The organism is Perlucidibaca piscinae DSM 21586 (assembly GCF_000420045.1).
GTDB classification, from domain to species: Bacteria; Pseudomonadota; Gammaproteobacteria; order Pseudomonadales; family Moraxellaceae; genus Perlucidibaca; species Perlucidibaca piscinae.
Window position 1 is genome coordinate 53,409 of sequence record NZ_ATUE01000006.1, and the last position, 55,120, is coordinate 108,528.

The 55,120-nt window shown below is 64.8% G+C and carries 56 protein-coding genes, 2 tRNA genes and 1 other RNA gene (2 of these 59 only partly in view); 47 read left to right on the top strand and 12 right to left on the bottom strand.

Features of this window, described 5'->3' with window-relative positions; genetic code table 11:
* A protein-coding gene (gene moaA / locus F595_RS0104200) for a GTP 3',8-cyclase MoaA (RefSeq protein WP_022955620.1) crosses the window boundary here: on the bottom strand, positions 1–667 show its 5' portion. Its footprint begins 320 nt before the window's first position; only the first 667 of its 987 coding nucleotides appear in the window; its start codon is at positions 665–667; its stop codon lies off the left edge, out of view.
* 29 nt (positions 668–696) lie between these two features.
* A complete protein-coding gene (locus tag F595_RS12670) occupies positions 697–3,000 on the bottom strand; it encodes a molybdopterin-dependent oxidoreductase (RefSeq protein WP_022955621.1) in 2,304 nt (767 codons plus the stop codon).
* A 122-nt stretch (positions 3,001–3,122) separates the two neighbouring features.
* Here F595_RS12670 and F595_RS12675 point away from each other — a divergent pair, with 122 nt between their 5' ends.
* From F595_RS12675 to F595_RS0104240, 7 genes are all read left to right on the top strand, one after another.
* The gene (locus F595_RS12675) at positions 3,123–3,722 is read left to right on the top strand and encodes a TetR/AcrR family transcriptional regulator (RefSeq protein ID WP_022955622.1); all 600 of its coding nucleotides are present in this window, start codon (positions 3,123–3,125) and stop codon (positions 3,720–3,722) included.
* Positions 3,723–3,733: 11 nt separating this feature from the next.
* A complete protein-coding gene (locus F595_RS0104215) occupies positions 3,734–4,561 on the top strand; it encodes a thioesterase family protein (protein ID WP_022955623.1) in 828 nt (275 codons plus the stop codon).
* A gap of 28 nt (positions 4,562–4,589) precedes the next feature.
* Positions 4,590–5,054 carry a hotdog fold domain-containing protein gene (locus F595_RS0104220; RefSeq protein WP_228126943.1) on the top strand — a complete coding sequence of 155 codons (465 nt, stop codon included), beginning with the start codon at positions 4,590–4,592 and terminating at the stop codon, positions 5,052–5,054.
* A gap of 55 nt (positions 5,055–5,109) precedes the next feature.
* Positions 5,110–6,150 (top strand): selenide, water dikinase SelD, encoded by a 1,041-nt coding sequence (gene selD / locus F595_RS0104225; protein ID WP_022955625.1) that lies wholly within the window; start codon positions 5,110–5,112, stop codon positions 6,148–6,150.
* A complete protein-coding gene (mnmH, locus tag F595_RS0104230; RefSeq protein WP_022955626.1) occupies positions 6,150–7,262 on the top strand; it encodes a tRNA 2-selenouridine(34) synthase MnmH in 1,113 nt (370 codons plus the stop codon). Before selD ends, mnmH begins: the two co-directional genes overlap by 1 nt.
* A gap of 182 nt (positions 7,263–7,444) precedes the next feature.
* Positions 7,445–11,332, top strand: coding sequence for a PAS domain S-box protein (locus F595_RS0104235; RefSeq protein WP_084682824.1), 3,888 nt, complete (start codon positions 7,445–7,447; stop codon positions 11,330–11,332).
* A gap of 127 nt (positions 11,333–11,459) precedes the next feature.
* Positions 11,460–11,717 carry a hypothetical protein gene (locus F595_RS0104240; RefSeq protein ID WP_022955628.1) on the top strand — a complete coding sequence of 86 codons (258 nt, stop codon included), beginning with the start codon at positions 11,460–11,462 and terminating at the stop codon, positions 11,715–11,717.
* Between the two features lie 128 nt (positions 11,718–11,845).
* On the opposite strand, the gene F595_RS12680 is transcribed toward F595_RS0104240, so the two are convergent.
* Both F595_RS12680 and F595_RS0104250 read right to left on the bottom strand, forming a co-directional pair.
* Positions 11,846–13,546, bottom strand: a complete 1,701-nt coding sequence (locus F595_RS12680) for a SulP family inorganic anion transporter (protein ID WP_022955629.1) — start codon at positions 13,544–13,546, stop codon at positions 11,846–11,848.
* Positions 13,547–13,577: 31 nt separating this feature from the next.
* Positions 13,578–14,441 carry an MBL fold metallo-hydrolase gene (locus F595_RS0104250; RefSeq protein WP_022955630.1) on the bottom strand — a complete coding sequence of 288 codons (864 nt, stop codon included), beginning with the start codon at positions 14,439–14,441 and terminating at the stop codon, positions 13,578–13,580.
* 93 nt (positions 14,442–14,534) lie between these two features.
* Here F595_RS0104250 and F595_RS0104255 point away from each other — a divergent pair, with 93 nt between their 5' ends.
* The 4 genes from F595_RS0104255 to F595_RS12685 are packed head-to-tail and all read left to right on the top strand — an operon-like array spanning position 14,535 to position 17,318.
* Positions 14,535–14,882 (top strand): ArsR/SmtB family transcription factor, encoded by a 348-nt coding sequence (locus F595_RS0104255; RefSeq protein WP_022955631.1) that lies wholly within the window; start codon positions 14,535–14,537, stop codon positions 14,880–14,882.
* A gap of 18 nt (positions 14,883–14,900) precedes the next feature.
* Complete coding sequence (locus tag F595_RS0104260; protein WP_022955632.1) at positions 14,901–16,484, top strand: bifunctional protein tyrosine phosphatase family protein/NAD(P)/FAD-dependent oxidoreductase; 1,584 nt, start codon at positions 14,901–14,903, stop codon at positions 16,482–16,484.
* Positions 16,485–16,518: 34 nt separating this feature from the next.
* Positions 16,519–16,731, top strand: coding sequence for a YgaP family membrane protein (locus F595_RS0104265; protein ID WP_022955633.1), 213 nt, complete (start codon positions 16,519–16,521; stop codon positions 16,729–16,731).
* Positions 16,732–16,736: 5 nt separating this feature from the next.
* A complete protein-coding gene (locus tag F595_RS12685; RefSeq protein ID WP_156873788.1) occupies positions 16,737–17,318 on the top strand; it encodes a beta-lactamase hydrolase domain-containing protein in 582 nt (193 codons plus the stop codon).
* A gap of 70 nt (positions 17,319–17,388) precedes the next feature.
* Here F595_RS12685 and F595_RS0104275 read toward each other — a convergent pair whose 3' ends face one another.
* Positions 17,389–17,763, bottom strand: coding sequence for a DUF3024 domain-containing protein (locus F595_RS0104275; RefSeq protein ID WP_022955635.1), 375 nt, complete (start codon positions 17,761–17,763; stop codon positions 17,389–17,391).
* A gap of 168 nt (positions 17,764–17,931) precedes the next feature.
* Between F595_RS0104275 and F595_RS0104280 the strand changes: the two genes are divergently transcribed.
* Positions 17,932–18,528: a hypothetical protein gene (locus F595_RS0104280; RefSeq protein WP_156873789.1), complete on the top strand. Its 597-nt coding sequence runs from the start codon at positions 17,932–17,934 to the stop codon at positions 18,526–18,528.
* 4 nt (positions 18,529–18,532) lie between these two features.
* On the opposite strand, the gene F595_RS0104285 is transcribed toward F595_RS0104280, so the two are convergent.
* Entirely contained in the window at positions 18,533–19,621 is a 1,089-nt protein-coding gene (locus F595_RS0104285) for an alpha/beta fold hydrolase (RefSeq protein ID WP_022955637.1), read from the bottom strand.
* Between the two features lie 96 nt (positions 19,622–19,717).
* Between F595_RS0104285 and F595_RS0104290 the strand changes: the two genes are divergently transcribed.
* The 11 genes from F595_RS0104290 (at position 19,718) to F595_RS12700 (ending at position 27,669) form a co-directional block, all read left to right on the top strand.
* Complete coding sequence (locus F595_RS0104290) at positions 19,718–20,059, top strand: FKBP-type peptidyl-prolyl cis-trans isomerase (RefSeq protein WP_022955638.1); 342 nt, start codon at positions 19,718–19,720, stop codon at positions 20,057–20,059.
* Entirely contained in the window at positions 20,052–20,690 is a 639-nt protein-coding gene (locus F595_RS0104295; RefSeq protein WP_022955639.1) for an alpha/beta hydrolase family protein, read from the top strand. The genes F595_RS0104290 and F595_RS0104295 overlap by 8 nt, the downstream gene beginning before the upstream one ends.
* Positions 20,691–20,766: 76 nt before the next feature.
* Positions 20,767–21,459, top strand: a complete 693-nt coding sequence (locus F595_RS12690) for a HEPN domain-containing protein (RefSeq protein WP_022955640.1) — start codon at positions 20,767–20,769, stop codon at positions 21,457–21,459.
* A gap of 39 nt (positions 21,460–21,498) precedes the next feature.
* Positions 21,499–21,915 carry an ArsR/SmtB family transcription factor gene (locus tag F595_RS12695; protein WP_022955641.1) on the top strand — a complete coding sequence of 139 codons (417 nt, stop codon included), beginning with the start codon at positions 21,499–21,501 and terminating at the stop codon, positions 21,913–21,915.
* A gap of 41 nt (positions 21,916–21,956) precedes the next feature.
* Positions 21,957–22,634 carry an NADPH-dependent FMN reductase gene (locus F595_RS0104310; RefSeq protein WP_022955642.1) on the top strand — a complete coding sequence of 226 codons (678 nt, stop codon included), beginning with the start codon at positions 21,957–21,959 and terminating at the stop codon, positions 22,632–22,634.
* Between the two features lie 142 nt (positions 22,635–22,776).
* Positions 22,777–23,157, top strand: coding sequence for a metalloregulator ArsR/SmtB family transcription factor (locus F595_RS0104315; protein ID WP_022955643.1), 381 nt, complete (start codon positions 22,777–22,779; stop codon positions 23,155–23,157).
* A 42-nt stretch (positions 23,158–23,199) separates the two neighbouring features.
* Entirely contained in the window at positions 23,200–23,718 is a 519-nt protein-coding gene (locus F595_RS0104320; RefSeq protein WP_022955644.1) for a phosphatase domain-containing protein, read from the top strand.
* Positions 23,719–23,766: 48 nt separating this feature from the next.
* Positions 23,767–24,771 (top strand): ArsJ-associated glyceraldehyde-3-phosphate dehydrogenase, encoded by a 1,005-nt coding sequence (locus tag F595_RS0104325; protein WP_022955645.1) that lies wholly within the window; start codon positions 23,767–23,769, stop codon positions 24,769–24,771.
* A 28-nt stretch (positions 24,772–24,799) separates the two neighbouring features.
* Positions 24,800–26,041: an organoarsenical effux MFS transporter ArsJ gene (gene arsJ, locus F595_RS0104330; RefSeq protein WP_040568180.1), complete on the top strand. Its 1,242-nt coding sequence runs from the start codon at positions 24,800–24,802 to the stop codon at positions 26,039–26,041.
* 2 nt (positions 26,042–26,043) lie between these two features.
* The gene (gene arsC, locus F595_RS0104335) at positions 26,044–26,403 is read left to right on the top strand and encodes an arsenate reductase (glutaredoxin) (protein ID WP_022955647.1); all 360 of its coding nucleotides are present in this window, start codon (positions 26,044–26,046) and stop codon (positions 26,401–26,403) included.
* 72 nt (positions 26,404–26,475) lie between these two features.
* Positions 26,476–27,669: a Y-family DNA polymerase gene (locus F595_RS12700; RefSeq protein ID WP_022955648.1), complete on the top strand. Its 1,194-nt coding sequence runs from the start codon at positions 26,476–26,478 to the stop codon at positions 27,667–27,669.
* A 43-nt stretch (positions 27,670–27,712) separates the two neighbouring features.
* Here F595_RS12700 and F595_RS14115 read toward each other — a convergent pair whose 3' ends face one another.
* Positions 27,713–28,198 carry a YMGG-like glycine zipper-containing protein gene (locus F595_RS14115; protein WP_022955649.1) on the bottom strand — a complete coding sequence of 162 codons (486 nt, stop codon included), beginning with the start codon at positions 28,196–28,198 and terminating at the stop codon, positions 27,713–27,715.
* Between the two features lie 162 nt (positions 28,199–28,360).
* On the opposite strand from F595_RS14115, the gene F595_RS14120 reads away from it, so the two are divergent.
* Together F595_RS14120 and gltX are read left to right on the top strand one after the other, a co-directional pair.
* Positions 28,361–31,354 (top strand): parallel beta-helix domain-containing protein, encoded by a 2,994-nt coding sequence (locus F595_RS14120; RefSeq protein ID WP_022955650.1) that lies wholly within the window; start codon positions 28,361–28,363, stop codon positions 31,352–31,354.
* A 127-nt stretch (positions 31,355–31,481) separates the two neighbouring features.
* The gene (gene gltX / locus F595_RS12715; protein WP_051144631.1) at positions 31,482–33,029 is read left to right on the top strand and encodes a glutamate--tRNA ligase; all 1,548 of its coding nucleotides are present in this window, start codon (positions 31,482–31,484) and stop codon (positions 33,027–33,029) included.
* Positions 33,030–33,095: 66 nt separating this feature from the next.
* Here the strand turns inward: gltX and F595_RS12720 are convergent, their stop codons facing one another.
* On the bottom strand, positions 33,096–34,748 hold the full coding sequence (locus tag F595_RS12720) for a 2-isopropylmalate synthase (RefSeq protein WP_022955652.1): 1,653 nt from the start codon (positions 34,746–34,748) through the stop codon (positions 33,096–33,098).
* A gap of 164 nt (positions 34,749–34,912) precedes the next feature.
* Between F595_RS12720 and F595_RS0104370 the strand changes: the two genes are divergently transcribed.
* The 12 genes from F595_RS0104370 to F595_RS0104420 all read left to right on the top strand — a co-directional run bounded on the left by F595_RS0104370 (position 34,913) and on the right by F595_RS0104420 (position 41,754).
* Positions 34,913–35,398, top strand: a complete 486-nt coding sequence (locus F595_RS0104370) for an Lrp/AsnC family transcriptional regulator (RefSeq protein ID WP_026913224.1) — start codon at positions 34,913–34,915, stop codon at positions 35,396–35,398.
* Between the two features lie 7 nt (positions 35,399–35,405).
* A complete protein-coding gene (locus F595_RS0104375) occupies positions 35,406–35,867 on the top strand; it encodes a flavodoxin family protein (protein ID WP_022955654.1) in 462 nt (153 codons plus the stop codon).
* Between the two features lie 31 nt (positions 35,868–35,898).
* Positions 35,899–36,939, top strand: a complete 1,041-nt coding sequence (gene gap / locus F595_RS0104380) for a type I glyceraldehyde-3-phosphate dehydrogenase (RefSeq protein WP_022955655.1) — start codon at positions 35,899–35,901, stop codon at positions 36,937–36,939.
* A 68-nt stretch (positions 36,940–37,007) separates the two neighbouring features.
* Positions 37,008–37,083: transfer RNA gene (locus tag F595_RS0104385), tRNA-Ala, on the top strand.
* Positions 37,084–37,088: 5 nt separating this feature from the next.
* Positions 37,089–37,163 (top strand) — tRNA-Glu (locus tag F595_RS0104390).
* 91 nt (positions 37,164–37,254) lie between these two features.
* Positions 37,255–37,488 carry a GlsB/YeaQ/YmgE family stress response membrane protein gene (locus F595_RS0104395; protein WP_026913225.1) on the top strand — a complete coding sequence of 78 codons (234 nt, stop codon included), beginning with the start codon at positions 37,255–37,257 and terminating at the stop codon, positions 37,486–37,488.
* Positions 37,489–37,615: 127 nt separating this feature from the next.
* Positions 37,616–38,485, top strand: coding sequence for an SDR family oxidoreductase (locus F595_RS0104400; RefSeq protein WP_022955657.1), 870 nt, complete (start codon positions 37,616–37,618; stop codon positions 38,483–38,485).
* Complete coding sequence (locus F595_RS12725; protein WP_022955658.1) at positions 38,482–38,766, top strand: 4a-hydroxytetrahydrobiopterin dehydratase; 285 nt, start codon at positions 38,482–38,484, stop codon at positions 38,764–38,766. Before F595_RS0104400 ends, F595_RS12725 begins: the two co-directional genes overlap by 4 nt.
* A gap of 69 nt (positions 38,767–38,835) precedes the next feature.
* Entirely contained in the window at positions 38,836–39,813 is a 978-nt protein-coding gene (locus F595_RS0104410) for an esterase/lipase family protein (protein WP_022955659.1), read from the top strand.
* Positions 39,814–39,910: 97 nt separating this feature from the next.
* An RNA gene (gene ffs, locus F595_RS14420) (signal recognition particle sRNA small type) lies at positions 39,911–40,006 on the top strand.
* Between the two features lie 40 nt (positions 40,007–40,046).
* Entirely contained in the window at positions 40,047–41,324 is a 1,278-nt protein-coding gene (locus tag F595_RS0104415) for a TIGR03862 family flavoprotein (RefSeq protein ID WP_022955660.1), read from the top strand.
* A gap of 142 nt (positions 41,325–41,466) precedes the next feature.
* Entirely contained in the window at positions 41,467–41,754 is a 288-nt protein-coding gene (locus F595_RS0104420; protein WP_022955661.1) for a sll1863 family stress response protein, read from the top strand.
* A gap of 60 nt (positions 41,755–41,814) precedes the next feature.
* On the opposite strand, the gene F595_RS12730 is transcribed toward F595_RS0104420, so the two are convergent.
* Complete coding sequence (locus F595_RS12730; RefSeq protein WP_084682878.1) at positions 41,815–43,038, bottom strand: alpha/beta hydrolase; 1,224 nt, start codon at positions 43,036–43,038, stop codon at positions 41,815–41,817.
* A 168-nt stretch (positions 43,039–43,206) separates the two neighbouring features.
* On the opposite strand from F595_RS12730, the gene dnaX reads away from it, so the two are divergent.
* From dnaX to F595_RS0104475, 10 genes are all read left to right on the top strand, one after another.
* On the top strand, positions 43,207–44,964 hold the full coding sequence (gene dnaX / locus F595_RS0104430) for a DNA polymerase III subunit gamma/tau (protein WP_022955663.1): 1,758 nt from the start codon (positions 43,207–43,209) through the stop codon (positions 44,962–44,964).
* 27 nt (positions 44,965–44,991) lie between these two features.
* Positions 44,992–45,321, top strand: coding sequence for a YbaB/EbfC family nucleoid-associated protein (locus F595_RS0104435; RefSeq protein ID WP_022955664.1), 330 nt, complete (start codon positions 44,992–44,994; stop codon positions 45,319–45,321).
* 16 nt (positions 45,322–45,337) lie between these two features.
* Positions 45,338–45,934 carry a recombination mediator RecR gene (gene recR, locus F595_RS0104440; RefSeq protein WP_022955665.1) on the top strand — a complete coding sequence of 199 codons (597 nt, stop codon included), beginning with the start codon at positions 45,338–45,340 and terminating at the stop codon, positions 45,932–45,934.
* Positions 45,935–46,056: 122 nt separating this feature from the next.
* Positions 46,057–47,220 (top strand): acyl-CoA dehydrogenase family protein, encoded by a 1,164-nt coding sequence (locus tag F595_RS0104445; protein ID WP_022955666.1) that lies wholly within the window; start codon positions 46,057–46,059, stop codon positions 47,218–47,220.
* 8 nt (positions 47,221–47,228) lie between these two features.
* Complete coding sequence (rnd, locus tag F595_RS12735) at positions 47,229–48,380, top strand: ribonuclease D (RefSeq protein ID WP_022955667.1); 1,152 nt, start codon at positions 47,229–47,231, stop codon at positions 48,378–48,380.
* A gap of 15 nt (positions 48,381–48,395) precedes the next feature.
* On the top strand, positions 48,396–48,728 hold the full coding sequence (locus F595_RS12740; RefSeq protein WP_022955668.1) for a YcgL domain-containing protein: 333 nt from the start codon (positions 48,396–48,398) through the stop codon (positions 48,726–48,728).
* Positions 48,725–49,060: a hypothetical protein gene (locus F595_RS0104460; protein ID WP_022955669.1), complete on the top strand. Its 336-nt coding sequence runs from the start codon at positions 48,725–48,727 to the stop codon at positions 49,058–49,060. The genes F595_RS12740 and F595_RS0104460 overlap by 4 nt, the downstream gene beginning before the upstream one ends.
* Positions 49,061–49,195: 135 nt before the next feature.
* Positions 49,196–50,044, top strand: coding sequence for an AAA family ATPase (locus tag F595_RS0104465; RefSeq protein ID WP_022955670.1), 849 nt, complete (start codon positions 49,196–49,198; stop codon positions 50,042–50,044).
* Positions 50,045–50,104: 60 nt separating this feature from the next.
* A complete protein-coding gene (locus tag F595_RS0104470; RefSeq protein WP_022955671.1) occupies positions 50,105–51,283 on the top strand; it encodes a vWA domain-containing protein in 1,179 nt (392 codons plus the stop codon).
* Positions 51,280–51,825, top strand: a complete 546-nt coding sequence (locus tag F595_RS0104475) for a peroxiredoxin (RefSeq protein ID WP_022955672.1) — start codon at positions 51,280–51,282, stop codon at positions 51,823–51,825. Before F595_RS0104470 ends, F595_RS0104475 begins: the two co-directional genes overlap by 4 nt.
* A gap of 123 nt (positions 51,826–51,948) precedes the next feature.
* Here F595_RS0104475 and F595_RS0104480 read toward each other — a convergent pair whose 3' ends face one another.
* The 3 genes from F595_RS0104480 to F595_RS0104490 all read right to left on the bottom strand — a co-directional run.
* Positions 51,949–52,521 (bottom strand): hypothetical protein, encoded by a 573-nt coding sequence (locus F595_RS0104480; RefSeq protein ID WP_156873791.1) that lies wholly within the window; start codon positions 52,519–52,521, stop codon positions 51,949–51,951.
* Positions 52,522–52,545: 24 nt separating this feature from the next.
* Positions 52,546–54,258: a ShlB/FhaC/HecB family hemolysin secretion/activation protein gene (locus tag F595_RS0104485; RefSeq protein WP_022955674.1), complete on the bottom strand. Its 1,713-nt coding sequence runs from the start codon at positions 54,256–54,258 to the stop codon at positions 52,546–52,548.
* A gap of 302 nt (positions 54,259–54,560) precedes the next feature.
* A protein-coding gene (locus tag F595_RS0104490) for an alpha/beta hydrolase (protein ID WP_022955675.1) crosses the window boundary here: on the bottom strand, positions 54,561–55,120 show its 3' portion. The gene runs 463 nt beyond the window's last position; only the last 560 of its 1,023 coding nucleotides appear in the window; its start codon lies off the right edge, out of view; it ends in the stop codon at positions 54,561–54,563.

A 55,120-nucleotide genomic window follows, 5' to 3' on the forward strand; every position in this document is an offset into this window, starting at 1 on the left:
TGGGCAGCAGGGCATGGCGGGATGCGATGGTGGCCAGCACCTCGCTGCTGGGCATCAGGGTCAGGGCGCGGTCATGCTCGCTGATCCGGCCCAGCGGCATCTCCTCGATGAATGCCAGATCCAGCCCCTCGCGACGGGCGAAGTCGACCAGATCAAGGATCTCGTCGTCGTTGCGGCCACGCAGGATGACGCTGTTGAGCTTGATGCGCCGGAAGCCGGCAGCGCGGGCGGCGGCGATGCCGGCCAGCACGTCATCGAGACGGCCGGTGCGGGTGAGCTCGCGGAAGCGCTGCGGCTGCAGGCTGTCCAGGCTGATGTTGAGGCGTTGCAGGCCGGCCTCGCGCAGGGCGCTGGCCTGGCCGGCGAGGCGGGCACCGTTGCTGGTCAGGGCCAGATCGTCCAGCCCTGGCAGGGCGGCCAGCCGTGTCACCACCTCGACCAGATCCGGACGCACCAGCGGCTCGCCGCCGGTGAGGCGGATCTTTCTGACCCCCAGCGCCACGAAGGCCTCGGCCAGCGCCACCAGCTCGTCGCTGTTCAGCACCTCGGCACGCGGCAGGAAGGTCATGTCCTCGGCCATGCAATACACGCAGCGGAAGTCGCAGCGGTCGGTCACTGACAGACGCAGGTAGGTGATCTCGCGTCCGTGGCTGTCGGTCAGTGCCATGCCGGTCTCCCGAAGCGCCAGCGGCCGGCTCAGGCCGGCACGGCCTCGTCCTGCGCCGCCACTGCCCGCAGGCGAACCGGCACGTGCTTGTGGTAGGGCGTGCGCGACAGCGGGTCGCAGTGAGCGGCGCCGGTGAGCCGGTTCAGCTCCGGACCGATCGGTGCGCTGTCGCGGAAGCGCTGGCCGTAGCCGTGCGGCAGGCTGACCATGCCCCGGCGCAGGCCGTCGTCGAACTCGGCCACCACCGCGATTTCGCCATGGGCCGAGGTGCACAGGGCGGAGCCGCCTTCGTGCAGGCCGAGCGCGGCGGCATCCTCGGGGTGAATGCGCAGGGCGCCATGCGGATCGACCTTACGCCAGGCCGGGTCGCGGTAGATCTGGTTGGCGTTGTAGCTGCGACGTTCGCCCGCGGCGAGGATGAACGGGAACTCGCTGTCCTCGGCCGGAATCTCGTCGACCAGTGCGCGCCACTCCGCGAGCATTTCCGGAATCTCCAGCTGTACGCGCCGGTCCGGCGTCTTCACCAGGTCCCAGACCTCGTCGAAGGTGTTGATGCTGATCAGCGTGCCTTCGCGCTTTTCCAGGATGGCGCGGAACAGCGCCACGCCCTGGGTCAGACGGTTGCCGACATGGCCTGCGCGTGCCGTGGCCTGACGGTGCTGGTTGGCGAACTGGATGCACAGCGGCAGCAGCGGGGCGGCCGCAGCCAGCCCCTCGGGCAGCGCCGGTCCCAGCGTCCGGTACAGGATGGACGGGGCGTAGGCGAGCAGCCGCTTGTCACGCAGCATGCGTGCCGCGAAGGCGGCCAGATAGCCGGCATGAGCGGTTGCCGACGGTTCGTGGCGGGCGATGCGGCGCAGCAGCGGGAAGTCGCGCGGCAGCTCGCCCATCTTCTCGAGCAGGCGGGTGTAGAGCTCGGGCTCGGGCAGCGACTCGCCCAGCGCCGGCAGCAGCGGATGGCGCAGGTGGAAGAAGTTTTCCGGGAACTCCAGGTTGAACCCGGTGGCCTCGCATTTCTCGAACTGAGACGCGGCGGGCAGGATGTAGTGTGCCAGGCGCGCGGTCTCGGTCATGGCGACATCGACCACCACCAGCAGGTCCAGCGACTGCAGCGCGGCCGTCAGCGCCGGCGTGTCCGGCCAGGTCAGCACCGGGTTGCAGCTGTCGGCAAAGGCGGCGCGGATGCGGCGCTCGCCTCCCTTGAGGATCTCGTCGGGCAGGATGTTGGGCGGCAGGATGCCGGCGATCGGAAACATGCCGTGCACCGGCGTGCGACGGATCTTCGAGCTGCGCTCGTCGGTGTGGCCGAGGATGGGAATCAGCGCGGTGTGCAGGTTGTTGCCGCCGGCCTTGCCGAAGTGGCCGGTGACCAGATACAGCAGCTTCTCCAGATAGCCGTTGAGCGTGGTGTGCAGGGTTTGCTGGATGCCCAGGTCGATGCGCACGCAGCCGCGGCGGGCGCTGGCGTAACCGCGCGCGACGCGTTCGACATCGGCCAGCGGCACGTCGGCGCGGCGCACGTAGTCCTCGACGGGAATGCTGCGCAGCTGAGCCTCGATGGCCTCGAAGCCGTGGCAGTGACGGGCCAGAAAGTCACGGTCATGCAGGTTGTCGCGCACGATGATGGCGAGGATGGCACTCATCAGGAAGGCGTCTGTACCCGGACGCAGCTGCAGGTGGATGTCGGCCTGCTTCGCGGTCTCGGTGCGGCGTGGATCGATCACCACCACGGTGCGTTCGCCGGCCTTGCGGAACTCGCGCAGGGTGTCGCGGGCATTCGGGATGCCGTGAGCCTGGAACGGGTTGCAGCCGATGAAGAGCAGGTAGTCGGCGTGCTCGACGTCTTCGGTGGTGTGACAGGTCTGGTGGCCGAACAGGCGGCCGTTGAGCCAGAAGTCGCCGGTCTTCTCCTGGCCCAGCGAGTTGTAGTTGTTGCGGCTGCGCATGGCGACGCGCAGCTGGCCGCCGCCATAGGCGCCGCCGAGGTGGTTGCCCTGGCCACCGCCGCCGAAAAAGGCGAAGGCGTCGCCGCCATGCTGGTCACGGATCGCCAGCAGGCGTTGCGCGATGTCGTCCAGTGCCTCGTCCCAGCTGACTTTCGTGAAGCGGCCGTCGGGCTGGCGCTTGAGCGGGTGGGTCAGGCGGTCGTCATGGTTCTGGTAGTGATCGAGTCGCGCCGCCTTCTGGCAGATGTAGCCCTTGGAGGTCGGGTGATCGTCATCGCCACGGATGCGCGTGAAGCGGCCATTCTCGACCGTGATCTCCAGGCCGCAGTTGCGCGAGCACAGGATGCAGGCGGATTTTTCGACGCGTGCGGTGGTCGTGGCGCTCATGGCGGTCTCCGGCGTGATGACGTAAAGATTGTTATGATAACGAACGTTATGTTATTTTCCGGTTAACCGTCAATTGCTGTTCAGCCCGTGTCGGGGCGGAGGACAGTCAATGGAGCACCGACATGCGCTATCCATCCGATCACAAGCAGGCACGGCGCACCCAGCTGCTGCAGGCCAGTGGTGCGCTGGCCAAGCAGAAGGGCTTTGGCAATACCGGCATGGATGCGCTGGCGACGGCAGCCGGGGTCACCACCGGTGCCCTCTACAGCCAGTTCGGCTCCAAGGCCGATCTGCTGCAGGCCATCGTCAGCCAGGAACTGGGCTGGATACTGGCCGCCTTCGATGGCCTGGATTCGCCGGAGCAGCTGTTCAAGGCACTGCGTCGCTACCTCAGTCCCGTGCATGCCGAGCATCCGGAGCTGGGCTGTCTGGTGCCGTCGCTGGGTGGCGAGATCGGCCGCGCCGACCCGGCCACGCGGGAGGTCTTCGAGCGCGGCATGCTGACCCTGCATGCCCGCATCGCCGCTGTTCTGGATGATCCGGATCAGGCCTGGGCGCTGATGTGCCAGGCCTTCGGCGGCATCCTGCTGGCACGCGCCATGGCCAGTCCCGAGACCCGCGACCAGCTGCTGCACAGCCTGGTTGCGGCAGTCCGCCCCCAGTTGCGTCCGGAGCAGGCTGCCGAGCCTCAATCCGGCACGCCGTCCACGCACAACGCCTGACGAGGTTGCCCATGTCCAGTCATTCGCTTGATCGCGCCCTGGCGCTTGCCCCGGTCACCCATGCCGAGACCGAGGCGGTTTTCAGCGGCCATTACCAGGGCCTTTACGCCAACATGATCGGCCCCTTCGGCGGGCTCATGGCGGCCACCGTGCTGCAGGGCGTGCTGCAGCATCCGTCCCGGCGCGGCGATCCGCTCAGCGTCACCGTCAACTTTGCCAGTGCGCTCGCCGACGCGCCGTTCGAGGTGCGCAGCCAGCTTGCCCGTGCCACCCGCAGCACCCAGCACTGGCAGGTCAGCGTGATGCAGAACGGGCAGGTCGCACTGACCGGCACGGTGATGCTGGCGACCCGCCAGGACAGTTCCTGGGAAGCCACCGAGCTGGTCATGCCGGCGGTGCCGCCGGTGACCGAGGTGCCTCGTCTGGATACCGAGGGCTTCTTTCCGCCCTGGCTGCGCCATTACGCGCTGCATGTGGTGGCCGGCGGCATCGGGCCGCAGACCCCGCCGGTCACCGGCAGGACCTCCGAGTCCACGCTGTGGGTACGCGACGAGCCGCCCCGTGCGCTGGATTTCCTGTCGCTGCTGGCGCTCAGTGACGTGTTCTTCCCGCGCGTGTTCGTGGCCCGTCAGCAGATGATGCCGGCCGGCACCGTGACCCTGACCACCTATTTCCATGCCGATGCCGAGTCACTGGCGCGGCAGGGCGCCCGCGAGCTGCTCGGTGTGGCGCGCGGCAACCGCTTCCATCGCGGCTTCTTCGATCAGGATGCCGAACTCTGGAGCCACGATGGCGAGCTGCTGGTGACCACGCATCAGGTGGTCTATTTCAAGGGCTGAGTCCCGTTTTCACGTTCCCAGGAGTTTCATGATGGATCTTTCTCCGCTCGCGCTCTGGCAGTCGCTGTCTGCCCAACCCGGCGGCAAGTGGCTGTTTTCCCGTGCCATCTGTTTCAAGGCGCCGTATTTCGCCAGCATCAGTCCGCGTTTCGAGGTTCTGCGTCCCGGTCATTGCGAGGTCAGCGTGCGCAAGCACCGCGCCGTGCTCAACCACATCGGCACCGTGCACGCGATCGCCATGTGCAACATGGCCGAACTGGCTGGAGGCACCCTCACCGAGGTCACGGTGCCGGCCACGCATCGCTGGATTCCCAAGGGCATGACCGTCGAGTACCTGAAGAAGGCCGGGACTGATCTGCGCGCGGTGGCAACCCCGGTTGGCGATCTGCCTGCAGGTGCCGGGGAATACCCGGTGCAGGTCGACGTGTTCGACACGGCGGGTGATGTCGTGTTCCGTGCCGTCATCGCCATGTGGGTGTCTGCGAAGAAATGACGGCCGCGCGGGGCCTGCTAGAATCGCGTTTTCGTTCTCGGCAGGTCCCCGCGTCATGAGTGATCCCGTACGCCTCACCCAGTACAGCCACGGCGCCGGCTGCGGCTGCAAGATCTCGCCCAAGGTGCTGGACACCATTCTCGCCGGCAGCGGGGCCCAGCACCTGGACCCGCGCCTCTGGGTCGGCAATGCCTCGCGTGACGATGCCGCGGTCTATGCCATCGATGACACGCGCGGCGTGGTCTCGACCACCGACTTCTTCATGCCCATCGTCGATGATCCCTTCGACTTCGGACGCATCGCCGCCACCAACGCCATCAGTGACATCTATGCCATGGGCGGTGATCCGCTCATGGCCATCGCCATTCTCGGCTGGCCGGTCAACGTGCTGGCGCCCGAGATCGCCCGCGAGGTGGTGCGTGGCGGTCGTGCGGCCTGTGATGCCGCCGGCATTCCGCTGGCTGGCGGGCATTCCATCGATGCCCCGGAGCCGATCTTCGGGCTGGCCGTGACCGGTCTGGTCGAGAAGCGCTTCATGAAGCGCAACGACACCGCCGAGGCTGGCTGCCGGCTCTACCTGACCAAGCCTCTGGGCATCGGCATTCTCACCACGGCCGAAAAGAAGGGCCTGCTGCGTGCCGAGGATGCCGGTGTCGCCACCGCGCTGATGTGCACGCTGAACACGCCGGGTGCCCGATTCGGCAAGCTGCCGGCGGTCGCTGCAATGACCGATGTCACCGGTTTCGGCCTGCTCGGTCACCTGGTCGAGATGGCCGATGGCAGTGGTCTCACCGCTCGTCTTCATGCCGGCGCCGTGCCGCGTCTGGACAGCGTTGCGCATTACCTGGCGCTGGGCTGCGTGCCCGGCGGCACCGTCCGCAACCATGACAGCTACGGTGAGCGCATCACCGGACTGGACGATGCCAGCCGGTCCCTGCTGTGTGATCCGCAGACCAGTGGCGGCCTGCTGGTGGCGGTGCGTGCCGACGGCGAGGCCCGGTTTCTGGCCTTGGCTGAGGAGCTGGGCCTGAGCCTGCAGCCCATCGGCGAGCTGCTGCCGGGCCAGGCACACGGCTTTGCCGTCGAGGTGGTCTGATGACGTCGGCCGGCCGGCGCGACGACAGCGCTGACTACGCGCGTATCCTGGGCAGCGGCCTGCCGCTGATCGACACCCGTGCGCCGGTCGAGTTTGCCAAAGGCTCGTTTCCGGGCGCCGTCAATCTGCCGCTGATGACCAACAGCGAACGCCAGAAAGTCGGTACCTGCTACAAGCAGCAGGGTCAGGAAGCGGCCATCCGGCTTGGCCACCAGCTCGTCTCCGGCGCGGTGAAAGCGGCGCGGGTTCAGGCCTGGCACGACTTTGCCCACGCCCATCCCGAGGGCTACCTGTTCTGCTTCCGGGGCGGACTGCGTTCGCAGATCAGCCAGCAGTGGCTGGCCGAGGCGGGCATGCCGTATCCGCGCATCCGGGGCGGCTACAAGGCCATGCGCGGCTTCCTCCTGCAGACGCTGGATGCGGCGGTCGCCGACCTCGGCTTCCTGCGCATCGGCGGTCTTACCGGCAGCGGCAAGACCGAGGTGCTGCAGCAGCTTGCCAATGGCGTCGATCTGGAAGGGCATGCCAACCATCGAGGCTCCAGCTTCGGGCGCCGTGCCACGCCCCAGCCATCGCAGATCGGCTTCGAGAATGCGCTGGCCATCGACCTGCTGCGCAAGCGCGAGGCGGGCTGGCGCACGCTGGTGCTGGAAGACGAGGCGCGTCTGATCGGTCGTTGCGCCTTGCCGTTGCCGCTGCACCAGCGCATGCCGGCGATTCCGCTGGTGTGGCTGGAGGCCACGTTCGAGGCTCGTGTCGAGCGCATCCTGCGTGATTACGTCATTGACCTGTGCGCCGAGTTCGTCAGCGAGCTGGGCGCGGAGCAGGGGCCGTCCGGTTTTCATGAGCGTCTGCAGGAAGCGCTGCGTCATATCGCCAAACGCCTGCGTCCGGAGCGCGCGCGCGAGCTTGCCGATGTGCTCGCGGCGGCCTTTGCCGCCCAGCAGCGCGGCGAGGGCTTTGATGGCCACCGCGACTGGATCCGCGTGCTGCTGCGCGAGTATTACGATCCGCTGTATGCGCATCACCGTCAGCAGCGCGATGCCGCCGTGGTATTCCGGGGTGACCGGGATGAGGTGCTGCACTGGCTGCGGCGGCAGACCCTCACCTGAGCATCCGCGCAATACGACTTTTGCATTATTTACAATAGCTTTCAGTCACACCACAGGGTTGCCACCGAAGTCGTCTTGGCTGCAGTCAGGCAGCGCGTAAGGTAGCAGGTAGTCCAAGGAAACCAGTACATGCCGCGCGGCCTGATGCCGTCGGGTGTCACTGCAGGTCCGAGTGCAACCTCATGCTTAAGGTCAAGGCCATGCGCCCTGCTGGCAGGAAGCTTCCGGCAACGCCTGCCATGCTGGCGGGGCTGGTCTTTGCGCTGGGCATGGCGTTGACGTTTTGCGGCCTTTACCCGCTCAGGCAGCACCATGTCGGTGAGCGTGAGACACAGTTCGATTTTCTCGTGCATCGTGCCACCGATCAGCTGAGCAATCGCCTGCTGGCCTACGAGGCCGGTTTGCGCGGCATTCGCGGTCTGGCTATTGGCAGCGGTGCCGATCAGCTAACGCGACGCAAGTTCCATGAGTACATGGCCTCCCGCAACATGCTCACCGAGTTTCCGGGTGCCCTGGGCTATGGCTTCATCCGCCGAGTAGCCATGACCGACCAGGAGCGCTTCACAGCCGAGGCCCGTCGTGACGGCTGGCCGGATTTTGCCCTGCGCTATCTGACGCCGCATCAAGGCGATCGCTGGGTCATCCAGTACATCGAGCCCGAGGCCGCGAACCGGCTGGCCATCGGTCTGGACATTTCTTCCGAATCGAGTCGCCTGCGGGCCTTGACGGCCGCAGTGCACAACAATGCGGCCACGCTCACCGAGCCGATCACCCTGGTGCAGCAGTCGGGCAAGGCCAATCGCGGCTTTCTGCTCATGTTGCCGATATTTCGTACCGGCTATGCTCCCGCCACGCCAGCGCAGCGCTGGCAGCAGGCGGTGGGGCTGACCTATGCCCCGGTGCTGATTGACGAGGTCATGCGTGGTTTCGATTTCCGGGGCGGCGAGTTTTCGCTGACGATTGCCACGCGCAGCCAGTCCGGCGGGCTGTTGCCGGCGTATGCGTCTGCCGGGTCGGATCAGCCACCATCCGCAGACCTGCAAAGGCGGGTTCCTCTGCAGATCTTCGGCCAGACCTGGGTGCTGCATTTCAAGGCGCGTCCGGCGTTCCTGGCCGCGCTCAATCAGCTGGATCTGCGCTGGGTGCTGCTGCAGGGGCTGTTTCTGTCAGCACTGCTGGCGGCCTTGACCTATCTCTTCCAGATGGGGCGACAGCGCCACCTGCAGGCACTCAAGACCCAGGCGCGCCTTGGCGCCATTGTCAGCCATGCCAGTGATGCCATGATCGGTCTCGACCGGCACGGTCGCATCACGTCCTGGAATCAGGCCGCCGTGCACTTCTTCGGCCAGTCGGAGGCCGAGGTGCTGGGCACCAGCCTGGCCTCGGTGCTGTTGCCGGCAATGTCGCGTGAGCAGCTCGACAGCATGCTGGCGGCGCTGGCAGAGGGAGAGCTGGTGTCGCATTTCCTGATTCGTCTGCCGCGTGCCGATCAGCCGGTGCTGCATCTGGGTGTCACGGCATCGCCGATTCGTGGTGGCGAGGGCGAGATTCTCGGCAGCGCCTTGCTGCTGCGCGACCTCAGCAGCGAGGTCGAGTCAGAGCGCCAGATTCATGATCTCAACGCCAGTCTCGAGGCCCAGGTCGGGCAGCGCACGGCCGAGCTTGAGCGCGTGTTGCGCGAGAACGAGGTGCTGCTGCGCACCATCAACCAGCAGATGCTGTATTCGGTGACCGATGTCGCCGGCCGCATTCTCGAGGTCAACGACAATTTCTGCGAGCTCAGCGGATACTCGCGTGAGGAGCTGCTCGGCCAGAACCATCGCAAGATCAACTCCAACGTGCATCCTCCCGAGTTCTGGCGCCATGTCTGGGGCGAGATCTCGCAGGGCAAGTCCTGGCATGGCGAGGTCTGCAACCGCGACAAGAAAGGCGGGCTGTACTGGGTCGACAGCGTGATCGCCCCGTTCATCGGCAGCAATGGCCGCGTCGAGCGCTATGTCTCGATGCGCACCAACATCACCCGGCGCAAGCAGGCCGAGGCGCAGTTCCGCCAGGCCACCGATCTGCTGCAGAACGTGCTCAGTGCCGCCTCTGAAGTGTCCATCATCGCCACCGACTGCCAGGGCGTCATCACCCTGTTCAATGCCGGTGCCGAGAACCTGCTGCAGTATGCCGCCGACGAGGTCATCGGGCGCTGCACGCCGACCATCTTCCATTGTCCCGAAGAGGTCATGCGTCGTGGCCGAGAGCTGGGCGAGCAGCTCGGCGAGCCCGTCGAGGGCTTCCGCGTCTTTGTGCAGCTGCCGGAACGCGATGGCATGGAGTCACGCGAGTGGACCTATGTGCGCAAGGATGGCCAGCGCATTCACGTGTCACTGGTGGTCACGGTCATTCGTGGCGATCAGGGAGAGATCACCGGCTATCTGGCGGTGGCGCAGGACATCACGGTGCGCATCAGTTACGAGCAGGCACTGGTCGAGGCCAAGTTGTCGGCAGAGTCGGCAAACCAGGCCAAGAGCGAGTTCCTGGCCAACATGAGCCACGAAATCCGTACCCCGATGAACGGCATACTCGGCCTCTGCTATCTGCTTGAGCGCCAGCCGCTGGCGGACGAGACGCGCGCCATGGTGCGCAAGGTGCAGGGCGCCAGCCAGAGCCTGCTGGCCATCATCAACGACATTCTCGACTTCTCCAAGATCGAGGCACGCCGGCTCGAGCTGGAGCGTGCTCCGTTCAGTCTGGCCGCGCTGGTCGACCAGCTGCGCGGCCTGTTCCAGGCCTCCCTGCAGGACAGGCCGGTGGGCCTGCTCATCGAGCCGGTGCCGGCACAGATCAGCCAGCTGGTGGGTGACTCCCTGCGTCTGAACCAGATTCTTACCAATCTGCTCAGCAATGCGGTCAAGTTCACGCGCCAGGGTCAGGTCTCGCTGACTGTCACGGCGCTGGGAGAAACGCCTTGCGGGCACCAGCGCGTGCGCTTCACGGTTGCCGACACCGGCATCGGGATTCCAGAGGAAAAGCTGGACTCCATCTTCCAGGCCTTCAGCCAGGCCGACAGTTCGATCTCGCGCAGCTTTGGCGGCACAGGGCTCGGTCTGGCCATCAGCCATCGTCTGGTGACCCTGATGGGGGGCGAGATGAAGGTGCAGAGCCAGCTTGGTCAGGGCAGTCGTTTCGAGGTCGAGATCGCCTTCGAGTGTCCGCGCCAGCCCATGCTGCTGCCTGAAGCCGAGGTGGTTGCGGAGGAAGAGCGTGGTTATCGGCGTCTGTCAGGCGTGCGCATCCTGCTGGCTGACGACAGCGAGCTCAATCGCGATGTCGCCAGGAGCATCCTGGTCATGGAGGGTGCCGAGGTCACCACGGTCGTGGATGGCCTGGCGGCCGTCGAACAGCTGCGCTCGCATCCGGATGCCCATGACCTGGTGCTGATGGATGTCCAGATGCCGGTACTGGACGGTTATGCCGCCACGCGCCTGATCCGTGACAGTCTGCAGCGCAGCGATCTGCCTATCCTGGCGCTGACTGCGGGCGCCATGTCCGGGCAGCGTGACAAGGCGCTGGCGGCCGGCATGAACGGCTTCGTCACCAAGCCTTTCCAGGTCGATCTTCTGGTGCGCGAGATTCGTGCCTGTCTGCCGCAGCCTGCGCATGTGCTGGCACTGACCGTTACCGGACCTGCCGCACCGGTGCTGGCAGAGAGCAGTTCGGCGCCACAGCCCGTGGCGGAGCCGGATCGGCAGCTGTCGACGGAAGCGCAGGCTCGGCCGGACCCTGATCCGGAGATCGCGGCCGCGCTGGCGGTGTTCCGCCAGCGCTATCTGGACGAGCGTCTGCCGCAGCAGCTGACCACCCTCGAGGGATGCCTGGAGCAGTCCGCCACACTGGATGTCGACCTGCTGCGCCGCACCTTGCACAGCATGGCAGGGGAGGCCGGCATGGTGGGTCTGGTCGAGCTGGGGCGTCGGGCGCGCGAGCTGGAGTACCAGCTTGACCAGAATGTGGAGGCGGTCCGCCTGGCCTTGCCGGATCTGGTCGCCATGGTTCGCGCCGTGCCGCATCAGGCGGCCTGATGCAACGATTCGGGCAGACGACACTGTCATCCTGCTGTCGTCAGATTGTCATGAAAGCGTGACACCGTGCACGGGTTGGCCATGACGGCATGGCCTCGTCCCGACCCTGCATGAACGGAGTGCTCTCATGAACAAGCTGCTCGCCGCCGCCCTCCTGGTGGTTTCCCCGCTGGCCCTGGCCGCCAGCCAGTACGACAAGCCCGGCTATGTCACCAAGGTTGAAGACGGCCGCCTGTGGGTGTTCGCTGAAGGCTCCAAGGAGCTGGCCCAGTTCGAACAGCATGGCGAGCCGGCCATCTCGGTTTCCCGCATTGGCGAAGGCCCGGAAGGCATGACCCTGCGTGGCCCGTCGGCTGACGTGGTTGATGCCTACCTGGCCAAGTGAGCTTGGCAGGCATGTGCAGCTGCCGCTGAGCAACGCATGAGCAGCGGCCCGCCAGCGGGTCGCTGTGGTTTTTACGCCACGGTTCCGGACTTCCGGGCCGTGGCGTTTTTTCGAGCGTCAGGCGAGCCTCAGCATGTCGGGCTCAGCCTCTGCACTGCCAGCTCCGTGGACAGATGCACATGGTCCGCGCCCAGCGCCCGCATGAAGTGGGTTCCCTGCAGCTTGTCCATGACCGGCCCCTTGACCTCCGCCAGATGCAGCTGCATGCCGGCCTCCTGCAGCGACTGCTCCAGGCTTTCCAGCAGCTCCAAGCCGCTGGCGTCGATGGCGGCGACCCCGGACAGGATCAGCACCAGCTGCTTCGCCTGCGGATGATCCGCGACCAGTGCCAGCAGACGTGACTCGACTTGCGGCACATTGGCGAAATAGAGGTTCTCGTCGACACGCACCAGCAGCAGCTCCGGCCAGGTCACCACATGGTGACGCAGGATGTTGCGGTAGTGTTCGGTGCCGGGTACGCGGCCGACCACGGCGATGTGCGGGTTGCTGGTGCGCCGCAGGGTGATCGCCAGCGCCAGGCCTATGCCGAGCAGCAGTCCGGGCTCGATGCCCAGCGCCAGCACGCCGAGCACGGTGGCGAGCTGGGCGAGGCCGTCGCCGCGGTCATAGCGCCAGGTGCTGACGATGCCGCGCAGGTCGATGAGCTGCGTCACCGCCACCACCACGATGGCGGCCAGCACCACCTTGGGCAGCGGTGCCAGCGCACCGGTGAAGGCGAACGCGGCCAGGGCCACCCAGCCGGCCGTGATGATGGCGGCGAGCTGCGTGCGTGCGCCGGCATCGAAGTTGACCATGGAGCGCGCAAAGCCGCCCGCCACCGGCATGCCGCCAAAGGCAGCCGAGCCGATGTTGGTGACGCCGAGTGCCAGCAGCTCGCGATCGGGATCAATGCGCTGGCGACGGCGCAGGGCCAGAAGGCGTGCCACCGACAGGCTCTCGACGTAGCCGATCAGCGCGATCAGCAGCGCGGAGCCGACCAGGCCCTGCCAGCCGGGCACGAACAGGAAGTCCAGCGAGGGAGCCGGCAGCCCCTGCGGAATGCTGCCCACCACCGGCATCTGCGCTTCACCCTGAAGGCTGGCCGACAGCAGGATGGCGCCGACCACCAGCAGCAAGGGCATCATGCGTGCTGACAGGGCGGCCTGCTTGCGACTCAGTCCCAGCACCTGCAGCCAGCCCGGCAGCTGGTTGCGTGCCAGCAGCAGCAGGGTCATGGTGAGCAGGCCGCAGCCCAGAACCAGTCCGTTGATGCTGGCCAGTCGTGGCAACAGTTCCTGCAGCAGGTCGAGGAAGGACTCCTGGTTGCCCAGCCGGATGCCGACCAGTGCCGGCACCTGGGTGCCGATGATGGTGATCGTGGCACCGGTGCTGAAGCCGTTGAGCACCGGATGGCTGACGAAGTGGGACAGCCAGCCCAGGCGCAGAAAGGCGAACAGCAGCAGAAACAGTCCCGACAGCAGCGCCAGCCACAACCCGCCCGCCAGAGCCCGTGCCGGATCGCCCTCGGCAAAGCCGCCCAGCGCAGCCGCCACCATGACCGCCGCCACCGCTACCGGTCCCACGGCCAGGGTGCGGCTGCTGCCGGTCAGGGCATACAGGATGGGCGGAATCACGCTGGCATAGAGACCGACTTCCGGTGGCAGGCCGGCGAGCAGGGCATAGGCCAGTGCCTGCGGAATCAGCAGGATGGCGGTGATGGTACCGGCGAGGGCGTCATCACCGAGGTCGCGGCGCTGGTAGGTCAGCAGCCAGTCGGGCAGCAGCGTCATGCCGGTATCCTTGTTGCCGGTGGGGTTGCGATCACAGCGCGTTGAGCGGAATCTTCAGGTAGCGGGTGCCGTTGTCCTCGGACGGCGGCAGGTGCCCTGCGCGGATGTTGATCTGGATGGCTGGCAGGATCAGGTTGGGCATGGCCAGGGTGGCATCGCGTGCGGTACGCATGGCCACGAACTCGTCCTCGCTGATGCCGTCGTGCAGGTGGATGTTGCGCGCGCGCTGCTCGGCGACAGTGGTGATCCACGAGGCCTCGCGCGCGACCGGGGGATAGTCATGACACATGTACAGGATGGTGTCGTCCGGCATGTCCAGCAGCTTGCGTGTGGAATGGTACAAGGTGTGGGCATTGCCGCCGGGAAAGTCGCAGCGCGCCGAGCCGACGTCCGGCATGAACAGGGTGTCACCGACAAAGACGTGCTTTTCCTCCACGACATAGGCCATGTCGGCCGGCGTGTGGCCGGGCACGTGCAGGACGCGCGCATTGAGTTCGCCGATGCGGAAGCGCTCGCCATCCTTGAACAGGTGGCCGAACTGCGAGCCGTCGAGGCAGAACTCCGGCTCCAGATTGAAGATCTTCTTGAACACGCCCTGCACGCCGCGAATGTCTTCGCCGATGGCGATCACGCCACCGAGCTGCTGCTGCAGGTAGGGAGCCGCCGAGAGGTGGTCGGCATGGGCATGGGTTTCCAGCAGCCATTGCACGCTGAGCTGCTCGGCGCGGACATAGGCGATGACGGCGTCGGCAGAGGTGGTGCTGGTGTGCCCCGAACGAAAGTCATAATCCAGCACCGAGTCGACGATGGCACACTGGCTGCCGCGACCGCCATGGATGACATAGGTCACGGTGCTGGTGGCCGGATCGAAGAAGGATTGAACTTTTGCATCCATGACGCTTCCCCATTAAACTTAATATGAATGTAGATTATTGGTGAATAATTTACTTGTCAATAAAGTGTTAGCCATGACGACGAGGTATCCGACGTGACGACAACCCTGAGTCTCGAGGCCTTCACCATGTTGCGCGATTCGGCCACCAAGGCCTGCGCGCTGCTCAAGGTGCTGGCCAACGAAGACCGCCTGCTGTTGCTCTGCCAGCTGACCCAGGGCGAGCGCAACGTGGGCGAGCTGGAGTCGCTGTGCGGCATCCGTCAGCCGACCTTGTCGCAGCAACTGGCCGTGCTGCGCGAGGAGGGCATGGTCAATGCCCGCCGCGACGGCAAGTACATCTATTACAGCCTGGCCAACCCGGAAGTCATCCAGGTCATGAGCACGCTGTCCAGCCTGTACTGCGGCCGCGTGCTGACCGAGCTGAAATCACACCCATACTGAATGCACGAGGAGAGGGCGATGGTCGACACGACGCGGATCAACGGGGTCTTGCAGGTGGCGCCACAGCTCCTGCCCGAGCAGCTCGAGGAGCTGGCCCGGCAAGGCATCAAGTCAGTGATCTGCAACCGGCCGGATGGCGAGGGCGGTGCCGGGCAGCCGGATGCCACGCGCATGGCCGCCATCGCTGCCGAGCATGGCCTTGCCTTTACCTATCTTCCGGTGGTGCCTGGCCAGATAACCGATGCCGATGGCGAGGCCTTCGGCAAGTTGATCGCCGAGTTGCCGCACCCGGTCGTTGCCTACTGCCGCACCGGCAACCACAGCCGGATGCTGTTCGAGCGCGCCTCCGGCCTCGGTCTTTGCGAGCAGGAGGGCGTGCTGCGTCATGACATTCTCGTGCTCGGTGGCGGCACGGCCGGCATCGGGGTCACCGCCAGTCTGCTCAGGCGTCACCGCGATCTCGACATCGCCATCGTCGAGCCTGGCGAGAACCATTATTACCAGCCCGGCTGGACCCTGGTCGGTGGCGGCGCCTTCGATCAGAAGCGTACCGTGCGACGCACTGCCGATCTGATTCCGCAGGGGGCGCACTGGATCCGTGGCGCCGTGTCGCGACTGGATCCGGACGCCAGCATGGTGCATCTCGCCGACGGGCGTCGCATCCAGTACCGCCAGCTCATTGTCGCGCTGGGCCTGGAGCTGAACTGGGAAGGTGTCGAGGGGCTGGAGGAGACGCTGGGTGCCAACGGCGTCACCTCCAACTACCGTTTCGACCTCACGACCTACACCTGGGAACTGGTGCAGGGGCTGCGTTCCGGCAAGGCACTGTTCACCCAGCCGCCCATGCCCATCAAGTGTGCCGGCGCGCCGCAGAAGGCCATGTACCTGTCCTGCGATCACTGGCTGCGCAGCGGGCGTCTCAAGGACATCGAGGTCGAGCTGAATTCGGCGGGCGCCGTGCTGTTCGGGGTGCCGGAGTTCGTGCCGCCACTGATGCGCTATGTCGAGAAATACGGCGCTCGCCTGGCCTTCCAGTCCACGCTGGTCAAGGTTGATGGTCCGGCGAAGAAGGCCTGGTTCGATGTCGTGGCAGCGGATGGCCAGGTCAGCCGGGTCGAGAAATCCTTCGACATGCTGCATGCGGTGCCGCCGCAGCGCGCCCCCGACGTGGTACGCAACAGCCCGCTGGCGGATGCCGCCGGCTGGTGTGCGGTCGACCAGCACACGCTGCAGTCGCCGCGCTATGCCAATGTCTTCGCGCTCGGCGATGTCTGCAGCTCGCCCAACGCCAAGACCATGGCGGCGGCACGCAAGCAGGTCGTGGTGGTGGCAGAGAACCTGCTCGCCGCCCGGAGCGGACAGCCGCTGCCAACCCGCTATGACGGCTACGGCTCCTGCCCGCTGACGGTCGAGAAGGGACGTGTGGTATTGGCCGAGTTCGGTTTCGGCGGCAAGCTGCTGCCAACCTTTCCGCTGGATCCGGTGGTGCCGCGCTACTCGGCCTGGGTGCTGAAAGCGGTGTTGCTGCCCTGGGTGTACTGGAACCTCATGCTCAAGGGGCGTGAGTGGTTTGCCCGGCCCGGTCAGCCAGCTGTCAAGTAGTTCAATTCATCAATATTGCAGGAAGGATTGAATCATGAGGGCGAATGTCGGCGGTATCGACCGCAAGCTGCGCATCGTTGTGGGCGTGGCACTGATCGTGATGGCTGCCACGGGTGCCATCGGATTCTGGGGCTACATCGGCGTGGTGATGGTGGCCACCGGGCTGGCGCGCTTCTGCCCGGCCTATGTGCCGTTCGGGTTCAGCAGCGAGAAGGCCTGCTGCGACAAGAAATCCAGCGAGAGTTGAAGATCATGACACCGTGTTCACGATGGATGCTGCCGGCGCTGATGCTCGGGCTGGCGGCCTGCACCTCTGGCCCTGCGGTGACGGCACATGACGCCACCAGGCTGATGCCGGTACCCATGTTGTCTGTTGCCGAGCGCGCTGCGTTGACGGCGTCCGGACCGGTCGGGCTGCGTCAGGCATCGTCAGGGCACTGGGTGTCCGGGTATGTCGAGAACGCCAGCCAGGTTGATGCCGTGCGCGCGCTGGGCGTGCGCACGGTGATCAGCCTGGTGCCTGCCGGCGAGCGTTCGGAAATTGACGAGCAGATGCTGGTGACGTCCGCCGGTCTGCGTTTCGTGTCGGTGCCGGTGGCGGGGCCGGCTGACCTGACCCGCAGCAAGGTCGAGGCGCTGGCAGCTGCCTTGCAGACGGCTGCCGGCGAGCCGGTGCTCATTCACTGCGCAAGTGCAAACCGGGTCGGTGCTCTGATGGCGTTGAAAGCCGCCTGGCTGGATGGCCAGAGCAGCGAGCAGGCGCTGGAGATCGGCCGTGATCATGGCATGACCCGGCTCGATGGTGCCGTGCGTGAGCGTTTGATGTCGCCGTGATCCGGCGGGGCGGGGCGCCGTCAGGCGGCCGCCCCGGATCTGTGCGTCTTCGGGCGTGCGTGTCCGGGTATCAGGCCACGTTGGCGCTGGTGTTGTCGCTGGCTGCTGCGGAGGTCACCGGGGTCAGGGTCTCGCGGGCGAGCGCGAGCACCGAGTCCAGCGTGGCCGAGAACACGCAGTTCGGATAGGGCGCCCACTGGCCATCGCTGTTGATGGCAAAGATCAGCCAGCCTTGCGGATCATCGGAGTGCACGGCCTTGAGGCGGTGGTGAGCCACCAGTCGCAGGGATTCCGCGCATTGCAGGTGCTCGGTGACGAGAAAGGCGTCGACGCTGAGCGTGTAGGACACATCCTGTATCGCACGGTGCGTGGGGGAGGGTCTGACTTCCGCCAGAAAGGTCTCGAGCTGCTGCCGGACTTTTTCAATTTCTCTGCTGTTCAGCACAGAGAGCTCCTTATGCTGTCTTTATGGGCAGTATAGCGCGCGTCCAGAGGTCATCCAAGACCGCTCGCCATGATACCGCGTCCGATGGTCGGCTGCAGGTCATATTGCAGCCGGCGATACCGTTCATTCGTGATAACGTCGGAAATACCAGCCATGGAGGGTATGGTCATGCACAAGGCAGGTGCGCTTGCGGTCAGCCTGTTGAGCATCGTCGTGACGGCGTGCGGCAGCCTGTCCACGTCACTGCAGTCCAGTCAGCGCGTGGGCGCCACGCTGGTGCTTCCGGCACGGACGGATGGCAGTCGCGATGTCGTGATGAACCCGGCCTGGGTGATCCGTCCCGGCAGCGGTACGGCACTGCTGTCACTGGGGGCCGAATGGAGCAGCCGGCGTCCGCAGCAGGTGGTGCTGGTGGTGCGCCTGAGCACGGTGAACTACCAGCCGGTGACGGCTGCCACCCTGCAGCTGGGCGGCGAAGACATCGTGCTGCCGGCGCTTGAGCAGGTCGTGATTCTCAGCGAGTTTGCCCTGCCTGATCCCTACAGCGGCCTGAAGCTGTCCGAGCGCGAATTCGTCATCAGCCGCACGCAGCTGGATCAGCTGATGCAGGCGCCAACGGCCCTGCTCAGGGTGCGCGCCGGCACACGCGAGTTTGTCGGCGATCTGCGCGCACGTTCCTCCGGCAACATCACGGCGGGCATGTCCCTGCCCGACTTTGTCGCGGCAGTGCGTGCGCTGGATGGCGGCGCGGCCACGGCGCCCTGAGTGCTCAGACCGGCGCGGCGCTGGCGGCAGACTTGCCGTCCAGCCAGGCACTGACCTGCGGCCAGATGTGTCGCGGTGCCTGGCTGCCGCTGACGATGCTCATGTGGCCGCCGGGCACCTGGATCATCTCGCAGTGTGCCTGCTTCATCAGACCGATCAGCTTGCCACTGGCCTGCGGCGTGATGATGGGGTCCTTGTCGCCCACCACGATCAGCACGCGGGCGGTGATGCTGGCCAGGCTGGCGTCGCAGCCGCGGATGGGCAGACGCCCCTGGGCCAGCACGTTCTCGGTGATCAGGAAGCGGATCATGTCCTGGGTCACGCCACCCGGATAGGCCACCATGTCGTCGAGGAAGGCGGCATTGGTGGCATGCGCGCTGATGTAGCGGCGGTCATCCAGGTTGCGCAGCAGCTCGGCATAGCCGCGCAAGGTGCCGGCCGGGCTCATCAGCTTGAAGCCCAGGGCATTGACCCAGCCCGGCACATGCCAGAGTGCCTGCGGGCTCTTGTCGACGCGCCAGCCGGTACGCTCCTGCAGTGCCTTCAAGGGTTTGGCCAGGTGACGGTTCTGCATGTTGGGCGCGTGGTAGTCACAGGGCGGTCCGATCAGCACCAGGCGGTCGATGTCCGGATCACCGAGGGCGGCATAGGCATACGAGAACATGGCACCGATGCTCCAGCCATGCAGGGTCAGCTTGTGCTGACCGCTGTGCGCGCGCACCTGCGCCAGCAGGCGCGGCATGAAGTCCTGCAGGTAGGTGGCCATGGTGTAGTGCGCTTCGCGACGTCCCGGCCGGCCCCAGTCGATGAGGTAGAGCGGGTAGCCCTGGTCACGCAGGGTGGCAACCAGGCTGCGCTGCGGGAACAGGTCGTAGATGTACATGTTCACGGCCAGCGGCGGCACGATGACGATGGGTTGCTTGCCGCGGGTATCGACACCGGCCGGCGCCGGGTAATGGCGAAGGCGGGCGATGCCGGCCTCGGCGATGATCTCGAACGGTGTCTGGCCGGCCTGGTTGAGCTGGTCCGGATGGCGGATCAGCTCCTGCAGATTGCTCAGGCGCTGGGCCAGCTGGGTACGTGTCGGCAGCATGGGGTATTCCGGTGTCAGGGACAGATGCGGCTATGATACCCGCCTGTCCGCAAAATCCTACCTGCGGACGGTTTCTCATCCGGGGAGGAGACGGGCATGGCAGGTGAACTCGAGATCGTCGATCTGGAGACGGGCAGCGGCAAGTCGGTCGTCAAGGGCGCGCTGATCATCACCCACTACACCGGCACCCTGGAGGATGGCACTGTCTTTGACAGCTCGCATCAGCGTGGTCAGCCGTTCCAGTGCGTGATCGGCACCGGCCGCGTGATCAAGGGCTGGGATCTGGGCTTGATGGGCATGCAGGTCGGTGGCCGTCGGCGCCTGTTCGTGCCGGCACACCTGGGCTATGGCGAGCGTCAGGTGGGCGCGCATATCCGTCCCGGCAGCAACCTGATCTTCGAGATCGAGCTGCTGGAGGTGAGAACCCGTGATGACTGATGCCGCTCAGGCCGCGCAACTGCACTGGTTGCCGGGTCTGTCCGATGACCATCCCGGTGCGCGCATCGCCCTGATTCACGGCTTTCTGGCTGGCAGCCACATGCAGCGTCATCTGCTGCGCTGGGTGCGTGAGCAGGGGCATGCGGACGCGGCCCTGTTCAGCCATTTCGCCTCCGTGCACGGCATTGCCGACTGGCTGCAGGCTGCTGCCGCCCAGGGTCGTCCGGTCGTTCTCATCGGCTACAGCCAGGGTGGTTTCCAGGTGCTCAAGGTGGCCAGGGTGCTGTCGGCTCGCGGCATCGACATCGCGCTGGTGGCGAGCATAGGGCGTGGCGGGGTGGGCTGGCTGATGCCGGCGCAGTGGGGGTTCCGGCCGCGTCTGGCGCAGACCCGCATCCGTCGTCTGCTCAATGTCTATTCGCATGCCGATCCCATGGGCACCGATCCGCGCGCTGCCGGCAATGCGCTGAAAGCACCCGCCGGCATGTGTCTTGACACGATCGCCTTTGCCCGCAGCGACGCCGTTGATCACATCGCCCTGGTGCGTTGCTACCCGGAAGAAGCCGTGCATCCGGCTGTCCGGCGTCAGTTTCTGGAGCCGCTGGCACGTGCGCTCGCGGACCTCTCATGAGACGGATTGTTTACCAATAACCCATTGAACATCATGAGCTTGCCGGATACTGTGAGATCAGATCAGGAAGCGGACCATGAGCACAGACCGGTATCACGAGCTGAAGGCGCGGCAACGTGCCGAGCAACTGCGGCATCCCGATGGCATGGCTCTGCGCGTGCATCGCGCCCTGAGCTGGCTGCAGCGTGCCGAACTGGCAGATGACGACGAGGATGCCCGCTTCCTGTTTCTCTGGATCGCCTTCAAGGCGGCCTATGCCGAGCATTCGCTGGTGGAGCGGGACTTCACCGAAAGCCCGGCCCTGAGGCAGTTCCTGGCGCATTTGCTCCGCTTGGACGAAGGCGAGCAGCTTGCCCGTCTGCTCTGGCGTCAGTTCCCCCAGGCCGTGCGCCTGCTGCTGGACAGCCCTCACTGCTTTCAACCCTACTGGGATGCACACGCACAGGGCCAGATCGCGGCGTTGAGTCCTGACGAGATTGCCGCACTCTGGAAGCCGGCGTTCGAGCGCGCCCGCATCCAGGCACGCGGCGCCCTGGTGCGACTCGACACCGAGGATGTGCTGATACTCGTGCTGTCACGTCTGCATGTGCCACTGACCCAGCTGCAGCTTGGCGGCACCACCTGGGACAGTCGCAGCAGCCGGGACACGGTGCGTGACGGTGCGCGCCTGCTTGGCGTGCTGGTGCCGCTGATCATCGAATTGATGCTGGACAATCCCGGGGCTGACTGGGCGGCGCCGTGCTATCCCGGTGAAAATCCGGCATTCTGATTTCGCCAAATGATGCAAGGCGTGTTGTATTATTGATGCATGGAAAAAGAAACCGCCGTATCCCTGTTTGAGTCCCTGTCGTCGGGAGTTCGCCTCGACATTTTCCGATTGCTGGTGCCGCATGGCGAGGCGGGGCAGGTGGCGGGCGAAATTGTCACCCAGCTTGGTCTGCCGCCCACCAATGTCTCGTTTCATCTCAAGGCCATGACCCGAGCCGGTCTGCTGCATGTGCGCCAGGAAGGTCGTTTTCAGCGCTACCGGGCCGACTTGCCGAAAATGCAGGAGCTGATTGCCTGGCTGGATGCCGAGTGCCGGCCAGCGCCTGTCAGCAAGCCGTCAGCCAGGGTGGCAGGAAAGGCGCCTCGAAAGCGCAGCACCACGTCAGACCGCAAGGCCGTCGAGCCGGCAACTCCAGTGGCCAAGCCGACCGCCCCCAATCTGACCTTCGATTTCTGAGCGTCTGACATGGCTGGTGCCTGTCATGCAGTGAGGCGGTCATGATGACGAAACCTGCCGAATACCTGGTTTTTCTGGGGTCTGCCCGTGACAGCACGCCTCCTCAGCCCGCCAGACTGGGCCTGCGCGTGGCGCGGCAGTGTGTTGCCCAGCTGCGCGAAACAGGTGCCATTGTCAGGCTGGTTGATCCTCTGGAAATTCCGCTGTCCGCTGTGTTCAAGCCGCATTTCTCGCATGCCCGGGGCAGGGCGCCGGCAGAACTTGAGGAATTGGCTCAGTACATCGAGTCTGCTGACGGTTATGTCATGGTCAGTCCCGAGTACAACCACAGCATGAGTCCGGCATTGGCACACCTGCTCAATCATTTTGGCAGCTCCCTGTTTGCCGGCAAGCCTTCCGCGATCGTGACATATTCCGCAGGTCAGTGGGGTGGCGCCAGAGCCGCCGTGAACATGCGTACCTTTCTGTCGGAGCTGGGTTGCCTCCCGGTGTCGGCGATGGTGCATTTGCCTGCTGCACATACCGTGCTGGATCCGGATGGCAATTTTCTCGCCGGGGTAGATGAGCCGGCCTGGCGTGGTTATTTCAGACGGACCCTGGAGCAGCTGCTCTGGTGGTCCGAGGCGGCCTCTCGTCAGCGCGCAAACCCGGCTGCCAGATTTCCTGGCGCATTTGATCGTTCTCCGACACAGCGCAACGCACCTGAAGCATCCACATAGGGTCCGGATTGACGCCATGACATGATTCCTGTGCGTCAGAAGAACGATGCTTTACAGGAAATATGATTTTTCATATATTCGGATATTCATATATTCCTGATGCGATTGCAGTGGTGTCAGGTTTGCTCAGGAGGATCTCGGCATGACCACGGAAAGCTGCATGACATCCGATGACCCGCTGTCGCCTGTACAGCTGTTCAAATGCCTTGCTGATGATACGCGTGCTCGTGTCATGTTTCTGATTCAAAAGGAAAAGGAACTGTGCGTCTGCGAGCTGACCTGCGCGCTGGATCAGAGCCAGCCGAAAATCTCCCGCCACCTGGCGCAGCTGCGTGGTTGCGGCCTGCTGGCGGATCGCCGCCAGGGGCAGTGGGTCTACTACAGCCTGCATCCTGATCTGCCGTCATGGGCCCGGACTGTGCTGGAGGCATCCTTGCCCGCACATGAGGCTGCGCTGCTGGCTGATGCCACCCGCCTGCGGCAGATGGGCGATCGCCCGCAGCGTGCGGCAGCCTGTTGCTGAACCTGCCTTGATGTTCATCTGATCACGGATTCCAGAGTCGTCATGTCCGCGCATCCTGTTTCACTGTTCGACGCTGAAGGTGTCACCACCCGGCTGATTTTCACGCCCTGCCCCGGTACCCGGCAGGTCTCGCTGGATGAGGCGCTGACAACACTCAAGGAGGCTGGAGCCACTGCAGTCATCACGGCCATGCCTGACACCGAACTGGCCGAGAATCAGGTCACTGACATGGGGCCGCGCTGTGCGCATCATGGGCTGGACTGGTTTCACCTGCCGGTTGCCGATGACAGTGCGCCTGTCGATGACTTCGAGAGGCTGTGGGCCGCACAACAGGATGCGATCCTGACACGCCTCCAGGCTGGCGAGCGTATCGCCATTCATTGCAAGGGTGGCTCCGGTCGTACCGGGCTGATCGCGGCGGTGTTGCTGACCAGCATGGGCCTGCCTCTGGTCCGGGCCAAGGCACAGGTTCAGGCGCTGCGCCCCAAGGCCCTGCAGCACCCGGTTCATGCTGCCTGGATCAGCGACTTTGCCGCACGCCTTGGCGGGCCATCCTCATGATTGCGCCACGTGGCGCCTGACTTTTCATCTGAACGCGAGAATACGGACATGACCATCAAGGTAGGCATCAACGGCTTCGGCCGCATCGGACGACTGGCCCTGCGCGTGGCCTGGGACTGGCCCGAGCTGGAGTTCGTGCGCATCAACGACCCCGCCGGCGATGCCGCCACCCATGCCCATCTGCTCAACTTCGACTCGGTGCATGGCCGCTGGCAGCATCAGGCCGGCAGCGAGGGGGATGACGTGGTGGTCGCCGGCAAACGCATCCGCGTCACCCGCGAGAAGAGCATCGCCGCCACCGACTGGTCCGGCTGCGATCTGGTCATCGAGGCCAGCGGCAAGATGAAGACCGTGGCCGTGCTGGAGGACTACCTGAAACAGGGCGTGAAGCGAGTGGTGGTCTGTGCTCCGGTCAAGGAAAAGGGCGCCATCAACATCGTCATGGGCGTCAACCAGCACCTGTTCGATCCGGCGCAGCATCGCATCGTCACGGCGGCCTCCTGCACCACCAACTGCCTGGCGCCGGTGGTCAAGGTCATCCACGAGAACCTGGGCATACGCCACGGCTCCATCACCACCATCCATGACCTGACCAACACGCAGAGCATTCTCGATACCCCGCACAAGGATCTGCGTCGCGCCCGTGCCTCCGGCATGAGCCTGATCCCGACCACGACGGGCTCGGCGACGGCCATCGCCGAGATCTTTCCGGAGCTCAAGGGTCGCCTCAACGGCCATGCCGTGCGTGTGCCGCTGGCCAATGCCTCGCTCACCGATTGCGTGTTCGAGGTCGAGCGAGCCACCACGGCCGCCGAGGTCAATGCCCTGCTCAAGGCTGCTGCCGATGGCCCGCTGAAGGACATCCTCGGCTATGAGGAGCGCCCGCTGGTTTCCATCGACTACCGCACCGACCCGCGCTCCTCGATCATCGACGCGCTGTCCACCCTGGTCGTCAACGGCACCCAGGTCAAGCTCTACGCCTGGTACGACAACGAGTGGGGCTACGCCAACCGTGCCGCCGAGCTGGCGCGCCTGGTCGGCCGGGCAGACTGAGCAGGGCGCAGACCGGAGCATCACGATCATGACCAGCGCTGTCGCCAGGCCAGGCCCCGAGGTTCGCCAGTACCTGCTGGTGACGGGCAACTACTGGGCCTTCACGCTCACCGATGGCGCCCTGCGCATGCTGGTGGTGCTGCATTTCCACAGCCTCGGCTACAGTCCGCTGCAGATTGCCGCACTGTTCCTGTTCTACGAGATCTTCGGCGTCATCACCAACCTGTTTGGCGGCTACCTCGGTGCCCGTCTCGGCCTCAACCGGACCATGAACATCGGACTTGCGCTGCAGGTGGGGGCCTTGCTCATGCTGACCGTGCCGGCGGCCATGCTCAGCGTGCCCTGGGTGATGGCGGCGCAGGCGCTGTCCGGCGTCGCCAAGGACCTCAACAAGATGAGCGCCAAGAGCTCGATCAAGCTGCTGGTCCCGGACACTGCGCAGGGCGCGCTCTACCAGTGGGTAGCCATCCTCACCGGCTCCAAGAATGCCTTGAAGGGCGTCGGCTTCTTCCTCGGTGGCGCCTTGCTGGCGCTGATGGGGTTCACGGGTGCGGTGCTGGCCATGGCCGGCGTGCTGGCCCTGATCTGGGTCGGCAGCCTGATCCTGCTCAGGAAGGATCTCGGCAAGGCAAAGGTCAGGCCGAAATTCAGGGACCTGCTGTCCAGGAGTCGCGCCATCAACGTGCTGTCGGGGGCCAGACTGTTCCTGTTCGGTGCCCGCGATGTCTGGTTCGTGGTGGCACTCCCGGTCTATCTGAGTACCGTCTTCGGGTGGGATTTCTGGCAGGTCGGCGGCTTTCTTGCCGCCTGGATCATCGGCTACGGCATGGTGCAGTCGGCGGCGCCCGCCATCACCGGCAAGGCGCAGGGCAGGGTGCCTGACGGACGCAGTGCCCTGGTCTGGGCGCTGACTCTGGCGGGCTTGCCGGCAGCCATCGCCGTCGGCTTGCAGGCGTCTCTGGACCCGCAGTGGGTGCTGCTGGGAGGACTGATGCTGTTTGGCGCCCTGTTTGCGGTGAACTCGTCCCTGCACAGCTACCTCATCGTGTCCTGGGCCAGATCCGATGGCGTCTCGCTGGATGTCGGCTTCTACTACATGTCGAACGCGCTCGGGCGACTGCTGGGCACGCTGCTGTCCGGCTGGATCTACCAGATCCAGGGCCTGGAGGCCTGCCTCTGGATGTCGACGCTGTTCCTGCTGGCGACGGCGGCGATTTCGGTCAGACTGCCGCGCCCGCCATCCGCATCACATGCCCCGGAGTCCACCTGACCATGACCCACACGCTCACCCTCTGGCACAACCCGGCCTGCAGTGCCTCGCGCGCCGTGCTGACCCTGCTGCAGACGCACGGTCTTGATCCCGTGGTCATCGACTACCTGCACGAGCGGCCGACGCTGGCGCAGCTGCAGGTGCTGGCAGCCACGCCGGGACTGGGTGCCCGCGAGATCCTGCGCGTCAAGGAGCCGCTGGTGGCCGAGCTTGGCCTGGATCACCCGGACACGTCCGACGCCAGCATTCTCGCGGCCATCGCTGCGCATCCGGTGCTGCTCAACCGGCCGCTGCTGACCAGTGCTCAGGGCGGTCGCGCCTGCCGCCCGCCGGAGCGGGCCTGGGAGATCGTCAGTCCCTGAGGGGATTCCTGCGGCTCCCGGACTTGCGTGGGGTGCAGCGCTCTGGCATATACTGTCATCATGGACAGTATAATGGCGCCTGCCTCCACCCGCTGCATTGCCCATCTCGACATGGATGCCTTCTTTGCCTCCGTGTCGCTGCTGCGCTATCCGCAGCTGCGAGGTCTGCCCGTGGTCATCGGCGGCAGTCGTGCCGGCCATGCCGGTCTGCAGCACGCCGGGACCGCCGGGCTGGCCGATGCCGATCTGCCGGTATCCGCGTTCGCGCGTCTTCGTGACTATGTCGGGCGTGGCGTCATCACCACGGCCACCTACGAGGCGCGTGCCTTTGGCGTGGGGTCGGCGATGGGGCTGATGGCGGCGGCGAAGCGCTGCCCGGAGGCCATCCTGCTGCCTGCAGACTTCGAGCGCTACCGCAGTTTCTCGCGACGCTTCAAGGCGTGTGTCCTGGCGCTGACAGCGCAGATGGAGGACCGGGGCATCGACGAGGTCTATATGGATCTGAGCGACCATCCGCTGGCGATCCGTGACGGCGGCGAGTCGCTGGCGCGCACGCTGCAGGCTGACATACGACGCACCACCGGGCTGAGCTGCTCGATCGGACTGGCACCCAACAAGCTGCTGGCCAAGCTGGCCAGCGATCTCGACAAGCCGGCCGGCATCACCCGCCTGGATCAGGACGAATTCTTCCGCCGCCTTGGCGGCCGTCCCTGCCGTGCCCTGCACGGCATCGGCCCGCAGACCGACGTGCGCCTGCGGGCCATGGGCATCCTGACCATACGCGAGCTGGCGGAAACGCCGCTGTCCCGGTTGCAGGAGCTGTTCGGTCGCCGCCAGGGGCAGTGGCTGCATGACGCCAGCTGGGGACGTGATGATCGCCCGCTGACCGTGAGCCGGGATCCGGTATCCATGAGCCGGGAAACCACCTTTGCGCGAGACCGGCATCCCCGCCAGGACAGGGCGGCGCTGACGCAAACCCTCGAGGCATTGTGCCAGCGCCTGGCCGACGACCTGCAGCGCAAGGGCTGTTGCGGGCGCACGGTGGGCATCAAGATTCGCTATGACAATTTCCAGACGGTGACGCGCGAGGTGTCGGTGTCCGCCGGCGTGGCCTCTGCGTCAGACATTCTGCTGCTGGCCCGGCAAGCGCTGCGGCGGGTGCCGCTGACCCGGTCACTGCGTCTGCTGGGGGTGCGGGTGGGGGCCTTGCAGCCCCGCACGGCACCGATCAACCATTCCTTGCTGGATCTGCTCGAGGCCTGCTGACGACGGTCAGCAGGCGCGTGTCGAGCGCCAGTCAGGTGCTGCGTCAGCGGCCGTAGTAGCCGTCACGGTAGCCTTCGCGATAGGCGATGCGTTCATCGCGGTCACGGCGATCCCAGCGTGCATGATGCTTGTGATGGTGCTTGTGCCAGCGCTTGGCATGGCCCGGCGGGGTGCTGACATAGACCACGCGAGGCGGTGCATAGGTCTGGGTGACCACCACCGGTGCCTGGCGATAGCTGCTGACCGGCTGGTAGTAGACCGGTGCGGCTGCAGGTGCATAGCTTGCATAGGTGGGGGCGTAATAGCGGTCATCGCGATCCGCCCGGTCGCGGGTGACGGCATTGCCGGCCGCCGCGCCGATGGCACCACCAATCACGGCGCCCTGGTTGCCGCCGACCTGATGGCCGATGACGGCACCGACGCCAGCACCGATCACGGTACCGAGTACCCGGTCATCCGCAGCAGCGGTGGTGCCGGCGAGCAGGGCGCTCAGGCCCAGGGCGGTGAACTTCCATGGTGTCGTCTTCATGACATGCTCCTGTTCAGTCTGTCCCTGTAATAAATGGTCGACCTCGGCTTTCGTTGACAGCAGCAAGCTGTGCACGAAAGACACACGTGTCGGATATGGAATGTGTTATTTCTGTGCTGTTTATGTGTATCTTTGAAATATTGACAAGAACGAGAACAAGAAATGAACACGTCACCTTTCGGTCGTGCTGCCGCATTGACCCTGCTGAGTCTGTCGTTGCTGGGCCTTGGCGCCTGCTCCCGCAACAGCGATGACCGGGTTGCCGGCAGCGACGACCCGACCTCGCCGGCTGTCCGTGGCGGCTGCATTGCCGCCGACGCCCGGGCGCGCGACCGCATCCTCACCGAGCTGTTCCAGGCCAGTGCCGGTGATGTGGTGTCGCTGTGCGAAGGCCGCTTCGACATGCCCACCGGTCTGCTCATCAACAGCAAGCCGGGTATCACCCTCAAGGGGGCCGGCATGGACAAGACCATCCTCAATTTCGCCAAGAGCGACAGTGCCGAGGGCATCAACGCGTCCTATTCGGACGGTCTGGTGCTGCAGGATTTCACTGTCGAGGACACGCCGGGCAACGGCATCCGCATCTTCCGCTCGAATTTCATCACGGTGCGTGGCGTGCGTGCGCGCTGGCATGACCTGGCCGGTCGCGACGAGACCGATCCGGGCTACACCCCGCGCTCCGATGTCGGCGCCTACGCGCTGTACCCGGTCGAGGTGCGCCACATCCTGATGGAGAACTGCGAGGCGCATGGCGCCTCCGATGCCGGCGTCTACGTCGGGCAGTCCAGCGATGTCGTGGTGCAGAACTGCCTGGCCACCTACAACGTCGCCGGCTACGAGTTCGAGAACACCTACCGCGCCATCTTCCAGAACAACGTGGCGACGAAGAACACCGGCGGCTTCCTGATCTTCGACCTGCCTGACCTGCGCCAGTACGGCGAGAAGAACATCGTCCGCAACAACAAGAGCTACGGCAACAACACCGAGAACTTCGCGCCCATCGGCAACATCGTCGGTCTGACCCCGCGCGGCACCGGCATGCTCGTTCTGGCCTCCGACCAGCTGGAGATCTACGGCAACGAGATTCATGACAACGACAGCATCGGCATCGGCATCGTCAACTTCGGGCTGGTCGACAACAAGTACCCGGATCAACGCTACGACTTCTATCCGGAGGGTTTGGAGATTCACCACAACACCTTCCGCAACAACGGCATGAATCCGCAGCAGCCCAATCCGGATCGTGGCGTGGCCTCGGCGCTGCCTCTGCTGCTGCGCGTGAAGAACTTCGGACGCGGTGCGGACATTGTCTGGGATGGTGGCGAGGACACGCCGAACGGCTGCACCGAATACCCCGTCGACAAGGATGGCGTCCCCCTCAACCGGCCCAATCCCAACGAGACCGGGCGGTACGAAGCGCGGGTGGACGAGCGCGGCCGACCCAATTTCGACCGTTCCGACCGGGAGCCGACCTGCAAGTACAATGCCTGGAAATTCACTGCCCAGGGCCAGCTCAAGAAGCCGGAAAACGGCATCTGCATCACCAACAACCAGCATGACAGCAACCCGCTGAAGACGGCGTTCCTGAATGCCAAGTTGAATCGTACCGACCTCGGGCCGGAGCTGGTGCAGCAGCTGGCCACGCCGGGCTCCTCCGATCTGGCGCCGCACAACTGCGATCTGCCGGCACGCGTGCCACCGGTGCTGAAGCTGCCCTATGTGGCAACCGCCGGCGAGAAGCGCCCGACCGCTGCCGAGACGCAGAAGGTCTGCTCGGCAGTGAAGCCGGGCGAGGTCAACTGGGCCGCGCTGGCTCGCCATGACTGCCCGGATCTGGCGCAGTACGGCCTGTTCAAGGAGGCGTCCGATCCGCTCTCGGGCGGGCAGGGCAACGGCGTCATGCCGTATCAGCTCAACACCGCCCTGTTCAGTGACTACGCCAGCAAGGACCGCGTCATCTTCCTGCCACCGGGCAGCACGCCGGGCTCGGTGCAGCCGGCTGCCTACAAGGACAGCCGCCAGGGCGTGACCGCGACCCTGGACTTCCCGGTCGGCACGGTGATCGCCAAGACCTTCAGCTTCCGCAAGGAGGATGCGGCCGGCAAGCTGCTGGCCGAGAAGGTCATCGAGACCCGTCTGCTGATCAAGCGCCAGACCGCCACCGGCGTGAACTGGGTCGGGCTGCCCTACATCTGGTCGCATGACGGCAATGGCCGCACCACGACGGCGGCATTGAGCCTGGCGGGTGGTTCGGCATCGGTGGCCTGGGACTATCTGGATCCCAATCCCAAGGTGCTGAAGAACGGCCAGCGTGCGCGATACACCGGCACCGCCAGCCAGTACACGATTCCGGCGGCGCTGAACTGCATCAGCTGCCATGGCGGCGATGATCGCGAGCCGGGGTCGGCACCGATCGGTCCCAAGGCGCGCAATCTCGACCGTGGTGTCAATGCCGATCTCGGTGGCAGCAACCAGCTGGTGCTGATGAAGACGCGCGGCTGGCTGACCGGGCTGCCGGCCACGCCGGAGGCACGCCAGCCGGCCTGGGACGTCGCCGGTGACTCCGGCGAGCTGCCGGGTTCCGCGCTGGACATCCACAAGCGCATGCGGGCCTACCTCGAAGTCAACTGCATGCACTGCCACAACCCCAATGGCGGCGGCTCCAACTCGGGCCTGTTCCTGGACAGCTTCCGGGTCGTCGACAAGCGCTACGGCATCTGCAAGAAGCCGGTGGCGGCCGGGCGCGGCTCCGGCGGCTTCAAGCACGACATCGTGCTGGGGCAGGCGGCGTCATCGATCATGCCGTTCCGCGTCGGCTCCGCCGAGGCCGGTATCCGCATGCCGTCGATCGCACGCACGGTGGTGCATGGCGAAGCAGCGGCGATGATGAACGACTGGGTGCAGAACCAGCTGCCGGCGGTGAATGCCCTCGACGATGATCTGGTGCGCAACGAGGAGAACTGCAGCGACAGCGAACTGCCGCTGCTGGTCACCGAGCTGCTGCCGGGCGAGGTGCTGGACGTGATCAACGAGCTGCAGAAGGCGGGTGCCACCGGCGGTCTCTCGACAGACCAGCTCACCAGCCTGTTCAGCCGTGTCACCGGCATGAGCTCGCCGACCCAGCGTAGCCAGCAGGCCATGCCCGCCTCGCGCTGAGACGGGCCGAGGTGCCTGGCTGAGGTATCGGGCTTGCATGTCGCAGGCCGGGCCGCTGCTCACCTAGGTGTGCAGCGGCCTTTTTCTTTATACTGCGCGCCTTCCGTTTTCCCGTGACGAGATGTCCATGACTGCCCTGACCAAGCCTGTGCGTACCCGTGTCGCGCCTTCGCCTACCGGCGATCCTCATGTCGGCACCGCCTATGTCGCCCTGTTCAATCTCTGCTTCGCGCGTCAGCACGGCGGTCAGTTCATCCTGCGCATCGAGGATACCGATCAGGTGCGCTCGACGCCGGAGTCGGAGCAGCAGATCCTGGCCTCGCTGAAGTGGCTGGGCCTGAACTGGGATGAAGGCCCCGATGTCGGCGGTCCGCATGCACCGTATCGTCAGAGCGAGCGCAGCGACATCTACAAGACGCACGCGAACATCCTGCTGGAAAAGGGACATGCCTTCCGCTGCTTCTGCACGGCCGAGCGTCTGGAGCAGCTGCGTGCCGAGCAGACCGCCGCCAAGGGCGCGCTGGGCTATGACGGGCACTGCACGGGATTGTCCGCCGACGAGGTCAGCCGTCGCCTGGCGGCCGGCGAGCCGCACGTCATCCGCATGAAGGTGCCGCGCCCGGCCGCTGACGCGCCTCGCGAGGAGACCACCTGCGAGATCAACGACCTGCTGCGCGGCACCATTGCCATCGACTGGAAAGAAGTCGACATGCAGGTGCTGATGAAGGCCGACGGCCTGCCCACCTATCACCTCGCCAACGTGGTCGATGACCACCTCATGGAAATCACCCATGTGCTGCGCGGCGAGGAGTGGATCAGCTCGGCGCCCAAGCACAAGCTGCTCTACCAGTACTTCGGCTGGGACATGCCGCAGCTCTGCCACATGCCGCTGCTGCGCAACCCGGACAAGTCCAAGCTGTCCAAGCGCAAGAACCCGACCTCGATCACCTACTACGAGCGCATGGGCTATCTGCCCGAGGCGCTGCTCAACTACCTGGGACGCATGGGCTGGTCCATGCCGGACGAGCGCGAGCAGTTCACCCTGGCCGAGATGATCGCGAATTTCGACGTGCAGCGCGTGTCGCTGGGCGGGCCGATCTTCGATGTCGAGAAGCTGGCCTGGCTCAACGGCCAGTGGCTCAAGGGCCTGACACCTCAGCAGTTCGTGGCGGCCTTCCAGCGCTGGATCACCCCGGACTATCTGGCGCGCGTGGCCAGCCAGATCCAGACCCGTGTTTCCACGCTGTCGGAGGCGGTCGACAAGGCCGGCTTCTTCTTCGCCGGCAAGGTCGCGCTGACGCCGGAGAGCTTCGCGCACAAGTCGCTGACGCCGGATCAGGTGAAGACCATCCTGCAGCTCGCGCTGTGGGAGCTGGAGGCGCTGCGTGCCTGGCAGCACGAGGGGATCGCGGATCTGCTGCAGCGCCTGAGTGCCTTCCTGGGCATCAAGATGCGTGACTTCATGGCGCCATTCTTCGTCAGCATGGCGGGTTCGCCATCGGCGCCGCCGGTGATGGAGGCCATGGCCATCATGGGTCCGGACATGACCCGGGCGCGTCTGCGTGAAGCCATCGCGGTGCTCGGCGGCGTGTCCAAGAAGGAGGCCAAGGAGCTGGAAAAGCTGCTCGCCGCCTTCCGCCGTGGCGAGCCCCTGGCCGTCTCGCCGACCCCCTGAGCGGCTTTGAGTCCCGGGCTGGTGCTGTCCTCCCGGAGGACAGCACCAGCCCGGGACTCTGTCACCTCACGCAGTCTCGGCGAGGCGTCCGGCGGCACTGAGCACGGCCTGCAGACTGGCGGCCAACGTGTCGCCCGCGATCCCGGCGGCAGCGGCCACCCGGTCGCCATCCCGCACCTTGACGCAGGCCATGGCCTGGGCCTCGGTACCGGCGCTGAGCGCAAACTCGTCATACGCCTCGATCACCAGCCGTCGACCGCTGTCGGCCTGCACGGCCGCCACCAGCGCCTCGATCACGCCCTGTCCCCGACCCTGCAGGCTGTGGTCGTCCAGTGCCAGCTCGGCGTGCACGATGTCGCCCTCGCGGTGCAGGTCGTAGCGGCCCAGATGCCAGCCCGGCGGCACCGCCAGGTAGTGACTGCGGAACAGGGCGTGGATGCGCCCGGCATCGACCTCGCCGCCATCACGCTCGGCCTGCTCCTGCACCACGCGCGAGAAGTCGATCTGCAGCCAGCGTGGCAGCGTGATGCCGAACTGCTGTTCCAGCACATGCAGCACGCCACCCTTGCCGGACTGCGAGTTGATGCGCACCACCTCCTCGTAGCGGCGTCCCAGGTCGCGCGGGTCGATGGGCAGGTAGGCGACATTCCACGGGTTGCCTGCAGACGCTTCGCCCTGATTGGCCAGGCACTTGCGGATGGCATCCTGGTGGCTGCCCGAGAAGGCGGTGAACACCAGTTCGCCGGCATAGGCATGACGGGGATGAGTCTTGATCTCGGTGACGGCCTCCACGGTGTCGATGATCTCGCGCATGCCGGAGAGGTCCAGCATCGGATCGACACCCTGGCTGTACAGGTTCATCGCCATGGTCACCAGGTCCATGTTGCCGGTGCGCTCACCGTTGCCGAGCAGGGTGCCTTCGACGCGGTCGGCCCCGGCCATGACGCCGAGCTCGGCGGCGGCGACACCGCAGCCGCGGTCATTGTGCGTGTGCAGTGACACCACGACATGCGCGCGCTGATGCATGTGCTCGAGCATCCACTCCACGCTGTCGGCAAACACGTTGGGCGTGCTGACCTCGACCGTGGCCGGCAGGTTGATGATGACCTTCTGCCCGCGCTCGGGCTGCCAGACGTCGATGACGGCATTGACCACCTCGGCGGCGACCTCCAGCTCGGTGCCGGTGAAGCTTTCGGGCGAATACTGGAAGGTCCAGTCGGTGTCCGGGTGGCGGGCCGCATGCTCGGCCACGCACCGTGCGCCGGCCACGGCAATGGCTTTCACGCCGGCGACATCGGTGCGGAACACCTGCTCGCGCTGGGTGCGCGAGGTCGAGTTGTAGACATGCACGATGGCGCGCGGCACGCCCCGGAGTGACTCGTAGGTGCGAGCGATCAGCTCGGGGCGGGCCTGGGTCAGCACCTGTATGGTGACGTCATCGGGAATGTGACCCTGTTCGACGAGCTGACGCACGAAGTCGAAGTCCGGCTGCGAGGCGGCCGGGAAGCCGACCTCGATTTCCTTGAAGCCGAGCTTGACCAGCAGCTGGAACAGGCGGGTCTTCTGCTCGACGGTCATGGGCTTGACCAGGGCCTGGTTGCCATCACGCAGGTCGACGGCGCACCAGCGCGGCGCCTGGCTGATGACCTGGTCCGGCCAGCGGCGCTGCGGCCGGACAATGGCCGGGGTGGGACGGTACTTGCGATGGTCGAAGGCCATGATCTGCTCCTGAAAATGCAGGACGGGCCGCCAGGGCCCGTCGTCGTGCTCACGAAACACAGTCTATGCGGCAGGTTGCGCAAAAGGCTTGCGAAGATCGGGTGATTTACAGGGTTTATGGTGATATGTTGCGTTTAATTTAGTCTTATTGGTGATTTATTGTCATGAAATCGCATCCGTTCCAGATGGATCGCTATGATCGTCACATCCTGGCGCTTTTGCAGCAGGACGGCGGTCTCTCCAATCTCCAGCTGGCCGAGCGGGTCGGGCTGTCGCCATCGCCGTGTTCGCGTCGCGTGCAGAAGCTGGAGGAGGCCGGCATCATTCGCGGGCGTGCCGCGCTGCTTGACGGCAAGGCACTGGGTCTGGGCCTGACGGTGCTGATCCAGATCAGCATGGATCGCCACACGCCCGAGCGTTTCGAGAACTTCGAGGCCACCGTGCGCGGCTTCGAGGAGGTGCAGCAGTGCTACCTCATCACCGGGCAGAGCGCCGACTACCTGCTCAAGGTGGTGGTGCCCGACATGGACAGCTACCAGGCCTTCCTGCTCGACAAGATAACCCGCATCGAGGGCGTCAGCGGCGTGCATTCCAGCTTCGTGATGCGGCGCGTCGTCGATACCACGGCGCTGCCCCTGAACTATCTCTGAGGTGGCCATGAAAACGCTGCTGATCGTGGCGCATGCGCCCTCGCCAAACACCCTGGCGCTGCGCGATGCCGTGGCACGCGGGGCAGGGCATCCTGACATCGCCGGGGTGAGTGTGCGCGTGCTGTCACCGTTCGAGGCCGGTGCGCAGGACGTGCTGGCGGCGGATGCCATCCTGCTCGGCACCACCGAGAACCTGGGCTACATGAGTGGTGCCCTGAAGGACTTCTTTGACCGCATCTACTACCCCGTGCTAGAACAAAAACAGGGCATGCCCTGCGCGCTCTGGGTGCGTGCCGGCCATGACGGCACCGGCACCTGCCGTGCCGTGCAGACCATCGTCACCGGTCTGCGCTGGAGCTGGGTGCAGCCGCCAGTGGTCTGGCGCGGCACTTGGCAGGACAGCTTCGTGGCAGATGCGGAAACGTTGGGGATGACCCTCGCCGCCGGACTGGAGAGTGGCATCTTCTGATCACCGACCCGGTCCGGAAGGAAGAGGCATCATGTCCTGGCAGGTTGCCATCAACGGCTACGGCCGCATCGGCCGCAACATCCTTCGTGCCTATCACGAATCGGCGGTACCCCGCGATGAACTGCGCCTGGTGGCGCTCAATGATCTGGGCGATCTTGCCACGCATGCCCATCTGACCCGGCATGACACTGCCCATGGCCATTTCCGCGGGCGCGTCGAGCAGCTCAGCGAGCCGCATGGCGACAGTCCGGCCGATTTTCTGCTGATCAATGACGAGCCGGTGCGCGTGCTGTCGGTGCGTGATCCGGCTGCCCTGCCATGGCGCGAGCTGGGCATCGATCTGGTGCTTGAATGCACCGGCCGTTTTGCCGATGCCGACAAGGCGCAGGTTCATCTGGCTGCCGGCGCCAGGCGGGTGCTGATCTCGGCACCGGCAGCGGGCGCGAAGACGGTGGTGTTCGGCGTCAATCATGATCGCCTGACGGCCAGTGACCGCATCGTCTCCAATGCCTCCTGCACCACCAACTGCCTGGCGCCGCTGGTGCTACCGCTGCACCGTGCCCTGACCGTCGAGCAGGGACTGATGGTGACCATCCACTCGGTGACCAACGACCAGGTGCTGACCGATGTCTATCAGGGCGATCTGCGGCGGGCGCGGGCAGCCACGCACTCCATGATTCCGACCAAGACCGGGGCGGCGCTGGCGATAGGGCAGGTGATCCCCGAGCTCGACGGCCGTCTGGACGGCTACGCCATGCGTGTGCCGACGCTGAACGTGTCGCTGGTGGATCTGACCCTGACCTGTGCCAAGGACACCACGGCGGCCGAGGTCAACCAGCTGCTGCGTGATGCGGCGGCGCAATCGCTGGGCGGCATCCTGAAAGTCTGCGAGGAGCCCTTGGTATCCATCGACTTCAACCACGATCCGGCTTCCTGCACGGTCGATCTGGCACTGACCAAGGTGATCGGACGCACGGTGAAAGTGTGTGCCTGGTATGACAATGAGTGGGGCTTTGCTCAGAGAATGCTCGATGTCGCCAGAGCCTGGAGAAATATCGCGAATTGCTGTTGACAGGGTTTTTGGTCATCCATAAACTGCGCGCCATCGAACGACGCACACCCAGCAGCGTTCGGGAATGTGGGGCTATAGCTCAGCTGGGAGAGCGCTACAATGGCATTGTAGAGGTCAGCGGTTCGATCCCGCTTAGCTCCACCACGTTCGGCCCCATCGTCTAGCGGTTAGGACATCGCCCTTTCACGGCGGTAACCGGGGTTCGATTCCCCGTGGGGTCACCACACAGCAAGGCCCGGTCAGCAATGACCGGGCCTTTTGCTTTGTGCCGTCGGTGCTATGCTGACCTTCCAATCGATCTGGAAGGTGGTCGTCATGAGCGTGATCTGGTTTCTGCTGATAGGTGCCGTTGCCGGCTGGCTGGCCGGTCTGATCATGAAGGGCGGCGGCTTCGGTCTGGTCGGCAACATGGTGGTGGGTGTTCTGGGTTCCGTGATCGGGGGCTATCTGTTCGATTCGGTGGGGGTTTCGGCAGGCAATCTGCTGACGGCCCTGATCGGCGCGCTGGTACTGCTTTTTCTGGTGGGCTTGCTGCGGCGTGGCCGCTGATCTGCCGGTCTGTCGGTTTCCGCTGCGGGTGTTTGTCGCGCCGCGTCGCCAACCTTGACTTTATGGTCACGCCCTTGTGTCATGTGCGGGCATTTTCTGCCTCTTCACTGTAACAAGGGATTCCTTCATGTCTTTCCGCACCGTCTTCCGTCCCGGCCTGTTCGCCGGTCAAACCCATATTGTCACCGGAGGTGGTTCCGGCATTGGCCGCTGCACCGCGCATGAGCTGGCGGCGCTGGGTGCTCACGTGGTGCTGGTGGGACGCAATCTGGAGCGTCTGGAGAACGTGGCGCGCGAGATTCGCGAGGATGGCGGCGAGTGCAGTCTGCACAGCGTCGACATTCGTGACGAGGAGGCGGTGCAGAAGATGGTGGCGGCGGTGGTGGCTGAGCGCGGCGTCATCCATGGCCTGGTCAACAACGCCGGTGGCCAGTTCCCGTCCCCGGTCGAGAAGATCTCCAAGAAAGGCTGGGACGCGGTGGTGGCCAACAACCTCACCGGCGGCTTCCTGGTCGCGCGAGAGGTGTTCAACCAGTCGATGGCAAAGACCGGTGGCAGCATCGTCAACATCATCGCCGACATGTGGCGCGGCATGCCGGCCATGGCGCATTCCGGGGCGGCACGTGCCGGCATGCTCAGCTTCACCGAGACGGCCGCGGTGGAGTGGGCCAACCGTGGCGTGCGCCTGAATGCCGTTGCACCGGGCTTCATTGCCTCCAGCGGCATGGATCGCTATGACCCGTCCTTTGCCCAGCACGTGATTCCGCAGATGAACGCCACGATTCCGGCCCGCCGCATGGGCGACGAGGACGAGATCAGCAGCGCGATCGTGTTCCTGCTGTCACCGGCCGCCTCGTACATGACCGGTGCCTGCCTGTGCGTGGATGGCGGCTCGTCGCTGAACACCAAGCTCTTTGCCCTCAAGGATCATGACCGCATGTCGCCGCAGAACGCCTTTCACCGCGCCGTGCGCCCGAAAGCGGTGCCGGGGAAATGAACTGCTCGGTCCGGCTGGCGCGCTGGTGGCAGCAGCGTGACAACGCGCTGGTTGCCGAGGTGCTGCTGCCGGACTTTGCCGCCGTTCAGGCTGTTATCACCGAATTGATGGCGCTGGCGGTGGCGATGGACCATCACCCCTACGTCAGCTTCGGCTACCGCCGTCTCAGCGTCACCTGGCAAACCCACGATGTCGGCGGCTTGAGTGATCTCGACTGGCAGGCGGCGCTGGCCACCGACACGGTGCTGGCGCGCTTTCATGCCGTTGGCGAAAACGCGTAACATCGCTTTCACATGACCCGGCAGCGCGCGTTGCGCTGGCCGGCGTGCTCGTCAGGAAAACAACAAGAAATGATTCCCGAACAAGGCTATACCGCGCATGGCCGCGGCTTTCTCAAGGCATTCTGGATCGAGCTTGCGCTCTACGTCCTGCTGGCTGCCTGGCTGCTCAGCCGTGGCAGCTCTCCGCTGGCCGTGCTCCTGGTGGTGCTGTCCACGTTCGCCATGCTGCGCCTGGTAATGGTGCTGGGCAACGTGATTCCGACCTGGAAGGCACGCTCCCCCAAGACCCCCGAGCAGGAGATCGGTCTCCCGGCCACGCTGGCGATGATCCTCCGTGAGTGGTGGGCAGCCATGCTGACCTATCCCTTCCTGTTCGCCTTCGAGCCGCGCTGGGTGCCGACCAACCCGCCCCGGGGCTTGCCGCACAAGGGCCTGCCCATCGTGCTGGTGCCCGGCTTCTTCACCAATCGCGGCTACCTCAAGGCCTGGCGGGATCATCTGATCGCGACGGGCTACAGCCAAGTCTATGCCGTCAGTCCGGAGCCGATCTTCGACAGCGTGGAAAAGAATGCCCAGCATGTCGCGCGCTTTGTCGACGCGGTGCTGGCCGATACCGGTGCCCGCCATGTGGTGCTGATCGGGCACAGCATGGGTGGTCTGGTGATACGGCTGTATCTGCACCGCTTTGGTGGCATGAACAAGGCTGCGCTGGCCATTGCCGTCGGCTCGCCGTTCCGCGGCACGGTGCTGGCGCGGGGCAAGGAGGGCATGGGCCCTATCGTGTCTCAGCTCACCGACGAGAACCCGTGGGCGCGCACCTTGATGACCGAGATCGAGGCCGTGCCCTGTCCGGTTCCGTTCGTGGCGCTGTGGTCGCCGCATGACACCATCGTGGCGCCGCAGAGCGGCAGCCGGGTGGCCGAGCATTACGGGCGCAATGTCGCGCTGCCCGGCATCGGTCACATGGAAATGGTCAACAACCGGTCGGTGATGAAGCATCTGGTGCACGAGCTGGATACCTTCTATGCCGTGCAGGGCGAGCACTGAGCAATCGGCCCGTATGATGCGGCGCAGTGGTAGGCAGCCTCGCGGCTTTTCTCTATACTGCGCCCTCGTTCGTGAGCGAGCGTCGTTATGGTGGCCCTGCCGGTCTCCTCGCAATGTGAAACGGTCAATCCCGCCAGGTCCGGAAGGAAGCAACGGTCCCCGTCAAGCATGTGCCGGGGTCGGGCTGGCAGGGTCGCCACCCTCATTGTTCCTTCCCCCTTTTTCCTGATGTCATGACAGCGCTCGTCGTGGGTGCCGGTCCTGCCGGTCTTATGGCTGCCGAGCAGCTGCTGCAGGCGGGTTTCGACGTCACCGTCTGTGATGCCATGCCGTCACCTGGCCGCAAGTTTCTGCTCGCCGGCATCGGCGGACTCAATCTCACCCATTCCGAAGCGACATCCGACTTCCTTGCCCGTTACGAGGATGCCGCCGACTGGCTGCGCCCCCAGCTTGACGTGTTCGGGGCTGAGGCCCTGCGCGCCTGGGCTGCCGGGCTCGGTGTCGAGACCTTCGTCGGCAGTTCCGGTCGCGTCTTTCCCGCCGGCATGAAGGCGGCGCCATTGTTGCGACGTTGGCTGCAGCGTCTGCGCGGACAGGGCATGCAGCTTCTGACCCGGCATCGCTGGCAAGGGGATCTGGCACGGGACGGCAGTGACTGGCTGCTGGGTTTCGCGACTCCAGACGGCACCACGTCGTTGCAGGCACGGGTGGTGGTGCTGGCGCTGGGTGGCGGCAGCTGGGCACGCCTGGGATCGGATGGCGCCTGGCTGCCGTGGCTGGCTGATCGCGGGGTGTCCGTCACTTCGTTGCGGGCAGCGAATTGCGGCTTCGAGGCAGACTGGAGCGAGGTGCTTACGCGTCGAGCCGGCGAGCCGCTGAAGAATGTCAGCCTGTCATTGCCGTGGCTGGCCGGCACGCGGGAGCGGCGCGGCGAGTGCATCCTGACCCGTGACGGTCTTGAGGGCGGCCTGATCTATGCCCATGCGCGTGCCATCCGCGAGCGCATCGAGGCCTGCGGGCGTGCCGTCATCACCCTGGATCTGCTGCCGGATCGCTCCCTGGCCACGCTGGGTGCGGCCCTGGACAAGGCTGCTGCCGGCAAGGCGGGACTCACGCGCAGCCGGCTCTGGCAGCGTGCCGGACTCGATGGCGTGAAAAGCGCCCTGCTTGAGGAGGTCTGGCGTCAGCCGGACACCTCGAGCTGGTTGCAGGCACAGGGTCTGGCCGGGATGCCGGTTCTGCGGCAGCAGGCGGCGCTGTGCAAGATGCTGCCGGTGACATTGAGCGCGACCCGTCCGCTGGACGAGGCGATCAGCACGGCGGGTGGCATCAGCCGTGCTGCGCTGGATTCCGGGCTCATGCTGAACGCGCTCCCCGGCGTGTTCTGCGCCGGCGAGATGCTGGACTGGGAAGCACCCACCGGTGGTTATCTGCTGACGGCCTGCTTCGCCTCCGGACGCCGGGCCGGCGAGGGCGCCGTGCAGTGGCTGCAGCACGGCGGCGTGGCCTAGCTGCGCTGCTCGGGCGCCTTGCCGCTGGGCGAGCCGGGACTCCGCTCATCCGGTTTTTGCACACCAATGTCATGTGCTCGCGCTATAAGCGATAGGCACGGATGCGCTGTCCGTGATCGATCACGCCCCAGGAGACGATGTCATGAGTTCCCTCGACGAACTGAAGCAGAAACTGCAAACCCAACTGAATGATCTGAAGACCCAGGCCGATGGCCTCAAGGCCAAGGCCGAAGGCGCCACTGCGGAGGCCAAGTCCGAGCTGGAAGCCCAGCTGGAGCGCCTGAAGGGCGTTCAGGCCGATGTCCAGAGCCAGATCAACGGCCTGCTGCAGAGCGGCGAAGCGGCCCTGGGCGACCTCAAGGGTCGTGTCGAAGGCCTGGCCAGCGAAGCCACGAGCGCCCTCAAGTCGCTGACTGACAAGTTCAAGTAAGCGCTTGCCAGCGGGTTGCGTCGCCGGTCACGCCGGCGCGCCCCGTCACGGCACGCTCCGTCACGGCACGAAGCCGATCTGTTTCATGAAGCTGCGCATGGCCCGCAGATAGCGGCCCTGATCGAGATGAATCAGGTGATTGCCGGGGAACCAGTGCAACCGGCAGCGCTGCCAGTGCTCCCAGAGCAGGTAGGTATGCTTGGGTGGCGCCAGCCGGTCACCGGCACCGGCAATCAGCATGAGCCGGTCATGGTCAATGACGGCCGGAAAGCTCAACGCCGATTGGATGGCCACGGTATGCCGTGCCTCCTGCAAGGTGATGCCCCCCAGTTTCATGCCTGCCTTCGCCAGCCAGCTTGCCGGCTGCCAGGACAGGATGATGTCGATGATGCTTACCACGGGCACGTTGGGAATCGCGCACTTAAGGCGCTCGTCCACTGACGCCAGCAGGGCGGTGGTGTAGCCGCCGAGACTGATGCCGGTGGCGCCGATCTGGGTCACGCCGGTTTTTTCCAGGTAATCCATGAACACGCGGATGTCATGAATGGCATGCGCGACGGTCTCGTTCATGTGGCAGAAGCCGTGCGAGAAATAGCCATGGCCGCTGTACGGCGAGCTGCGCTCCTGGCGACGGCCGTGGAAGGGCAGGGTCACCAGCAGGATGTCGTAGCCCAGCTCGTAGAACCAGGGCAGGGCCAGAAAGCGGCTGTTCAGCCAGTAGGGATCGGCGGTGAAGCCGTGGATCACGATCAGCGTCGGACGCGGACGATCGCCGTGCACCCAATGCTCGGCCCAAGCGGTACGGTTGCGCCGGAAGCGGCTGTAGTGTGCCTGCATGGCCGGATTCACCGTGCGGAACTCGCTTTCGAACGACAGCACGTCAACATGGCCGACCTTCGGCCGGTAATCCAGCCAGCCAGGCTGGTGATGCTGCATGATCGGGCGCTGGGTCGGGCGCGGATAGATGGCGGCGGCATCGCCGGCGTCGGCCAGGGCCTGATAGAAGGCACGGTTGTCACGATCCAGTGCCACGGTTTCCGGGCGCAAGGTGCTGGGCACGGCAAACACCCCTGCCAGCGTGGCGATGCCGGTCCGCAGGCCGACATCGATGCCAGCCGTGCCGCCGACCATCAGCCGCGTGGTGATGTCGAGCCGGAAGCGGTCCGGCCAGCTGGCGAAGTCGCCGGGCAGGTGCTGCCACCAGGGCTGGGCAGGAATCACGCCGGTTCGACGGCGATAGGTCTGGTTGGCAATGCGGGAAACACGTTGGGCGGGTGACAGCATGGTATCGAACACGGGTCGGGAACTGCTGCCGACCCTACGCGACCAGGCGGTCATCTGGCAAGCCGTGATGTCTCATGCGGATTGTCTGGATGCAAAAAGGTCAATGCGGCTTGGGCCTGATCACGCCATCCGATAGGATAGGCGGCAACATCAGACAGGTTGTCCGCCATGGGTTATCAGGTTCTCGCCCGCAAGTACCGGCCGCGTCGCTTCCAGGAGCTGGTCGGTCAGGATGTGGTGGCGCGCGCTCTCACGCATGCGCTGGAGCAGAACCGTCTGCACCACGCCTACCTGTTCACCGGTACCCGCGGGGTCGGCAAGACCACCATCGCACGCATCCTGTCGCGCTGCCTGAACTGCGAGCAGGGCATCAGTGCCACGCCCTGTGGCGTCTGCACTACCTGCCGTGAAATCGACGAGGGCCGCTTTGTCGATCTGATCGAGGTCGACGCCGCCTCGCGCACCAAGGTCGAGGACACCCGCGAACTGCTCGACAACGTGCAGTACGCGCCGACCCGCGGGCGCTACAAGGTCTACCTGATCGACGAAGTGCACATGCTCTCCGGCCACTCCTTCAATGCCTTGCTGAAGACGCTGGAAGAGCCGCCACCGCATGTGAAGTTCCTGCTTGCCACCACCGATCCGCAGAAGCTGCCGGTCACCATCCTGTCACGCTGCCTGCAGTTCGCGCTCAAGCCGATGACGCCGGAGCGGGTGGTCACGCATCTGCAGCAGGTGCTGACCCAGGAAGGCATTGCGGCCGAGGAGGGCGCGCTCTGGCTGCTCGCGCGCGGTGCCCAGGGCTCCATGCGTGATGCCCTGTCGCTGACGGACCAGGCCATTGCCTTCGGCCAGGGGCGTCTGCTCGAGGCCGAGGTGCGCGGTCTGCTCGGCTCCATTGACCGCGACCAGGTGTTTCGCGTGCTTGACGCCTTGCATGCGGGAGACGCGGCGGCCTTGCTGGCGGTGATCGCGGCCATGGCCGAGCAGAGCATCGATTTTGCCGGAGCGCTGGCCGAGCTGATCAGCGTGCTGCATCGCCTGGCCGTGGCCCAGGTGGTGCCGGATGCCATCGACAATGCCGAAGGCGATCGTGATCGCCTGCTGCAGCTGGCCGCTGCCATCACCCCGGAAGACCTGCAGCTGTACTACCAGATGGCGCTGCATGGTCGCCGTGACCTGCCGCTGGCGGTGGATGCCCGTGCCGGTTTCGAGATGACCCTCCTGCGCATGCTGGCCTTCCGCCCGGCGGATGCCGGCATCCCGGGTGGCCCGGTGTCGTCGTCTTCTTCCACGGGTGCCCAGGGCTCCGGTCCGGCGGCTTCCGGGCGTTCTGCCTCCGCGGCACCCGTGACGGCATCCCTGCCGCGCCAGCCTGCCCCGGCAGCTAGCGTTCAGCCGGCTGGCCCGCTGCAGAGCCCTGCCGTTGTTGCTCCCCCCGTACCCGCTGCGACCGCTGCCACGCCGGCGCCGGCGATCAGTCCGGAGCCGGTCTGCACCGCCCCTGTGGTGGAGCCGCTGCTTCAGGCATCAAGCGATGCCGCCTGGACGCCGGCACGCTGGGCCGAGTGGGTGGAGTGCTCCGGCCTTTCGGGGGCGGCGATCAACCTGGCGCGCAACACCGTGCTGGTCGTCGATCAGGATGGCCGCTGGACCTTGCAGCTCTCGCCCCGGCACCAGATGCTGGCAGGCGGTCAGGCCTTGCCGCAGTTGCAGCACAGGCTGGCCGGCCAGTTTCCGCAGCAGCCGGTGCAGCTGCTGATGGTCGAGCCGTCCGCTGAAACTCCGGCGCAACGACGCCAGCGCGAGCTCGCGGCGCGTCGCGAGCAAGCCGAGCGAGCTGTGCGTGACGATCCGGTGGTGAAGGCGCTGATGTCCACCTTCGAGGCTCAGCTGGTGCCGGAAAGCCTGCAGATCAAGCATTAATCTCTTTCTGAACATGAGGAACACCCGATGAACATGCAGCAACTGATGCAACAGGCCCAACGCATGCAGGAACAGATGCAGAAGAACATGCAGAAGGCCCAGGAAGAGCTGGCCAGCCTGGAGCTGGTTGGCGAGTCGGGCGCCGGTCTGGTCAAGGTCACCATGAACGGCCAGCATGACGTCAAGCGCGTCAGCATCGACGACAGCCTGCTCAGCGAGGACAAGGAAATCCTCGAGGACCTGCTGGCTGCCGCCGTCAACGACGCCGTGCGCAAGGTCGAAGCCAGGAGCAAGGAAACCATGGGTGCCGCCACGGCCGGTCTCGGCCTGCCGCCGGGCATGAAGCTGCCGTTCTGACGGACGCTGCCGGCGCATGCTCAGTCCCCTGATCCGCGACCTCATCGACGCTCTGCGCGTGCTGCCGGGTGTCGGCCCGAAATCGGCACAGCGCATGGCGTTGCACCTGCTGGAGCGCCAGCGCGCGGGCGGTCTGCGTCTGGCGGACACCCTTCAGAAAGCCTTGAACGAGGTCGATCACTGCCAGGTCTGCCGCAACCTGTCGGAGCAGCCGGTCTGCGGTCTGTGCAGTCACCCGGGCCGCGATGACAGCCAGCTCTGCATTGTCGAGAGTCCCATGGACGTGCTGGCGCTGGAGCAGAGTGGCGGCTACCGCGGGCGCTACCATGTGCTGCTCGGGCGCCTGTCACCGCTGGACGGCATCGGCCCCGGCGAGCTTGGCCTGCCGGCGCTGATCGAGCGCCTGCGCAGCACGCCAGCCATCCGCGAAGTCATCATCGCCACCAACCCCACGATCGAGGGCGAGGCCACGGCGCACTACCTGCGCGAGGCGACTCGTGACCTGCCGCTGAGCATGACCCGCATTGCCCATGGCGTGCCCGTGGGTGGTGAACTGGAATTTGTCGATGGCAGCACCCTGAGTCATGCACTCAGTGGCCGACGTCCGATCTGAGACATTACGCGCTGTCACCAGATTCGTCGTATTTCGTCACTTTCTGCCTTGCTGTCGCCGCGGGCGGCCTGTAAAACCGACCGGTCACGTTGCGCTTTCTGCAATGCACCGGAGTGTTTTTCATGAGTCTGTTCACCCCCTATTTCAACGAGACCCACGAGCAGGTGCGTCTTACCGCTCGCCAGTTCATCCAGCGCGAGGTGCTGCCGCACATCAACGCCTGGGAAGAGGCGGGCAGCTTTCCCCGCGAGATCTACCGCAAGGCCGGAGCCGCCGGCCTGCTCGGCATCGGCCATGATCCGGCCTATGGCGGTACCGGCGAAGACGTGTTCATGAAGATTGCCGCCACCGAGGAGGTCATGCGCTCCACCTCCGGTGGTTTCGCGGCCAGCCTGGGCTCGCTGGACATCGCGCTGCCGCCGCTGGAGAAGTGGGGCAGCCAGGCGCTCAAGGACCGCTTTGTCGGCCCCGTGCTGGCAGGTGACATGATCGCCGCCCTGGCCATCACCGAGCCGTCTGGCGGATCGGATGTCGCCAGCCTGCGCACCCGCGCCGAACGCCGTCATGACGAGGTCAACGGCGATCACTATGTGGTCAACGGCAGCAAGATCTACATCACCTCCGGCATTCGTGCCGACTTCTATGTCGCCGCCGTACGTACCGGCGGCCCCGGCTATGCCGGTGTCAGTCTGCTGGTCATCGAGCGCTCGCGCGTCGGGGTGTCCACCGGTCAGCCGCTGAAGAAGATGGGCTGGTGGGCTTCCGACACCGCCGAGGTGTTCTTTGACAACGTCATCGTGCCGGCGGAGAACCTGATCGGCAGCGAGAATGCCGGCTTCCTGCTGATCATGAGCAACTTCCAGATGGAGCGGCTCAACCTGGCGGTGATGGCCAACATGACGGCACAGATGGCACTGGAAGAAGCCATCCGCTGGTCGCGCGAGCGCGAGGCCTTCGGCAAGGCCATCGGCCGTCTGCAGGTGATCCGTCACAAGCTGGCCGACATGGCGACACGCATCGAGGCCAGCCGCGAGTTCACCTACCGGGTCGGTGCCCGCATCGCTGACGGCATCCCGTCGGTGAAGGAGGTGTCGATGGCCAAGAACTTCGCCACGCAGACCTCCGACTTCGTCACCACCGAAGCGGTGCAGATCTTCGGTGGCATGGGCTACATGCGCGAGTCGGTGGTGGAAAGACTGTACCGTGACAACCGAATTCTCTCGATTGGCGGCGGCACTTACGAGATCATGAACGAAGTGATCGCCAAACAGTTGGGAATCGATTGACACAGACGATGTATATCGCCAGCGCGCAGGGGCTCGAGCAGTCCCTGCCACGCTGGCATCAGGCGGCGCCGCTGGCGCTGGACACCGAGTTCATCCGGGTCGACACCTTCTTTCCGCGTCTTGGCCTGGTGCAGCTGGGTGACGGGCAGGGCGAGGCGCTGGTCGATCCCCTGGCGATCCCGTCGCTGCAGGCGCTGGCTCCGCTGCTGGGGCCGTCAGGCCCCTGCAAGGTCCTGCACGCCTGCTCCGAGGACCTTGAAGTCCTTTCTCCGCTGGTGCCGCAGGGCCTGGGCGTCATTCATGACACCCAGATCGCGCTGGCCATGCTGGGCGAGGGTCTGCAGGTGGGCTACCAGAAGGCGCTGCAGCTGATGCTGGGCATCGACATTCCCAAGGATGCCTCACGCTCGGACTGGCTGGCACGTCCGCTGAGCGTGCAGCAGTGCGACTATGCCGCGCTCGACGTGCGACATCTGCCGGCCTTGTATGCAGCGGCCCGGGAGCGTCTGCAGGTACGCGAGCTGTGGCCGCTGTTTGTCGCCGAGTGCGCCGAGGTCTGTCGTCCGGTGGCGCTGCCGGATCCCGAGCTGGTGTGGCTGGATCACCCCAATGCCTGGCGGTTGCCGCCCAAGGCGCTGGCGGTGCTGCAGACGCTGATGGCCTGGCGCGAGCGCGAGGCTGTGGCACGCGATGTGCCACGCGGGCATCTGCTCAAGCCGCTGTCGCTGTTCGAGATGGCACGTCTGCAGCCACGCACGATGCGTGAGCTGCAGCAGATCGACGAGCTCAATCCACGCGTGGCAAGGCGTGATGGCGAGGCGCTGCTGGCGCTCATTGCCGACGCGACATCCTTGCCGCCGTCGGAGTGGCCCATGCCGTTGCCGATGCCGCTGCCCCGCGAGGCAGGCCGTGTTTTTGATGCCCTCAAGCAGTCGCTGCAGCCGGTTGCCGAGCGTCTTCAACTGCCCATGGAAGTGCTCTGGCGCAAGCGCCTGGCCGAGCAGGTCGTGCTGGCCGCCGTCGATGACGGCCTCGAGGCCGGCCTTGCCGTGATACCGGGCTGGCGAGCCGGGCACTTGCCAGATGCCGTGGCCGGCGTGTTGAATCAGCACCGCGATGCACTCGCGGCATGGCGCAAGCAACGCCATGCCGGTGTCTAGACCCAGGATATGCCCATGACCAGTCGACTCTTCTGCTCCATCTACAAGAGCAGCCGCAAGGACGAGATGTACCTCTACGTGCCCAAGGCCAAAGGACTTCAGGCGGTACCCGAGGCCTTGCTGGCCGGCTTCGGCCAGCCGCGCCACGTCACTGATCTCGTGCTCAGCCCGGAGCGTCCGCTGGCGCGGGCGGATGTCAGCAAGGTCATGGAGCATCTCGAGTCCGCGGGGTTCTATCTGCAGATGCCGCCCCCTCCCGAGCCTTGGCTGATCCAGCCGGATCAGGCGCCGGCGTGGCGTCGCCGGCTGGCCACGGATGATGACGACAGCCAGGAGAGCACGACATGAATCCGGTCTATCTGGCGGCATGGCTGGTCTATCTGGGCGCTGCCGTGGTGCTTTACCGGGTGTTCCTGCGCCCGCATCTGGCCGCCTGGTTTCCCAACAGCCTGCGGGTGGCGCGCATCGTCGTGCTGGTCCTGCTGTTCAGTCCGGCCCTGATGACCTCGGCGGACCAGAGCCTGGTGCTGGCGCCGTCGCTGCTGGCGTTTGCCTTCCAGCTGCTGATGAAGGCGCCGCTGGGCATGTTCAAGGTGGCCCTGTCCTGGTTCCTGTTTGGTGGCATCTGGCTGTGGCTGGATGCGCTCTGGCAGCGCCAGCATGGCACCAGCAACTCGTGAGTCGCGGCGGTTGCCGTGGCTCTGGAGGCTGCGGTGACCCTGCATGTCTGCGGTTGTTCCCGTTACATTCCTGACGCATTCCGTTAGGCTCATGTCATATCATCTGGCCATCCTGGCCGCGCTATCGAGGTTCACATGTCTTTCATCGGCACGGATCACTACATCGCCACCCCGGAACTGACGCTGGCCGTCAATGCCGCCATCACCCTGCAGAAGCCGCTGCTGATCAAGGGCGAGCCGGGTACCGGCAAGACCCTGCTGGCCGAGCAGGTGGCGCTGGCCGAGAACACGCGGCTGATCCAGTGGCACATCAAGTCGACCACCAAGGCCCAGCAGGGCCTCTACGAATACGATGCGGTGTCGCGACTGCGTGACTCCCAGCTCGGCACCGAGCGCGTGCATGACATCCGCAACTACATCCGCAAGGGCAAGCTCTGGGAGGCCTTCGAGGCTGACGAGCGCGTGGTGCTGCTGATCGACGAGATCGACAAGGCTGACATCGAATTCCCCAACGACCTGCTGACCGAGCTCGACAAGATGGAGTTCTTTGTCTACGAGACCGGCGAGACCATCAAGGCCAAGCATCGTCCCATCGTCATCATCACCTCCAACAACGAGAAGGAGCTGCCGGACGCCTTCCTGCGCCGCTGCTTCTTCCACTACATCCAGTTCCCCGATGCCGAGACCATGAAGGCCATCGTCGAGGTGCATCACCCCGGCATCAAGGGCACGCTGCTGAAGGAAGCGCTGGACATCTTCTTCGACCTGCGCAAGGTGCCGGGCCTGAAGAAGAAGCCGACCACGTCGGAGCTGATCGACTGGCTCAAGCTCATCCTGTCCGATGACATGCCCGAGGACGTTCTGCGCAACCGCGATCCGCGCAAGGCCATTCCGCCGCTCTATGGCGCGCTGCTGAAGAACGAGGCTGACGTCGCCCTGCTGGAGCGTCTGGCCTTCATGAACCGCCGCGAGACGGCCCAGTAAGCACGATGGCCCGCCGTTCGTGCGTCACGGGATGCACGGGCAGGGCAGGGGGAAACGAGCATGCTGGTCAAGTTCTTCGAGACCCTGCGCGCGCACAAGGTGCCGGTCAGCATTCGCGAGCTGCTGGAGCTCAATGCCGCGCTCAAGTCCGGACTGGTCTACGCCGATGCCGAGCAGTTCTACCACCTGGCGAAGATCTGCCTGGTCAAGGACGAGCGCCACATCGACAAGTTCGATCGCGGCTTCAAGGCGTTTTTTGACGGTCTTGATCTGGTCACGCCCGAGTTGCTGAGCAAGGTTCTGCCCGAGGACTGGCTGCGCAAGGAGCTGGAGAAGACGCTGTCACCGGAGGAGCTGTCGGAAATCGAGAAGGCCGGCTCGCTGGACGAGTTGCTGCGCAAGTTTCGCGAGCGACTCGAGGAGCAGGAGAAGCGTCACCAGGGCGGCAACAAGATGATCGGCACCGGCGGCACCTCGCCCTTTGGCGCCTATGGCGCCAATCCCGAGGGCATACGCCTGGCCGGGCCGTCACGCAACAAGAGTGCGGTCAAGGTCTGGGAGAAGCGCGACTTCCGCAACCTCGACGACAACGTCGAGCTCGGCATCCGCAACATCAAGCTCGCCCTGCGCCGCCTGCGCCGTTTCGCCCGCCAGGGCGCGGAGGAGGTGCTGGACATCGACGACACCATCCGCAACACGGCGCACAATGCCGGTCTGCTCGACATCAAGCTGGTCCCGGAGCGCAAGAATCGCGTCAAGGTTCTGATTTTCTTTGATATTGGCGGATCGATGGATCCCTATGTGCGGGTCTGCGAGGAGCTGTTCTCGGCGGCGCGCAGCGAGTTCAAGCACCTCGAGTTCTATTACTTCCACAACTTCATCTACGAGTCGGTCTGGAAGAACAACTTCCGGCGCTGGAGCGAGCGCACGCCTATCTGGGACATCATCCACAAGTTCGGCAAGGACTACCGGGTAGTCATCGTCGGTGATGCCAGCATGTCCCCGTACGAGATCCAGGCCGTTGGCGGCTCGGTCGAGCACTTCAACGAGGAGCCGGGCGCGGTCTGGATGCAACGCCTCACTCAGCATTTCGAGAAGATGGTATGGCTCAATCCCGAGCCGGAAAAGCACTGGGGCATGACCCCGTCCACCGAGATGACCCTGCAGCTGCTGGATGGTCGCATGCATCCGCTGACCTTGAAGGGCATCGAAGACGCCATGAGGTATCTGAGCAAATGAACACGTCCATTCTTTCGGCCGCGCTGGGCGCCGCTGTTCTTGCCGTGTCGCTTCCGGCCCATGCCCTGTTGGCAGTGGGTGCCAAGGCACCGGATTTCGTTCTGCCTGCCGCCCAGGCCGGCAACCAGATCAGTGTCGACAGCAAGGCCCTGCGCAGCAAGGGACCGGTGGTGGTGTATTTCTACCCGGCCGCATTCACGCCCGGTTGCAGTGTCGAGGCCAAGCTCTTCGCCGAGGCCATGCCGCAGTTTGCCAAGGCCGGTGCCAGCGTGATCGGCGTCTCGGGTGATGACATCACCAAGCTGAAGAAGTTCTCGGTGTCGCACTGCCAGGGCAAGTTCCCGGTGGCGTCCGATGCGGGGCTGAAGGTGGCCAAGCAGTACGAGGCGGCGGGTGCCTTCGGCTTTGCCGGCTTCGCATCGCGGGTGTCCTACGTGATCGGGCAGGATGGCAAGGTGGTGTATGCGCACACGGATTCAGGTCCGCAGGGGCATGTCAGCGAGTCGTTGAAGGCTGTGCGGGGGCTGGTGCCGAAGCTCTAAGTCCTGCTGTGTTACGCCTGGTCATTGCAGGCTCACAATCATGCGCCCGGGCATCTTCCCTGAAATGAAAATGGCCTGCTGAATCAGCAGGCCATTTTGTTTTCTTCTTGTACCGACTTCAGATCACAGTTCGGTGTAGAAGAAGATCTCGTCGATCACCGAATTGCGATTGGCAACGCGCTTCAGGTTGGCATCCTTGCAGAAGGACTCGTCCTGAACGCAGGCAGCGGCCAGATCAGAAGCACTACCATCATCAGCCACAATACCGCTCAGATTCGGAACTTCCACCACAGGGCCTGTTGGACCATTGCCGCCGCCGCCAGCGTTGCCGCCGCCGCCAGCGTTGCCGCCGCCGCCAGCGTTGCCGCCGCCGCCAGTGTTGCCGCCGCCGCCAGTGTTGCCGCCGCCGCCAGTGTTGCCGCCGCCGCCAGTGTTGCCGCCGCCGCCACCGCCGCCTGGAGGTGTGACCACTGCGCAGCCAAGAGCACTTTGTGCGCAGGAGGCGAGCAAACGAACTGCAGCGTTGCCAGCTTTGCCGTTGGCAATGGTATTGAGTTTGTCAGCGCCAATGAACTCCAGCCGACTGTTCTTGATCACATCAGACAAATCGACAGCCTTAGGCGCAGATACAGCTGGTGTAGCCAAGCTACCAATGGCAATTGCCAGGCACAGGTGCTTGATTTGAGAGATTTTCATGGTCGTCATCCTTAACGGTTGCAATTAGAAGAACTTGGTTCCGCTCATCCAGACACGGATGTCACGCGAATCATCATCCTTGTACTTGTCGCCCCCTGCTCGCGTGGCCACATCGAGCTTGATATTGAAGTCTTCCGGCTTGGCGATAGTGACACCGGTGCCTATGCCGGAAAGGCGCATGGTGTTGTCCGAGAAACCGGGGTTTTCCACGTTGTACTTGACGTGACCGACATCCCAGAACGAGTTCCAGTACACCGTGCTGCCCAGCGGACTAAACTGGCTCACGAAATAGCGGTATTCCAAGGTTTGAAGGTAAACACGGTCACCAAAGCCAGTGCCAACCGGAAAGGCACGCACACCCACCGGACCACCGAGCGAGGCACGTTCTAAAGGATCAAGATTTTTGTTTGCAGTTTGGCCGCGTATAGACAGCAAAACTTGATCGTTGCCACGTACGGGTTTTACAGCCAGATACTTGCCCGCAACCTTGGTGAACTTGCCTGTGACTTCACGAGCCAAATTGACGCCCGGAATATCGAATTCGTCCAGAATTTGGGATAGCGGACTGCGAATGTTCACGTCACCCCGGGTGACCGTGACTTCAAAGGCTTGGTAGAGACTGTCGACTTCATCGCCTTGATGATTAATGCCCAGCGTGAGGTTGCCATTGTCCAAGCGACGTGAATCTTCCAGTGTCTTATCCAGCTGACGATCATTGGCTCGCTTGTGCTCATAGCCCAAGCCGGCATTGACCTGAAGGTTGCGGCGCAGCACCAGTGGATGGCTGACGCTCATGCTCAGGGTTTCACCCAGGCCGTCAGCGTCCAGATCCTTGAAGGCCTTGCCGACACCGTACTTGAGCAGCGAGTAGGTGAAGTTGGCGGTGGTGCCGCGCGAGCCCACCGGAGCATCCACACTGAGACGGCCGAATTCGGTGTTGCCGCTCTCAGCCAGCAGACCGACCACGCTGATCAGTTCGCCCTGACCGAACAGGCCACGGCTCTGCAGATCGACGATGCCGCGAGCGCGACCCGTGTTGCGGTTACCCCAGTTGTCGGCGCGCACGCTGCCACCGAACGTGGCCTGGCCACGAGTGACGTTGAGGGTGGCATCGGCTTCGCCGAGGTTCACGCCAGGACGGACGCTGGAGCGCACGCGAATGGCTGGCACGTTGCGCAGAGCCAGAATGGCGCGCTCGATTTCACCCGACTGTACAGGCGAGCCGGCTTCGATGTGGTCGAAGTAGCCTTGCACACGCGACTCCTTGAGCGGGGAGTCCTCGGCCACGAAAATGTTCTTGCGACCGTTGACCCACTCGATCACACGGATTTCCACCACGCCGTCCTTCACACGATCGGCAGAGGTATGGGCATTGGTCAGGAAGTAGCCCTGATTGCGGTAATGGCTCTGAACCGCGGCTGCCGCCTTTTTCAGTTCGGCAACGGATACCTGCTTGCCGACCAGATCCTTGACATAGGGGGTGAGCTCGCTGGTGGGAACAAGCTTGTTGCCCGTGAAGGTGACAGCCTTCACGTCGACCATGACGGCGGCGTTGGGATCCTTGGGTTGTTCATCGTCAACGCGGGTGACCGGCGCAGTGGCCGGTGAAGGAATGGCGGCATCCGGGGTGTTGCCGAGCGTGAGGCCGGCACCGGGAACGGCATCAGCTGCAGTGGCGGCCAGAACAGGTGCGGCCGAGACGGCGGCAATGCAGGCGACGAGCAGGCGAGTGCGCATGAACAACTCCTTTTGTTTACACGCCCATCCATTGGGCACAACACAAGGTTACTCTGTGATCAATGCGTAATCAAGTGCGGCGTTTTGTCAATTTCATTTATGAATAAAGATTATCTTTCATGAATTTTCATATTAAATTCATGTGCTTATATTTTTCTTCTGATGTAGATTAACAAGACTGCAGATTTTCATCCCCTTAATCGTCCAAGGAATTGATCCGGATCAGAAAATCTGAAGAGGCGCATGAATGGTCAGTGAAAAAGGCGACGGCACCTGCGTGGGTGCCGCCACCGATATCGCTCTCAGGACGACACGCTGGCCAGGCTGTCTTGCACCGCTTTGCGCGCATTCGGCGACGGGGCCAGCTGCATCAGGGTCTTGTCCATCCATGCCAGCAGGTCGCCGAGCACCTCGTCACGGTTGGTTTCATGGAACAGATCATGACGGGCGCCTTCATAGATCTTCAGGCTGACATCGATGAGGCCGGCCTCTTCGAGCTTGTCGTCCAGGGTGGCGACGGTGACGCCATCCTTGCCGACCGGATCCTTGTCGCCGGCAAATGAATAGATAGGCAGGTCCTTGCGGATCTTGCGCAGGTTGCGCATGCGCTGGGCACGGCTGAGGCCGACCAGCAGATCGCGCCAGTAACCGTTGGAGCAGGTCACGCCGCAACGCGGGTCGGACAGGTAGCGCTGCACGAAGCCGGCATCGCGCGAGAGCCAGTCGTAGGGTGACTTGGCCGGCTTGAAGGCACGCGCGAACTTGCCGAAGGTGAGGAAGTGAATGATGGCACTGCGGGCATTGATGCCTTGGCGCCAGCACTCGAAGGCGGCAAACCAGTGTGCCAGCCAGGTGAACCAGG

Coding starts and splice junctions, on each gene's coding strand:
- F595_RS12670 (WP_022955621.1), bottom strand. CDS start 3,000: ATGAGCGCCACGACCACCGCACGCGTCGAAAAATCCGCCTGCATCCTG.
- F595_RS12675 (WP_022955622.1), top strand. CDS start 3,123: ATGCGCTATCCATCCGATCACAAGCAGGCACGGCGCACCCAGCTGCTG.
- F595_RS0104215 (WP_022955623.1), top strand. CDS start 3,734: ATGTCCAGTCATTCGCTTGATCGCGCCCTGGCGCTTGCCCCGGTCACC.
- F595_RS0104220 (WP_228126943.1), top strand. CDS start 4,590: ATGATGGATCTTTCTCCGCTCGCGCTCTGGCAGTCGCTGTCTGCCCAA.
- selD (WP_022955625.1), top strand. CDS start 5,110: ATGAGTGATCCCGTACGCCTCACCCAGTACAGCCACGGCGCCGGCTGC.
- mnmH (WP_022955626.1), top strand. CDS start 6,150: ATGACGTCGGCCGGCCGGCGCGACGACAGCGCTGACTACGCGCGTATC.
- F595_RS0104235 (WP_084682824.1), top strand. CDS start 7,445: ATGCTTAAGGTCAAGGCCATGCGCCCTGCTGGCAGGAAGCTTCCGGCA.
- F595_RS0104240 (WP_022955628.1), top strand. CDS start 11,460: ATGAACAAGCTGCTCGCCGCCGCCCTCCTGGTGGTTTCCCCGCTGGCC.
- F595_RS12680 (WP_022955629.1), bottom strand. CDS start 13,546: ATGACGCTGCTGCCCGACTGGCTGCTGACCTACCAGCGCCGCGACCTC.
- F595_RS0104250 (WP_022955630.1), bottom strand. CDS start 14,441: ATGGATGCAAAAGTTCAATCCTTCTTCGATCCGGCCACCAGCACCGTG.
- F595_RS0104260 (WP_022955632.1), top strand. CDS start 14,901: ATGGTCGACACGACGCGGATCAACGGGGTCTTGCAGGTGGCGCCACAG.
- F595_RS0104265 (WP_022955633.1), top strand. CDS start 16,519: ATGAGGGCGAATGTCGGCGGTATCGACCGCAAGCTGCGCATCGTTGTG.
- F595_RS12685 (WP_156873788.1), top strand. CDS start 16,737: ATGACACCGTGTTCACGATGGATGCTGCCGGCGCTGATGCTCGGGCTG.
- F595_RS0104280 (WP_156873789.1), top strand. CDS start 17,932: ATGCACAAGGCAGGTGCGCTTGCGGTCAGCCTGTTGAGCATCGTCGTG.
- F595_RS0104285 (WP_022955637.1), bottom strand. CDS start 19,621: ATGCTGCCGACACGTACCCAGCTGGCCCAGCGCCTGAGCAATCTGCAG.
- F595_RS0104290 (WP_022955638.1), top strand. CDS start 19,718: ATGGCAGGTGAACTCGAGATCGTCGATCTGGAGACGGGCAGCGGCAAG.
- F595_RS0104295 (WP_022955639.1), top strand. CDS start 20,052: ATGACTGATGCCGCTCAGGCCGCGCAACTGCACTGGTTGCCGGGTCTG.
- F595_RS12690 (WP_022955640.1), top strand. CDS start 20,767: ATGAGCACAGACCGGTATCACGAGCTGAAGGCGCGGCAACGTGCCGAG.
- F595_RS12695 (WP_022955641.1), top strand. CDS start 21,499: ATGGAAAAAGAAACCGCCGTATCCCTGTTTGAGTCCCTGTCGTCGGGA.
- F595_RS0104310 (WP_022955642.1), top strand. CDS start 21,957: ATGATGACGAAACCTGCCGAATACCTGGTTTTTCTGGGGTCTGCCCGT.
- F595_RS0104315 (WP_022955643.1), top strand. CDS start 22,777: ATGACCACGGAAAGCTGCATGACATCCGATGACCCGCTGTCGCCTGTA.
- F595_RS0104320 (WP_022955644.1), top strand. CDS start 23,200: ATGTCCGCGCATCCTGTTTCACTGTTCGACGCTGAAGGTGTCACCACC.
- F595_RS0104325 (WP_022955645.1), top strand. CDS start 23,767: ATGACCATCAAGGTAGGCATCAACGGCTTCGGCCGCATCGGACGACTG.
- arsJ (WP_040568180.1), top strand. CDS start 24,800: ATGACCAGCGCTGTCGCCAGGCCAGGCCCCGAGGTTCGCCAGTACCTG.
- arsC (WP_022955647.1), top strand. CDS start 26,044: ATGACCCACACGCTCACCCTCTGGCACAACCCGGCCTGCAGTGCCTCG.
- F595_RS12700 (WP_022955648.1), top strand. CDS start 26,476: ATGGCGCCTGCCTCCACCCGCTGCATTGCCCATCTCGACATGGATGCC.
- F595_RS14115 (WP_022955649.1), bottom strand. CDS start 28,198: ATGAAGACGACACCATGGAAGTTCACCGCCCTGGGCCTGAGCGCCCTG.
- F595_RS14120 (WP_022955650.1), top strand. CDS start 28,361: ATGAACACGTCACCTTTCGGTCGTGCTGCCGCATTGACCCTGCTGAGT.
- gltX (WP_051144631.1), top strand. CDS start 31,482: ATGACTGCCCTGACCAAGCCTGTGCGTACCCGTGTCGCGCCTTCGCCT.
- F595_RS12720 (WP_022955652.1), bottom strand. CDS start 34,748: ATGGCCTTCGACCATCGCAAGTACCGTCCCACCCCGGCCATTGTCCGG.
- F595_RS0104370 (WP_026913224.1), top strand. CDS start 34,913: ATGAAATCGCATCCGTTCCAGATGGATCGCTATGATCGTCACATCCTG.
- F595_RS0104375 (WP_022955654.1), top strand. CDS start 35,406: ATGAAAACGCTGCTGATCGTGGCGCATGCGCCCTCGCCAAACACCCTG.
- gap (WP_022955655.1), top strand. CDS start 35,899: ATGTCCTGGCAGGTTGCCATCAACGGCTACGGCCGCATCGGCCGCAAC.
- F595_RS0104395 (WP_026913225.1), top strand. CDS start 37,255: ATGAGCGTGATCTGGTTTCTGCTGATAGGTGCCGTTGCCGGCTGGCTG.
- F595_RS0104400 (WP_022955657.1), top strand. CDS start 37,616: ATGTCTTTCCGCACCGTCTTCCGTCCCGGCCTGTTCGCCGGTCAAACC.
- F595_RS12725 (WP_022955658.1), top strand. CDS start 38,482: ATGAACTGCTCGGTCCGGCTGGCGCGCTGGTGGCAGCAGCGTGACAAC.
- F595_RS0104410 (WP_022955659.1), top strand. CDS start 38,836: ATGATTCCCGAACAAGGCTATACCGCGCATGGCCGCGGCTTTCTCAAG.
- F595_RS0104415 (WP_022955660.1), top strand. CDS start 40,047: ATGACAGCGCTCGTCGTGGGTGCCGGTCCTGCCGGTCTTATGGCTGCC.
- F595_RS0104420 (WP_022955661.1), top strand. CDS start 41,467: ATGAGTTCCCTCGACGAACTGAAGCAGAAACTGCAAACCCAACTGAAT.
- F595_RS12730 (WP_084682878.1), bottom strand. CDS start 43,038: ATGCTGTCACCCGCCCAACGTGTTTCCCGCATTGCCAACCAGACCTAT.
- dnaX (WP_022955663.1), top strand. CDS start 43,207: ATGGGTTATCAGGTTCTCGCCCGCAAGTACCGGCCGCGTCGCTTCCAG.
- F595_RS0104435 (WP_022955664.1), top strand. CDS start 44,992: ATGAACATGCAGCAACTGATGCAACAGGCCCAACGCATGCAGGAACAG.
- recR (WP_022955665.1), top strand. CDS start 45,338: ATGCTCAGTCCCCTGATCCGCGACCTCATCGACGCTCTGCGCGTGCTG.
- F595_RS0104445 (WP_022955666.1), top strand. CDS start 46,057: ATGAGTCTGTTCACCCCCTATTTCAACGAGACCCACGAGCAGGTGCGT.
- rnd (WP_022955667.1), top strand. CDS start 47,229: ATGTATATCGCCAGCGCGCAGGGGCTCGAGCAGTCCCTGCCACGCTGG.
- F595_RS12740 (WP_022955668.1), top strand. CDS start 48,396: ATGACCAGTCGACTCTTCTGCTCCATCTACAAGAGCAGCCGCAAGGAC.
- F595_RS0104460 (WP_022955669.1), top strand. CDS start 48,725: ATGAATCCGGTCTATCTGGCGGCATGGCTGGTCTATCTGGGCGCTGCC.
- F595_RS0104465 (WP_022955670.1), top strand. CDS start 49,196: ATGTCTTTCATCGGCACGGATCACTACATCGCCACCCCGGAACTGACG.
- F595_RS0104470 (WP_022955671.1), top strand. CDS start 50,105: ATGCTGGTCAAGTTCTTCGAGACCCTGCGCGCGCACAAGGTGCCGGTC.
- F595_RS0104475 (WP_022955672.1), top strand. CDS start 51,280: ATGAACACGTCCATTCTTTCGGCCGCGCTGGGCGCCGCTGTTCTTGCC.
- F595_RS0104480 (WP_156873791.1), bottom strand. CDS start 52,521: ATGAAAATCTCTCAAATCAAGCACCTGTGCCTGGCAATTGCCATTGGT.
- F595_RS0104485 (WP_022955674.1), bottom strand. CDS start 54,258: ATGCGCACTCGCCTGCTCGTCGCCTGCATTGCCGCCGTCTCGGCCGCA.